Genomic DNA, 55351 nt, shown 5'->3' with positions numbered 1-55351 from the left:
GATGGCATGGTGGGCGGAGTGCAGAGATTTATCCACAGGTTAACGCGTCGTCTTTTCACCTGAAATGTGGATAACATCATGATCATTATAGCGGTTAGTGTAACAGTAACCCGAGTCATGATTAGTCGGATCATCATGACCGCACTAATAGTTAATATGCTAATGGTAACTTAGGGTATTATTATTTTCATCGAAGGCACACAGCCTTCTTAAACAACCCAAAGGAATATGACCATGAAAACCATTAAAACACTGACCATCGCCGCTGCTGCCGCTCTTTCACTGATGTCTGCAGCAAGCTTTGCACAGAGCATTTCTGTCGAGTCTTCAACTCTGGACGGTGCAGAAGCGAAAGTTGCCGCTGTTGCTCAGCAGCAGGGCGCACAGTACAAAATTACTGAAGCAAACACCAATAACCGTGTGCACATGACTGCAGAACTGTACAAATAAGTTCGAAATCAGCTTCAGCGTTAAGGCCGCCTCCGGGCGGCTTTGCTGTTTTTATTATTCGAGCAAAACGTTTTAGCTAATTGCGCTGACGAAACGCTGCGTTATTTGCTGAGGACGGGTAATCGCGCCACCGACGACTACCGCATGCGCGCCCAGTTTTAAACATTGTGCTGCCATCTCGGGTGTTTCCACATTGCCTTCTGCTATCACCGGCGCCTTCACTGAGGCTAAAACTGTACGCAGGAAGTGAAAATCATTTGCCGCCAGGTACGCTCCGCGCGTTTCCGATGTATAGCCATGCAGCGTAGTGCCCACGCAGTCGAAGCCCAGTTCATCAGCCTGCAACGCTTCATCGACAGTCGCGATATCTGCCATGAGTAATAATTGCGGATAGCGTTGACGTATTGCCTTCACAAGTTGAGGTAACTGCAGATCGCCAGGCCGTTGATGCTGAGTGGCATCCAGCGCGATCATTGCCGGATTCGCCTCCATCAATTCATCCACCTCTTTTAGCGTGGCGGTGATATATACATCACTGCCTGGATAATCGCGTTTGATGATAGCGATGATCGGTAAATCCACGGTTTGCATAATCTGCTGTACATCGACCAGACTGTTGGCGCGGATCGCCGCCGCGCCTCCTTGCATCGCGGCGAGTGCCATGCGCGACATAATGTAAGGGCTGTGCAGGGGTTCATCTTCCAGTGCCTGACAGGACACCACCAGTTTTCCCTGAATCTGATCCAGCATGTTTGCTTTCATAGCGCGAGTAACTCCTCAACTTCATTTTTGATAATGGTGACGTGCGGGCCGTAGATCACCTGCACGCCTTTACCGCGCTGGATCACCGCGCGGGCGCCCGTGGCCTTCAATGCAGCTTCATTAAGTTTAGAACTGTCGTTCAACGTGATACGTAAACGCGTGGCGCAGCAGTCGAGTTCGGCAATATTGTCTTTGCCACCCAGCGCTTCAATCACCTGCAAAGGGCGTTCGCCTGCGGCAATCGGCAGTGTATCGATGCTGATATCTTCACGGCCCGGCGTTTTAAAATTGAAACGAGTAATCAGCAAGCGGAAGGTGAAATAATAGAGCAGGAACCATGGCACACCGACCAACGGCACATACATCCAATGCGTTTTCGCTTCGCCCTGCAAAACACCAAACAGAATGAAATCGATCAAGCCGCCGGAGAAGGTTTGCCCAATAGTGATGTGTAAAATGTGGGCGATCATAAAGGCCAGGCCATCGAACAGCGCGTGGATCACATACAACACCGGTGCCACAAACAGGAACGAGAACTCAATCGGTTCGGTGATCCCGGTCAGGAATGAGGTAAGGGCGGCGGATAACAACAAACCCGCCACACGTTTGCGGTTCTCGGGTTTGGCGGTGTGATACATCGCGAGGCAGGCACCGATTAATCCAAACATCATGGTGATGAAACGGCCCGACATAAAACGCGCGGTACCGAGGTAAAACTGCTGGGTGTTGGGATCGGCCAACTGAGCAAAGAAGATGCGCTGAGTGCCTTCAACCAGATGCCCATTCACCATCTCACTGCCGCCTAATGCGGTGGTCCAGAACGGCAGGTAGAAGATGTGATGCAGACCGAAGGGGCCGAGCATGCGCAATACGAAGCCGTAAATGAAGGTGCCAAAGTAGCCTGTGGCGTCGACTAACCCGCCCATGCCAAAAATCAGTTTCTGGAAGTGCGGCCAGACGATGGTCATTGCCGCGCCAACGATAATCGCCACGAACGAGCTAATAATCGGGACGAAACGCGAGCCACCGAAGAAGCCGAGAAATTGTGGTAGGGCAATTTTGTTATAGCGATTGTGCAGCAACGCGGTGACCAGCCCAATCACCACACCACCGAACACGCCGGTTTCCAGCGTTTGAATGCCTAGCGCCATACCTTGACCCACGGCGCTCAGATTGCTGCTGGCCAGCACGCCGCTCAGCGTCAAGAGTGCATTGATGGTGGCATTCATCACCAGATAGGCGAGCAGAGATGCCAGGCCAGCCGTGCCCTTGTCGCTTTTAGCCAGTCCTACCGCCACGCCCACCGCAAACAGCACCGCAAGGTTGGCGAAGACTACCGAACCTGCGCTGGCCATGATGGTGAACACACCTTGTAGCCAGGCGATATCCAGAAACGGATAGGCCTTAACGGTGTTGGGATTGGACAACGCGCCGCCAATGCCCAACAGCAAGCCAGCGGCAGGCAATACCGCGATCGGCAACATAAAGGATTTTCCGAAACGCTGCGCTTTTTCAAACCAGCCTCCTGAAGAGGCCCCACTGAACATTGACATAAATTTTCATCCCCGAAGCGTTGTTGTGGTAAAAATTATTATCACAATTTACTGCATTGGATGAAAATTACTACCACTTGTGTGATAGCTTTCACTTATAATCAATTCTGCTGGCACAAACCCAGGCCTTTACGCACACTAAGCGCCATCAATTTTGGCTAATGGAGAGGTGTCATGACGGACAATGGAAATATTTTGCTGCATCTGAAGCAGGGCTTGCCGGGCTACAGTCCCGCGCTGCAAAAGCTGGGCGACTTCATCCTGACCGAACCGCAGCGAGTGCTGTATCTCACCATTACCGAGTTGGCGAAAGAAACGGACACCAGTGAAGCCAGTGTGACGCGCTTATGCCGTAACCTGAGCTGCAAAGGCTATACCGAATTTAAGATGGCGCTGGCGATGGATGTGCAGAAGAGTCAGCCAGCACAGGCGGCGAGTGGTGATCCGGTTGATGCGCTGGTGGAAGAGTCGGTGCAGGCGCTGCGTGACACCGGAAAATTTATTGATCGGGATGTTTTACAGCAGGCGGGCGCGGCACTGCATCAGGCTCGATCTATCCAAATCTATGGCGTGGCTGCCAGCGCGATAACCGGTGAATATTTGCATTATCGCCTGCTGCGGCTGGGTAAATCCGCGCAACTGTTTGGCGATATGCATCGCGCGGCCATGAATGCTTCGACCCTGGGTGAGGGTGATTTGGTGATCGCGATCTCCGCTTCCGGTTCCACCAAAGACCTGATGCATGTGGTAAACGTGGCAAAAAAACGGCAGGCACGCGTGTTGATGTTAAGCAACACGCTGCGCAGTCCGATGGGCAATCTGGCGGATATGCTGCTGGTGGCGGCGCGACCGGAAGGTCCGCTTAATGCCGGAACGCTCAGTGGTAAGGTTGGGGCGATGTTGCTGGTGGAGGCGTTAATGGGGGAGCTGATGACGCATGATGCGCATTACGCCACCGCCAGTCAGCAAACGGCCAGTGCGACCTTGCCGATGCTGATCTGACCTTTATAGTAATCGCTATAAACCCCAACATGACGTGAAAATCGGTGCGCAGCGATGCGCACCATTTGAAGACTAATTTACTCACTCGCCAGCGCGGCGACCGGATCCATACGTGCAGCTTTGCGCGCGGGCAGATAGCCAAAAATCATGCCGATGATGGTGGAGCAGGCAAAGGCCGCACCCGCCGACTCCCACGAGTAGATGGCGGTCAACACACCGCCCGCCATCAGGCTAATCAGCGGACCGATCACCAATGAAAGCGCCACGCCAAGCGAGCCGCCTACCAGACACACCAGCACGGCTTCGATCATAAACTGCTGCATGATATCGCCGCGTCGCGCCCCCACGGCCATGCGCACGCCAATCTCATGCGTTCGTTCAGTCACCGACACCAGCATGATATTCATCACGCCGATACTGCCAATCATCAAGGCAATCGACGCCACCATCAAAATCAACAGGGTCAAGGTGGCGGCAGCTCCCTCAATCGCCTTGCGGTATTTATCGCGGTTAAACATCAGGAAGTCTTTGGTGCCGTGACGCGCAGTCAGTAACTGCGTCAGCGATTCCACCGCCGGACCGCTAACCACATCATCTTTAAGCTTGACGCTGATACTGGTCAGGGCCGTTTGCCCACTGATGCGGTACATCATGGTGCTCCACGGCAGCCACACGCTCAGGCGATTGGGCGAAATGCCGTTATCTTCATGCGCTACACCAATCACACGCACCGGCACTGAACCTAAAACGATCATTTTGCCGATGGGATTTTCATGAGCGGCGAACAACTTATTACGCGTGTTGGTATCGATGATGATCTCTTGCCGGGCATGGCGTTCATCACTGAAGTTACTGCCTTCGGTGAGTTTGATACCCTGGATCTCGAAGTAATCTTTACCCACACCGGAAACCGACGCTTTCGAGGAGTTGGAGAGATAGCGGATCGGCTGGGTTGATAGCAATTCAGGGCTGACTTTGTCGACAAACTGCTGACGAGCAATCACATCAGCATCGGCCATCACCAGTGTCAGAATCGGGTGCGCGTCATCCTCGGCAAAATCACTGCCAGCGTAAATCGAGACGACATTGGTACCCAGCCCGGAGATGCTCTCCAGCGTTTTTTCTCGTGCGCCTTGCCCGAGCGCCACCACGGTCACTACGGCGGCGATACCAAAAATTATGCCGGTCATGGTCAGTGCGGTACGCAAGCGGTGGGTGTTCATGGCATTCAGCGCCATACGCATTGATTCGCGCAGGCGATCAACAAATCCACGTAGCTTGCTCTGGCTTTTGCGAGCCATTGGCTGATAGCGCGCTCGCGTTTCATCCGTTTTTGGCCCACTGTCGGCAAAAATTTCGCCGTCCTGGATTTCGATAATACGGTCAGCGTGCTGCGCCACTTTCATATCGTGCGTCACGATAATCACCGTGTGGCCTTCCCGATTTAAATCATGAAGGATGCGTAACACTTCTTCGCCCGAATGGGAATCCAGCGCGCCCGTGGGTTCATCGGCAAGAATAATTTCAGCGCCATTGATCAGTGCACGCGCAATACTCACACGCTGCTGCTGGCCGCCAGAGAGTTCGCCCGGTTTATGGTGTTCACGGCCTTTCAGTCCCAATCGCTCCAGCAATTGAGCGGCCCGTTCCCGGCGCGACTGTCCCTGGAAATTGGCATAAATTGCCGGAATCTCGACGTTGCTTAATGCGGTGAGGTCCGGCATCAAGTGGTAGCGCTGAAAAATAAAGCCAATATGTTCGCGACGGACTTTCGCCAGCGCATCCGGTGAAAGTGAAGCGGTATTCTGCCCGGCAATAAAATAGTGACCGCTGTCGGCGGCATCCAGGCAGCCGAGAATATTCAGCAGTGTGGATTTGCCCGATCCGGAAGGGCCAATGATCGCCACCATCTCGCCACTGGCAATCTGCAAATTAATGTCTTTCAGCACATGCAGAGATTCTGAACCGTTAACATAGCTGCGCTGAATGTTTTTCAGTTCGATCAGGCTCACATCACCACCTTGTCCGCGCCAACAGCCTGGGTCGCGAGAATCACTTTTTCACCGGCTTGTAAACCGCTGAGTACCTGAATATCGACGCTGTCTGAGATCCCAGTGGTGATAATGCGTTTCTCAGGCTGATTCTGCTTATCAGCCACTTCCACATAGGTTTTACCTTCGGGATCCTTTTTCGTTGCTTGTACCGGAATCAGCAGGGCATCTTTTGCCGTGTCGCGCAGTAAGTTCACCTGCGCGGTCATGGAGATGCGCAGGACATTATCCGGGTTGGGAACATCCAGCAGGGCATTATAATAAATCGCGGCGTTGGTGCTGCTGGAAGGGGTGCTCTCGCTGTTGCCCATTAGGGCATCATCTTTCATCACCGATTCCGGTGCCAGTTCAATGCTGCGCAACGTGGCGTTGTAGCGTTTATCGGGATTGGCAAAGGTGGTGAACCACGCCTGCTGACCGGGTTGAATATTGGTGATATCCGCTTCGGAAATCTGCACTTTAATGGTCATAGTGCCGAGCTGGGCTAACTTAGCTATGGTCGGCGCACTTTGCGCGGCGTTAACCGTCTGGCCCTGTTTGGTGACGATGGCGATCACCGTGCCATCCATCGGCGCCATGATGCGGGTATAGCTGAGATCGAGCTGTTTCTTGTCCACCTCAATCTGCGCCTGAATCACGCGCGCTTTTTGTGCCGTTAACTCTGCCCGCGCGGTGCTCCACGCCTCAGCCGCTTCATCAAAATCCTGACGCGAGACCAAATTGGCTTTAATCATTTGCTGCAGACGTTTGAACTGCGCATCCTGCCGGACCAACGTCGCTTCGCGTGTCTCCAGATCGGCTTGCGCAACGCTCAACGCGGCCTGCGCATTACGTAAATCACTGCGCTGTGGCTGATCGTCAATTTCAGCGATCAGTTCGCCCTTACTGACGTTATCACCGGCCTTGATATAGAGCTTTTTCACCTGACCCGACACCTGCGCACCGACGTTGACGCGCTCGATAGCGTCCATCTTGCCGGTTGCAGCGATGACGTTTTCAATGTTGCCTTGACGCACAACGGCAGTGACCAGTGGATTCGGTTTTGGTCGTGTGCTGCTGTAGGCCCAGACCAGAATAAAGATCGCCAAAATAACGATTGCGACGAAAAGCCGCTTTTTAGAGGTATTCAACATAAGCATCCCTTTAATGAAGCGAGAATAGTAATCACTAAATGCAACAAACAGGAGAAAATTCGTCAGGATTTTTGCATTAAATCGGGCGCGTTGAGAAAAAAATGAAAATTTTCCGAATAGAAATCGTCGTTGAGTTGTTTACCCCTAAACCACTCACGCTTTGGGAAATGCTATGTCCGCTCCGACCCGCCAAACTTCACGTCAACGCTATGACGCATTCAGCATGACGCTGCACTGGATCACCGCGTTTAGCGTCATTTTTTTGTTTGCCTCTGCGCATATTTGGGAACAACTCGAAAAGGGCACACCGCTGCGCAAGGGATTACAGGCGTGGCATATCTCTTTTGGCATTTTGCTGGCATTAGTCATGATTGTGCGACCGTTGTGGCGTGTTTATTGCCAACGTCAGTCACACCTGGCCGTGGCGCCCGCTGAGAGCAGTACGCCGATGCGAATCATCGCGCATGCCGTTCATGGCTTGTTGTATCTGCTGTTGTTGACTCAGGTTGCACTGGGTTTTCTGTTTCGCTGGTCGCAGCAGGAGCCGTTTAACTTTTTTGGCCTGTTCGATATTCCCACCTTTATTCATGTCGATACCGCACTGCGTCACACGCTGGCGGGATTACACAATAACGTTGCCTGGGCGCTGATTAGCCTGGCAGGCGCGCATGCGCTGGCGGCGTTACTCCATCACTACGTTCTGCGTGACAACGTGCTGCGCCGTATGCTGCCGTTGCGCGATTCGATGCCACTCCGCGAGGATAAATGAATGATGAAAATGATGAATCAGGTTCGCTGGTTTGCCGTGCCGGTATTGCTGATGGCGTTACATGCACCGGTAGCATTCGCCATGGGCGATGACGACAGCGACAAGAAAACCCCGGACTGTCCGAAAGGGCAGGTTTATGACAGCAAGACTAAATCCTGCATGTCGGAAAAAACCAGCATGCTGAGCGACGAGGACAAAACCAATTACGCCTACCACCTGGCGAAAAAGGGCGAGTACCAGGCTGCGCTGACGTTACTGGACACGCTGCACAATCAGAACACCAAAGAGGCATGGAACTATCGCGGTTACGCCACACGTAAACTGGGCCGCACCGATGAAGGGATGAGTTACTATCAGAAATCGATCGCGCTGGACCCCAAATATGCCAAAGTGCGTGAATATTTAGGTGAAGCCTGGATGATCAAAGGCCGTCCCGATCTGGCTAAAGAGCAGCTCACTATTATCAAATCGCTGTGCGGTGTGAATTGTGAAGAGTATCAGGATTTACACGCGGCCATTAATGGTCATCCGGAGTCCTGATGAGCCCGGTTGACGGAGGACGTAAATATCACCAGCACTGAAGTCCGTCAACATCTGGCGGCACATCTGACGCGTATGTGGCGTTATGCGATGGTGTTATCGCGCAACAAAGATGTGGCCGAAGAACTGGTGCAATCCACCTGTGTGCGGGCGCTGGAACGCAGCGCCCAATACACGCCAGGCACTCGCATCGATCGCTGGCTGTTTACCGTGCTGCACTCGGTGTGGATTAACGAACTGCGCGCGCAGCGAGTCCGCATGGGGCAGGGATTCGTGGAGAGTGATGAATTGCTCGCTCCCGATCATCAGCAACACAATGAACAGCGCATGCAGTACGCCAAAGTGATGCAGCGTGTCGGGCAGTTGCCAGAGGCGCAGCGCAACGCGGTATTTTTAGTATATGTCGAGGGCTTCACCTATCAGGAAGCCGCCGACACGCTGGCCGTACCGATTGGAACCATCATGAGCCGCCTCGCTGCGGCACGCACCACTTTAGCCAGCGCAGTGACAGCGCGGCCTGCGGTACAGGAGAAACGCTTGTGAATGCACCACGATTTACCTCGCCCTATGCCGATGAAGCTATCGTTGCCTGGCTGGATGGCGAAATGCGCGTGGAGGATGCGCAGGCGTTTGAAACCGAATTAAAGCGCAGTGAAACCCTGTCAGCACGGACAGCTGAGCTTATGAAAAGTAACCAACCCTTTGCAGATGCGTTCGCGCCAATGTTGGATGACGCACCGCTGGAACGTATGGAGTCACGGCTGTCGTATCTGCTCGAAAACACGCCGCCCGCGCCGATAAAAGCTGCTGCACAGGTTAGCCGTCGTGCATTGATCGCTGCCTCAGTGAGTTTTCTGCTGGTGGGCAGCGGGATAGGTTTTTGGGCCAGGCCCGTCGCAAAAGCCGAACAGGGCGAAAGTGAGCGTATTCGTGAGCTGGAAGCACAATACATGTCGCTCTACAGTCCTGAGACCCTGGCGGATGTCGACAGCTCCCCACAGGTGTTAGCGCGTTCATTACAACGCACGGCGCGCGACCTCGATCTGCGCCTGACGGCAGAGCAATTGACGCTACCTGAAGCGAGTTTGAAAAGCGTGCGTATGCTGCGCTATGACGATTCGCTAATCACACAAATCGCCTGGAATCACAGCAGTTATGGTCCGATGGCACTGTGTATTTCGCGGGAAGATCATGCTCAGCAGAGCGCATTGGCGCAGGAGAAGCGCCACGGTATGAACCTGGTGTGGTGGCATCGCAGTGGATACCAGTATGTATTGATTGGACGCAATCCGGCAGATCAGTTAAAGCGAGCGGCGCAGGTGTTGAACGCCGCTCTGGTATAGATTCGCAAAGCAACCTTTCAGTCGCCACCGATTATGCCCCTACGACACTGCATCAAAACATCGTAGGGGCTTTTTCATCGGCAGAACGCTTACGAGATCCCCAGCAGCTGTTTCAACTGCGCAATCTCATCGCGCCATTGTGTCTGCAGCGTCGGTTTTTGATGCTTAGGCTTTCGCATCATATCTTCATCCAGCTTGCTTTCTAAATCGCACAAGGCCAACAGTAGTGCCTCCTCGTCGTTATGCGATTCGGCCGCCACGGGCTTAACGCATGCGACAGGCTTTTCTAGCGGTTGTTCGGCCCCCATCAGTTCAATGACTTGTGCAAACTCATGCCATTCGCCCAGTTGCTGATCCTGTATCAGCCAAAAGCGATTGCAACTGCTGGCAATCAAATTGCGATCGTGCGACACCAGCAGCACCGCGCCCTCAAACTGATTGAGTGCTTCCGCCAACTCTTCTTTGCCGACCATATCGAGATGGTTAGTGGGCTCATCCAGTAGCAGGATCGAGTAGCGGGCCAATGTCAGCCCAACGAACAGCAGACGTGAGCGTTCACCGCCACTCAACGAGCCAACCAATTGCTGATGGCGCAGATAGGGGAATCCAGCGCCTATCAGAGCCATCTTTCGCTGGTCGTCACTCAGTGGTGCGAAATGCGCCAGTGCCTCATTGAGGCTCTCTTCATCCTGTAATTGCGAAAGGCTTTGATCGTAATAGCCGAGCCTTGCGCGCGGGTGAAACAGCTTGGTGGTTTCACGTTGGTATTCCAGCCAGAGTTGACGCAGCAGTGATGATTTCCCACTGCCGTTGCGACCAACGACCGCGATGCGGTCACCGCTTTTGACCTGAAGGTTGGGGAATGTAAATAACGCAGTGGCGTTGTCAGCAGGTCGGATGCTCATCTCAGGCAGGGCCAGAACGCGATCGGCATCCAACGCTTCCCCCTGCAGTTTGAGTCGCCACAGGCTACCGTCGGTCAACGTGGTTTGCGCCTCCTTCAACCAATTGGCGCGCTTTTCCATCTGTTGCGCTTTGCGTGACAACCCTTCGTTGTCGTAAGTGCGTCCCCAAATCGCCAGTCGTTTGGCGCTCTTTTCAATACGATCAATCTCATTCTCCTCTGCCTGGAAACGTTGTGCATCGGTTTCATCCTGCTGTGCCAGCGCTTGCCGTGCTCCAGAGCAGGGCAGACGGAAGAATTGCAGGGTTTGATCGCGCAGTATCCAGCTACAGTTGGTGACCTGGTCCAGCAAGGTACTGTCATGTGACACCAGCACAAAGCTGCTTTTCCAACTTATCAGGAACTGCTCGAGCCAGAGCAACGTTGGAAGATCCAGATGGTTACTGGGTTCATCCAGTAACAGCAGATCGGGCTGAAGGATGAGCGCACGCGCCAGCAATAACCGCATGTGTTGACCGCCACTCAACGTGGCTGCCGTTTGGGTCTGCTGTTCAGCATCGAACCCCAACGAAGAAAGCAATGCTTCTGCGCGCCAGGCATCACTGATCTGTTGCTGCTCTGGCAGACGTGCAATAACACCTGCAAGCAGCGTGGCTTGCTGGAGTTGAGAGGGAAGATGCTGCTCAATTCGCGCCAGAAGACAGTGATTGGCTAAGGTAATGCTGCCCTGGCTGCTTTCAAGTTCTCCGCTCAGGATTTTCAGCAGGGTGCTTTTACCCGTGCCGTTATCACCTAGCAGGCCAATGCGATCGCCTTTTTTCAGGCTGAAATGGATGTCGTGAAATAGGGTACCGAAGGCGTTATCAAAGCCGACAGCGTGTGCGGATAGTAATGTGCTCATGTGCTTACTCATAAGTTGCAGGCGTGCGAACGCCCGACGTCAAAAACTGCTGACGACAACCCGGTAAGCCGGAGGAAGGGATGAGATGTAGTTAACTTCGCTCAGGCGGATTATCGCAGCACGAATGCAGAGATAGCTGAGCGCGGCCAATTACTATAAAAGTGTGAGTAAATAAACAATTCACACGATGGCATAGTAATCCTCCTTATTTATCAGTAGTGAGTAGGGTGGGTTGATGATAGTCACCTGGACTGGCATTATCCACAGAATATTCGAGATGTTGTGAAGCCACAGCCTGTATACGGACCTGACGTCACGTAATCTCATTAATTACTCACAATTAAGGATTCACGGATGAACAATACAACTTTACCCCTCGTACTCATTCCAGGTTTCATGCTGGATGAAACACTTTGGGATGATTTTGTTCGCGCCTATCCGGATGACAGAACCTGTATCAGAGCCAGCTTAAGTCGCGGCGAGAGCATCACCGAATATGCCTGCAATATCGTGGCCACCTTGCCGCCGCGCTTTATTTTGGTCGGTTTCTCACTTGGAGGCTATGTGGCGCGAGCCATCGCCGAAGCCTTTCCCGAGCGAACTGCAGGTATGGTTTTGGTTGCCACTTCTCTCCGTGAAGATCCGCCAGAACAACGCGAATTACTGGATAAGGCGTCACAAACGGCATTGATGGGTGATTTTAATGGCTTTAGCCAGGCGGTGGTGAAGCCATCTCTGCATCCTTCTCGGCAGAATGATGCACAACTAATTGATAAAATTCGTGTTATGGGGAAACATCTCGGTGCAAATGTTTTTCGAACACAAGCCATGCTTGATCGCAAAGGTGTCACGCAGCAACCGGTAAGCTGCCCAATATTGGTCATTGCATCTGAAGGGGATGGCCTGCGCGGTCTTGAAGAATCCCGAGAGATTGTCACTTCATTGGGGGGCGATATGGAAATTATCGGTGACAGTGGCCATATGCTGCCCCTTGAGCAACCTCTTAGACTGACCTCTGTCATCGCTGAATGGCTTGAAAAGTCAGCACTTTAAATTAAAGAGCTCAGTGTTTATCTGAAGCTCCATTGAATGGTGATGACAAATACTGAGGGGATAATAATCCCCGATTCAATGCCGAAATAGGGTGTGAAATTATATTGAAAGCCATGATAAATATAGGGTGAGAATCCTATTCCGGTGGCTTTTTTGAAGTCATGGTAGGAACCGTGATCGCCACAATCCTTAAATGCATCGAAAAAAAACTCACCGGTGTAGCCGTAAATACCCTTAAAAGTCCAGCCATTATCCCAGGTTTTCCAGTCTTTTCTGACGCCTAAAGCAAGGCAGCGATCGTCAAAGCTATTTTTCATGGTGCCTATCAGCACGCTATAAGTAGAGTCTTCGGACAACTTTCTTTCAACAGAGAAGAAGTTATTTTCAAAGTTTTCAGTATATTGTCCATGATTATCCGTCAGGTGATAAACAAAGGATCCTGTATTAATTGAATAAAGGTTAACCTCGCTCGCGGAACAGCAGAGCGAAAGTAGCGCGGATAAAAGCAGAAAACCCCATAATAATTTTAAGCTTATTCCAGGGTATCCTCCTGTTATTTCATTCATTTTTCCCTCACCACTTGCAATGAGATAATGAAAAAAAGTTAACAGCGGCCTGATGCGTTGACTCAACGTATTGATAGATAAATAAGAATGGCTGGCGAATTTGCTATTTAATTAAATGGTGCTTGATGCGCATAAAAATTCAGACGATGAGGTATTTTAGCAGGTTTTTTGAGAGGGCAAGACTGCAGGGGTAAATGCAATTAATGCATAGAAGGTCATATGCTTAATATATAAGGACTTAATTCAATCATTCAGTTGCTGCAATTACGAGGTTTGTCTCGTTTGTCGAATAAGGACTAAGCAGTGAGGCTTTGTAAGACAGTAAGTGCTTAGGAGTGCGCTAATTCACTGTTGTAAACACCAACACTGCAGCATAACCAGTATCTAAGCCTGGTTATGCTGAACAAAGCAGTGATGGGAGATTAAATTTACGTTGTCCCTGAGTGCACTTTTAACCCTGATCCACCCAGATGAGCTTATCAACATTAAACCCAAGTCTTTGAGCGATTGCCAGATACTGCTTTTTCACCTGTTCCGGGATTTTAGGCTCTCGCGACAAAATCCATAAATAACCGCGATTTGGACCACTCACCAACGCATATTGATAATCATCATCCAATGCAATCACGTTATAGCCGCCATAGAACGGGCCAAAGAAGGAGACTTTGAGCGCTGCGGTATCTGATTTACCGGTAAAATAAGCTTTGCCCTCGCTCTCACTCCACTCCTTTTTAACCGGATCATATCCACGATTCAGCACGGTTATGCCGCCATCGTTGCGAGGAGTGTAAGTGGCGGTGACATGATCTTTGCCGCGCTCAAAGCGATGATCCAGACGGGCGATTTCGTACCATTTGCCCAAATAGCGGTTGGCATCAAAAGGGCTGATGGGCGTGACACCTTTCGGTGGCGTCGGGGATTTACAGGCAACGAGCGTTAACGATAACGCGGCGAGTGCGGCGATTGGCCATAATTTCATTACTGCTCCTTAATCGATCCTGATCCGTATCAAAGGATATGTCAGCATGATTATAGGCAATTAAAAACAAGGCGGCCCTCAGGCCACCTGATGCATGGCGTTATTTCTTCTCTTTCTCTTCATCAGCGGGGATCAGCGGCTCATCAATGGCGATAGATGTGCCTGATTTCAGCAACTGGATATCGAGAATCACGTAGGTCATGGTGGTGATGAACAAGGAAATTACGCTACCTATCACGCCACTGGTGGTGAAGGTAAAGTAGTTGTACATCACCACCCAGGTCACACAAATGAACAGGGCAAGCGCAACGTTAATGGACGACTGTGAATAGTTGGTGGTGCGAGACCCCATCTCATTGATTTGCTTGTAGAGATTGGTGCCAGCATATTTTTCCAGCACAAATATGCCCTGATCCCAACTGCGCAGGCGACGTGCGCTACTGCGGGTGAAGAACAGAAATAACAACGAAACAAACAGACCGGAAAACGCGATCAGCACGGGAACAGCTTCCAACGCATACACCAAACTTTTGTGGCTGGGTGCTTGTGCGGTGAGATCCAGCGTCAACGACGCGCCCAAAACGGCATAAAGGAAAATAAACAGCGCTAAAAATACCGCATTGCGTTTCCAGTCGAGTTCCGCTTCGTGATTTTTTTGTTGGCGAGCGATGTCGAGGGCTTGTTGCAAACGCATATCGCCGGATTGGGTATCCACTTGCTCTATCTCTTCACCGAGCAAACGGTGAATGAATGGCTGATCGGCCGATTCAATGGTAATGCGCATAACTATCCTGATGGCGTAACTATCGAGGTGCACAGTGTAACGCAATTTCAGCCTCAGGCAGGAATCTGCGAGACAACACGCAGTTTGAGCACTGCAGTTGCTCACAATTTACACATCATTTGTACACTTTACTCTGCGGTCAGTGTCGGCCGTGTACAGCACGACGGAGAAATAGCCTATGTCGTACGTAGATGGTTTTGTCGTTGCGGTTCCGGAAGTCAATAAAGAGGATTACCGTGCTATGGCGGCCAAAGCGGCGCCGCTGTTTAAAGAGTTTGGGGCGACACGCATTGTGGAGTGCTGGGCAGATGACGTGCCCGAGGGCAAGCTCACGGATTTTTATATGTCAGTAAAAGCGGAAGAGGGTGAAACGGTGGTATTCAGCTGGATTGAATATCCCTCACGCGAAGTGCGTGATGCTGCCAATCAGAAAATGATGTCCGATCCGCGAATGAAAGAGATGGGCGAAAACATGCCTTTTGATGGTAAAAGGATGATTTACGGCGGCTTCTCTGTATTACTGGAAGAGTAAAAGCCAAAGGGCGCTTAGGCGCCCTGATCACGCTTAAACCGTTAATTTAGGGCCATTGCTGACACTGAATCACGGTGCGATAGCCATCATGATCCTCGTAAGTATGTCCTTGTTGTTCCCAATAAGGATTGAAAGAAGTCACCTGTTTAAATCCGCTAGCGGCCATCTGTTGGCAAATCTGCAGCCATTTTTCCTGAACTGGTTGATACATAACTAATAAGTCTTCTGGCGTGGGCCGTGGGATGATCGGATGTTCTATGCATTCAGTAAATTCAAGATGCCAGGCCAGCCCCACACCGCCTAACATGACGCCATTGAATCCCTGGTGGCCTTCAAACGAACCAAGAATATTCAGACGCAAACCCTGACTATACATATCCCGGCTCAACGCCAAATTTGAAACCGGGCGCGCCACACGAAGTGTTATTGATGTCACCGTTTATCCTCGAAGTTAAATGTAATACCTGTGATAAACTGTAGCGGGTCAAAATTACGGTTGGCGCAATACGTGCTCAATATTAGAAATGGATATCTGACGTCATCACGATACAATCAAATCCCACATCGACAAGGAGTTAATATGCTGGATATCATCCATTTTCCCCTGTTCCTCATTTCGGTATTCCTGCTGTGTATCACGCCGGGTCCGGACCTCGCGTATGTTGTCGGGCAAAGCATGGCCAATGGACGCCGAAGCGGCGTGATATCGGCGAGTGGTGTGGCGCTAGGAAGCTGTACTCATGCGTTGGCCAGTGCAATAGGCTTAACGGCGTTAATCACCGCCTCGCCGATGTTATTTACAGTGATTAAATATATCGGGGCTGCTTATCTTATTTATTTAGGCAGCAAGATGGTGTGGGAAACTTTCATCACCAAATCGCAGGAAAGCAGCTCTCAGGTTCAGGCTCCGCGTACTAATACACGTAATCTATTAGTACGAGGTTTTATTACGTCCATCACTAATCCAAAGGTACTGTTATTTTTCATTTCTTTCTTCCCGCAATTCGTGGTGGTCGATGGTGATTATCATGCGAGTTCATTCCTGGTATTGGGACTGACCTATGCAGTGATTGGATTGATCACTGATGTGACGTTTGCCCTGCTGGCGGGCGGTGCTGCGACTGCGGTGTCACGCAACATTACGCTGCAAAAACTTTTGGATCGTATCGTCGGTGTGACCTTCATTGGCCTGGGGATTCGCCTCGCCATGACCCGACGTTAAAAATCAGAATGGGCAGCAAGTCTGATGATTGGCGATAGCGGCTTATTCGGGTAACGTGAGGTGTCTTACGTTACCTACAAAATAATGACCGCACGCTAAGTTGCAGGAGAGCCCGTTCATGGCAGTTAATCCCAATATCATCGGCATCATCAGCGATGAATTCACCAACCCTAATACCGTCACGCTGCTGAATGAAATGACGCGCCAGTTAAATGCGCGTGGTTTAGTGACGCTGTTATTGAATGTTGATTCACCAGAAAGCTATCAACGGACGTTGCAGAATGCCGCATCTTTCCCGCTGGCGGGGCTGGTGTTTCTGACTTCCCAGTTTGATGATGAATTGCATATCGCAGCTAACATTTTGCCTGGCGTGGCGACAGTGCACCTAAGCCAAAGTCGTGAGGCTAATGCTAAGGTCGTTATGGCTGATGGTTTCGATGCGGGTGCTGAGATGGGTTTATTGTTACTGTCGCAAGGACATCAGCGCTTTGGCTTTATGCACAGTGAGGAGCAGGCCGAACCCGCGCGTCAAATGGCAGGTCTGGTTTCCAGCCTTGAGGCGGAACACAAAACACTGAACATTCAGCTGGCGGCGGGGGCTAACGATCGCGAATTGGCCTATCAGGCAATGATGACTTATCTGAAGAAAACACGTGCTGCGGAACGGATTAACGCATTGTTCTGTGAGAGTGATGTGCTCGCGTTTGGCGCATTACAGGCCGTGCGCGATTTTGGGCAGGGCGCACACGTGGCAGTCGTCGGCTTTGACGATGTGGATGAAGCGCGTGCCTCAACCTGGCATCTGACCACTTGGGCACAGCGTCGTGATTTGCTGGTCAACGAAGCACTTAATCGCTTACTGGAAAGTCGTGCTGATACCGGCAACGATTGGCAGCAAGGTGAGTTGCAAGTTCGCCACTCCCATCACGGAAAATATGTGCCGGGAGAAATGTCGCAGTGTGGTTGTGCTATTCGTCACTGACTCAGCGGGGTCGCCAGGACGGCGACCCGCTTCAATCAATTGCTTAAGCGTCCAACCAAACTGGCTGAGCCCAGCGCGTGGCCTTTTAATTTTTCGACTAACTCAGTGTGGCTCAATCCCGCAGGTAAGCTGCCTTTTGCAAGATTGGTTGCCACCATCACAAAGTTATAGTGGTGATAGCCCGCGCCAGCGGGTGGGCAAGGGCCATAATAGCTTTGGGTGCCAGGTGTGTTGGTGCCATAGCTGAAATCTCCTCCCTTACTTAATTCACCCTGTTGGAATGCTTTGCGTGTAGCATCAATGTTGTATGCCAGCATATGTGTCACTCCCAAACCCTTAGCGCCAGCCGGATCGGTCAGCAGTAGGACATAACTTTGAGTGCCTGCGGGCGGATTGGACCAGTTGAGAGCGGGCGAGATGTTTTCGCCGCTACAAGACAGGTTGTGCTTATCGTTGCCACCCAATGCTTTCTTCATCACGCCGTTATCGGCAAAGTCTATCGATTTCAGCGAGAACTCCGCCGCATGGGCTAACAGCGGCAGACTGCTTAAGCAGAGTACGGTGATTAACTTCTTCATTAATGCTCCTCAACAAGGATGGGTGATGCGTGAGACAGTCGATCCCACGCGTAAAAAATTAGCGTTGGGATTGAGTCGCTTGCTGACGCGTATTAAGCGCCGAACAGAGCACGACGATGGCGGAAAACAGGGCAAATGCGGCGGCACACAGCAACATGCTGGCAAACCCATCGGCGTAGCTGTTTATGACGAGTTGCCCCAGCGAGACCTGATGAATGGCGTCATACATCGCCAGCGCATGGCTGAAGTCACCGGCGATAACCTGCGCGCTAAACCCGGGCTTCAGAGCCAGGTGCGCCTGTTGCATCGCGGATTGCAAATGCCACTGAGTGCTGGCCGCCAGAATCGCGCCGAGGGTGGCGAATCCTAACAAAATGCCGGAAAAACGGGCTGTGGTGCTGATGCCGGATGCCATTCCCGCTTGTTGCGGAGGCACTGTTGCCATGATTGCTTTTTGGGTTTCACCATTGAGCAGCCCGCCGCCGCTGCCGAGTATTGCCATACCCGCCAGGCTCAGTAGAAGGTGGTGATGAGACACAGCGGTAGCGATTACCAGGTTGCCAAAGGAGACGGTAACCAAACCGAGAGCCAGCAAGGTGGCGGCATGCAGGCGTTTGCCGAGCCAGCGCGCGACAACGGGAAACAGCAGCATCGCCAAAGCGAAAGGTAGCATGCCTGCTCCCGCCATTAACGGTGTCATTCCTTCTATGTTCTGTAATAACAGGGGCAACAAAGAGGTCATGACCTGCGCCGTGGCAGCGTAGGCAAACATCGCCAATACCGCGCCATTAAAGGGTAACGAACGAAAAAGTTGCAGGTTCAGCATCGGACTGCTTTTGCCACGTTCGACGCGAATAAACAGCGCAAACCACAGTGCGCCAAGACACAATCTGCCTACCACTTCGCGGCTCAACCAGCCGTGTTGCGGTGCCAGTATCAACGCCCAGGTTAGACAGAACATGCCAGCGATAAACAGCCCGATGCCAGGTAGATCGAGTGTTCCCGCGTTTTCATGCCTGGATTCATCAATGTGGCGCGTGACGGCTAGCATCAGCAGGGCACAAATGGGGATATTAACGAAAAATGTCCAGCGCCAGCCCAGCAAGGTGCTTATCACGCCCCCGGCCAACGGTGCCAGCACCATGGTTAATCCCATCACACCGCCCCAAATCGCCCAGGCACGGTTACGAGCATGGCTATCACGAAAGCTGTGCGCAATGAGTGCCAGCGCCGGCGCCAGCAGAAATGCAGAGCCAATCCCTTGAGCTGCTCGGGCTATATTGAGCGTCAAAACACTGGTTGCCATACCACAAGCGAGTGAGGCCAGCGCGAAAAGCAGAATGCCACCGAGAAATATACGGCGGCGGCCAAATTTATCTGCCAACGATCCTGCGGGCAAAAGGAGGGAAGAAAAGCTCAGCACGTAAGCACCGATGACCCATTCCATGTCGGCGAAAGAAGCGTGTAAACCTTTGGCGATGGTGGGCAACATCACACCGACGATATTGGTGTCGATCACCGTTAATGCGCACCCAATTGAAGCGACGAGTAAAACACGATTTAGATGGCGATGATCGAGTGCAAGTGTGGCAGTGGACATCTCTTCTCCGGCGAACAAGGTAGTTATTGCACATCAGCTTGAATCCATCACGGTGACCAATCAATAAATGGTATTAAAGTTATTGTTAGGTAAAAACTAACAACATTTTTATTGCTGAAGTTTCCGCTTCAGGTAATGATCGGTATGTTCATTTGGCAAAGTAAAAAGGAGATGAAGCGTGGAATTGCGGCACCTGCGTTATTTTCTGGAACTGGCAAAAACGTTGCATTATGGCGTAGCGGCAGAGAATCTGAATATTTCTACACCGACGCTATCAGTGCAGATTAATCAATTAGAGGAAGAATTAGGGGCGCCGTTATTTTACCGAACTCAACGCAAGGTAGAACTGACTCAGATTGGAGAAATTTTCCAGCAGGAAGCACGCGAAACTTTACAACATGCGGAACAGGCTAAAGCCCGCGTGCGTAGTGCCGCGCGCGGTGAACGCGGCTATATCCGCGTGGGCTATGTTGCATCAGCGCTGTTGTCGGGCATTTTAACGCGATTATTAACGCGCTTTAGCGCCAGCGCGCCGGATATTTCAATCAATGCACGTGAATCAGTGATGGATACCCTGGCCACTCAGGTCAGTGAACGCACCATCGATGTTGCCTTCGTGCGCGGTCCTGTGCCGTTGCCTGCCGATGTTGGATATATAGAAGTCGAACAGGATCATTTCGCGTTGGCGTTGCCAGATAATCACCCGCTGGTTGCGCAAGACCAACCCATCGAACCCGCGCAACTTAAAGGAGAGACTTTTATTTTGCCCGAACAGGCTTCTGGCACCGTGACCTTTGCCCAGCGCGGTGGTTTTATACTGAACCGCAGTTGGTCGGCGGGCAGTTTGAATGAAGTGCTGGCGAATGTTGCATTAGGTAATGGTGTTGCGGTTATACCGGCGATCCTGGTGACTCAACTAAAATTGCCGGGTATCACTTATCGCGAAATACCCGGTGCCGTTATTCCTTCATCAATCTGGTTCTTATATCGTAAACGTGAACGCACACCGGCAGTGAATAAGCTGGTGCGCATGATTGAACGACACGCCTGACTATTTTATTTGTAACGTCGCAACGCGATCTTTCAATGCACGCTCAATCGCCTTGCGGTGATAAGGTGACATTTTACGCCACTCCTGCGCCTCGTTACGTGTGCGTCCACAGGCACGACACCAGCCGTTTTTCCCTTCAAAAATACATACATCGATACAAGGCGATTTCACTGACATAGAAAATATTCCTTACTGGGAAAGGCCGCTATAGCCGTGGAACATCATATAGACACCCACGATGGCAATGAGAGCACTGGAAAAGTAAGGAGCACGGCGCGCGATATCGGCGAAACCTTTCCAGCGTCGGGTGACATGGCGAACGCTTAGTGCAGCGCCAACGCCGACGGTAACCAGCGTAAGCGCCAGGCCGATGCTGAAACACACCACCAGTACCGCACCCAGGCTGAACTGTTTCACCTGCAGGCAAAGAAGGAGAACCGTGATCGCTGCGGGGCAGGGTATCAGCCCTCCTGTCAGGCCGAAGAGAAGAATCTGCAGGTTGCTGACTTCACGGCCGTCAAAGCGTCGGCGGATATCCTCTGCGTGCGCGCGCTCGTGTGCATCCTGGTATTCTTGAGAACCTTCAGCAAACCCGGCTAATTCGGGATGATGCTCATGCTCATGATGATGGCTGTGTACATGGTGATGTTCATGCTCATGACGCCCGTGCTCATGATAATGGTTTTGTTCATGGTGATGTTCTTGCTCATAGTGATGTTCATGCTCATGATGCCCTTGCTCATGGTGATGGCTGTGTTCATGGTGATGTTCATGATGCCCGTGCTCATGATGATGCTGAGATCCGTGCTGGTGATCGTGGTGCTGGTGCCACGCTTGCGCCTCAGACCAGGTACGCCAGAACATCCAGGCGGCTGTTGCAATGATAATGAAGCCAGAAACCAGCTGCAGCCAGGGCTCGGCAGCTTCAGCTGTAAACTGCCGACTGATGTACATCCCACCCATCGCAATCAGCCATACGACGGCTGTGTGGGATAAGGTCGCCGCCAGACCCAGCATCACCGCCTGGCGAACACTGCCTCGAATGGCGACGATAAATGCCGCCATCATGGTCTTAGAGTGACCCGGCTCCAGGCCATGCAAAGCGCCAAGCAGGATGGCGCTGGGGATAAACAGCAACGCGTTAGACGTGCCCTGGCTCAGCAGGGCAGCGAAATCATTCATGGAAGGCATCCCGTGTCGTGATAAGTTGAAAGCGGCATTGCAGTGCCGTAAAATCTAAAAATTCAAAGAAAATATACTATACCCCAGTATACATTAAGATCAACAGGAGCCGAGAATGGGCCATACACTCAAGCATCAGAAGAGTCTGCTTACGCGCGTCAGGCGCATAAAAGGACAGGCCGCTTCATTAGAGAAAGCCCTGGAATCAGGCGAAGAGTGCTTCAAGGTGCTACAGCAAGTGGCGGCGGTACGCGGCGCAGTGAACGGCCTGATGGCTGAATTGCTGGAAGGACATATCAAAGAGCACCTGATGAATGACGCTGCTACCGAAGCAGAACGTAGCCAGGATTTGGAAGAGATCGTTAGCGTCATCCGTTCGTATTTGAAGTAGGAGCGCACCATGCTGTGGTTAATCGTGAAATATGCCATCACGGCGGGCATGGTGGTGATGATCTCAGAAATGGCGAAACGCAGCGATTGCATGGGAGGATTGATAGCGGCGCTGCCTCTTGTCACCGTGTTGGTACTGATCTGGATGAAACTGGAAGGCCAAAGTCAGGCAAAGATCGCCAGCCACGCCTGGTATACTTTTTGGTACGTGGTGCCAACCTTGCCGATGTTTGTCGCTTTCCCATTTCTGTATCAGCGCTGGGGATTTTGGCCCACGTTGGTGGCGAGTTGTGTATTAACCATATTGCTGTTTTTTCTTTGGGCAACGCTGCTGAAGCGATTTGGCATCGAACTGATGTAGCTTCAAACTTCATCCCGCAGGCGAAAATGCGCTTTGATGCTTTCACTGAGCCAGCGATGCTCAGGGTCGCGATCATGACGAGGATGGCATGCTTGCACAATTTCAAGGCGTTAGTAGGGCGGTTCTCCTCATACTGCGCCCGCTTTTTCTCTGCGGACGCACGTTATTGCGTATAGGGCGCGTTACTCACCGCGCCCGGTATTCAAAACTCAGCGTCAGCCGTCGTCGCCAGTTGAACAAACGGGCCTGATAACGTTTGGTTGTGATGCGCAATGATCTGGGAAGCGCTAATCAGCCCATTATCTGTCGTGCTGTGTGCATCGCTTATTAACGTGACCTGAAAGCCTAAATCCGCTGCCGCGCGACAGGTGGTATCCACGCAATATTCTGTTTTCATGCCACAAATCACCAGTTCTTCAATACCGGCCTGTTGTAGCGATGCCAGCAGCGTAGTGTCTCGAAGGCAGTTAGGGTAGCGCTTCACAAACACATCATCCGACTCGGCATCTATCGCCAGCTGTGGAATAAGCTGTGTGAGTGGACTGCTCTCAGCAAGTGGTGAACCCTCTGGCCCGGTATGACGTGCGGCGAAAATGGGGGCATTCTTGTCGCGCGCTCGGCTAATCAAGATATTGATATTGGCGAGCAGTTTCTCAGCGCCAAACGGTTGTTGGGGCGCATAAAACAGACCGTGCTGCATATCGACAATCAATAATGCTTTTTTACCTGGGGTTGGCATGCTGTGTCTCCTTTCACTGAGTGATGAACGGAGACTATCCCCGTCCATTGGTTGACGGGGCGAGGATTCTGTACGCTTACGTTTTCGCTACAGATGTACCCAAGCCGCCGCCGGATGCGGTGATGGTTGTGCCTGTAGTCAACGTAATAATCCGGGGCATAATAGGTTCGCGACAGAATAAGTAAGAAGACTGACGTTATCACAACATCACACAGAATCCTTGCTTATTTATCTTTCGGATGTAAAACGGCTACAGCATCGCGTTTTACAATCTCAAGAGTACATTTTGCAGCAAAAAAATGGCTGCGATTCATTATCATCGCAGCCATCAATGAAGTACGTTTAACAAGTGAAATGCGGCAGATGTAGCCGGTTTTAATGCTGTGTGTCTTTGCCCGTATTGTCACGATGACGAAAAATGTGCGTGACGTTATTGGTGTCTTTGAGCGCTACGCTTTCCTGACGGGAAGATTGCATGTTGTTCATTACTTCTGCCATGGCGCGTCTTAATGCTTTTTGGCGGCTAGCATCAGGTTCTATCGATGCCATAAGTCGTAACTTATCGAGCAAGGAGCTATTGGAAACAGGCCCCTTATTTTGCAAAAGTTGTAACACGGCATCGCCCATGACAATGTCCGCCAATCTTTCTTCTTCACTTCTGTTCATACACGTTCTCTGGTTACCGCAACAAACCTGCGACAGGTAACAAAGTGGATTCAGTCTAACGTGGAACAACTATGAGGCGGAAGCCACTTTGTCCGATGCCAGGTCAGTGCGCAAGTTCTCAGGATTACCGTTCGGTGGTAAACATCAGGCCAATTAATTGCTGGTAGTGCAGTTCTTCTTCTGAACTATTGGCCTGTTCTAATCGGCAGATTAGTTTAGTACAGATCGTTTTACGACTCAGCGAACGCCCGGAACGCAGTATTTCGCCGACGATTAGCCCTAAGGTTTCCTGCTGAGAAGGCAGGGAGGCTTCATTGAAATATCGAGTAATTGCAGACGACGCTGATGAAGGGTTTCTGTCCTGACGCATGGTTCCATCCTCCAGGTTAACTAATGAGCACAAAGCCCAGTAAAGTTATACAAAGTTGAGCAGGTTGTACAGGAATATGGCGAAACACCAGGATGGGTTTTGTGCAAAAAGTGCTAGTTCATTTATTACATATGCTTATGTAAAGCTTTTTTCTCAGAGCACTCAAAGTTGATGTCTGGGCCAATAAGATAGAGATTGAGTTAACCTATGATACTTAGTATCATAGAGATTGCATGTGTGGACAAGGATCGTCCTATTCGAATCACAGTCAGGAGACGCCATGGCAATTTATGTTTTAAAACCATTCGACAGAAATACCAAAGCTGATGGGATTGACGATGCAAAGCTATGCATTGCAGCGCTAGAAGTTATCGCGGGCCGATATGAAGCAAATTTAGGCGGTGGGGTATATAAGAAACGCATCCCCTTAGCCAAAGGTAAAAGTAGTGGTGCCAGAGCTGTCATTGCTTTCAAAATTGATAAGCACCTCTTCTTTGTAAATGGGTATGCTAAGTCAGCAGTCAAAAGTACAATACGAGAAATGACAGAAACCGAACTGCTACTTTATAAGCAAGTTGCCAAAGAGTTATTCAACCTCACCACTGAACAAGCAAGACGAGCTATAAGGGCGGGGAAAATGCGAGAGGTGCAGTGTGATGGTTAATCACCTTAAAGATCTTCAGGAAATCGCGCGTGATTTCAATGAAATTGGCGTTATCTCTGATGATCTTAAAGAAAAAATCGACTCAAGGGTAAGATTGCGCGAGTTGCGAGCGGCACTTCCTGTTCTGCCTATGATGTCGGGCCAAGCTATTAAAGAATTGCGTGAGCGCTTGGGCTTGAGTCAAGCAATGCTGGCGGCTTGCGTTGGAATGTCAGTCGCCACGATTATCAAATGGGAACGAGAAGAAAAAAAACCGAACGGCGCGGCGCTGCGTTTGCTCAATATTATTGATCGTAAAGGTTTAAGTGTTCTTCAGTGATACCAAAGCCCCTAAATTGGGGCTTTAAATTCATTATTTATTGTTAGAACCCGCCAATGTTCTATTTATTATTACATTCCTGCAAAGGTCACTAATCACCATCTGTTGAACGAGTCAGCGCTTCCCACGTCTCAATCTCTGCACTCATCGCAGCAAGTTTATCCTGCACCAACTTCAATGCATCGCTACCCAGCAGCAAATGCGCAGGCGGGTTATCACTTTCAATGACTGTCAGCATCGCGCGTGCCGCTTTCTGTGGATCGCCTAACTGCTTGCCACTTTTTTCTTCACGCGCCTGACGAATGGGATCGAAGAGTGCATCATAATCATTGATGCTGCGTGAGCTGCGCACCATGGAACGGCCTGCCCAGTCAGTACGGAATGAACCTGGGGCAACAGCCGTCACATGAATATTAAATCCCGCGAGCTCTTTGCTAAGAGTTTCAGAAATCCCTTCCAGTGCAAACTTACTGCCGCAGTAGTAGCTTATACCTGGCATGGTGATATACCCGCCCATCGAGGTGATATTGATAATATGCCCACGACGGCGTTGGCGCATGAAGGGCACTACGGCTTTGGTCATCGCCACAGCGCCAAATACGTTGACGTCAAACTGTCGGCGCATCTCCTCCAGCGAGGACTCCTCCATAATCCCTTCGTGTCCGTAACCCGCGTTATTGACCAAAACATCGATCGGGCCCTGCTTAGCTTCAATGTCGACAATAAGATCATCAATAGCAGCGAAATGAGTGACATCGAGTTCAAACGCCAGCGCATTTTGCGGATGGAGTTGTTCAAATGCCAATTTGGCTTCAATATTTCGCACCGTCCCGATAACGCGATAGCCTTTTTCCAGGGCTTCCAGCGCCAGCGCGCGACCGAAACCACTGCTAACACCGGTAATCAAAAGCGTTTTAGAGGTGAGCATCGTTTTTCTCCCTACGTGAATGATGCATGCATAATATTCTCTGGAGGTTCGCGCTATAAGGCCGTATCTTCTGCATTTATTGCCTAATCTTATGAGTGAGAGGAAGTAGTGGTTGATTCAGAGGTGCAACGACGCACGGTAGAATTGCTCAAAAAGCTCGCGCCACATGAGGGTTACAATCTGACCGAACTCTCAGATGTGCGCATTTTGCGTTCTGATCGACCATTAGCGCGCACGCCGGTGCTTTACGATCCCGGCATTGTGATTGTCTGTCAGGGCACTAAGCGCGGTTTCTTCGGCGATCAAGTCTACTTGTACGATGAGCAGCATTATCTGGCGGTTTCTGTGCCGGTCCCTTTCACCATGGAAACCGCGGCCAGCGCAGGACACCCGTTGCTGGCAATCTACATGCACCTTGATTTCAGTGTGGCGACAGCATTGTTATTGGAATTAGAGCAGCAACAGATTCCTTTCTCGGGCAAAGCGGCGCAGAGCATGATGTCGAGTCCTATGGATCAGCCGCTGCGTGATTCAGTCTTACGCTTCCTGACCGCTCTCAGCCATCCACTCGATGCACAGATCCTTGGTCCAGCACTGGTACGTGAACTCTATTACCGTGTGTTGACGGGCGCACAAGGCCAGGCATTGCGTGCGGCCCTGACATTGCAGGGGCAATTCGGCAAGGTGGGAAAAGCGTTGCGCCATATTCATGCCAGCTATTCCCAGACATTGAATCTTACGCAGTTGGCGGCTGAAGCAGGCATGAGCGTGCCGACCTTCAGTGCGCATTTCAAAACCATCACGCAGCAGTCACCGATGCAATACGTGAAATCGGTACGTCTGCATCAGGCGCGAATGCTAATGGTGCGTCAGGAGATGACTGCGGCATCGGCAAGCCATGCGGTGGGTTATGAAAGCGCATCGCAGTTTAACCGGGAATTTAAACGTCTTTTCGGGCTGCCGCCTGCGGAGGAGATCAAACGCATGCAGCGCAATTTCGCGGTGCCACCTGCACAACAGGCTTCTGCGTTCGTCTCTTCGCATTAGGGCACCCACTGAAAGTGTGGCCGCTGGTTCGACCTGACCTTCTGCAGCTCAAGCTGAGTGAGCGGCTGCAGGCTTAACATCAAGCTTCTGAAAAGCATCTTTCGACCTGCGCGGCGTCCCTGAGAGGAATGTACAGGTAAATTCTGCGGCATTTATTCCCACTCAGGCTTCAATACGATGCTATATAAATGATAACTATTATCATTGATTGTTTTGTACTGAGGTCAGGATGCAACCAACAGAACTCACCGCGGACTGCTGTATCGTTGGCGGCGGACCCGCAGGATTAATGCTGGGGTACTTACTGGCGCGGGCAGGGTTACGCGTCGTTGTGATTGAAAAACACCCCGACTTCCTGCGTGATTTTCGTGGCGATACCATTCATCCCTCTACGTTGGAGATCATGCGTCAGCTCGGCTTGCTGGATGAGTTGCTGACCTTGCCACATCAACGCGCCGAAAAATTACAGGCAGAAGTCGCCGGGCAGGAAATCACTATGGCGGACTTCTCTCGCTTGCCGGTACAGTGCCGCTTTATCGCCTTTATGCCGCAATGGGATTTTCTTAATTTCCTCGCCAGAAAAGCCGCCGCCTTCCCTGGATTTACGCTGCTGCAATCCACAGCCTTTGACGATTTGATCTATAAAGGCGATGCCATCGTGGGGGTTAAAACGTTACAGGGTAACGAATCTTTAACCATTAACACTTCACTGCTGATTGGCGCGGATGGCCGAAACTCACAAGTGCGTACCAAAGCCGGACTGAAAAGCAAAAGCTTTGGTTCCTCCCGTGATGTGCTGTGGTTCCGTCTCGACAAACAGCCAATCGATCCCGAATGGGGCATGGGTCATAAAGGGCCAAAGCAGAATTTTATTGTGATTGATCGCGGAGATTATTGGCAGTGCGGTTACACCATCCAAAAAGGGCAATTCGATGCCATGAAGCTGGCGGGTCTGGATACGCTAAAGCGTGCAATGGCAGAAGTCGCACCATTTAGCGCTGAGCGTATGGATGAACTCGACAGTTGGGACAAACTCAAGCTGCTATCAATCCGCATTGACCGTTTGGATCAGTGGATGAAACCCGGCGTATTGTGCATCGGTGATGCTGCCCATGCCATGTCACCGATTGGCGGCGTGGGTGTCAACCTGGCGATTCAGGACGCGGTGGCCACAGCGAATTTCCTCACGCAGCCGTTGAAAAAGGGGCAAGTCACGTTACGCGATCTGCAGAAAGTTCAACAGCGCAGACAATTCCCCACCGTCGCCACGCAATTCCTGCAAATCAAAATGAGCAGTAATAAGCGCAAGCGCACCACGCCGAGTAAGGTGCCGCAGATGATCAGTCGTTTTCCTTTTCTGCGGCACCTGTTTGGTCGCTTGATTGGATTGGGTTTTCGAACTGAACGCCCAAAATTTCTCAATTAGAAAATGTGGCTTTCTAATTGAGAAAGCCTGCTTCCATTTATCCCAGCGTATCCAACGCCAACAATAGATTCACAGCCGCAGACAGCAGTGGGTTGTCTGCTAACCCTTTTAATAGGATGTGAATATGCCAGTTGCTCTCTTTGCACTGACGGTTGGCGCTTTTGCCATATGCACTTCAGAATTTGTTATTGTTGGCATGCTGCTCAACATCAGCCATGACTTGTCTATCAGTGTCGCTTCTGCAGGGATGTTGGTCACAGCTTACGCCTTGGGCGTAGTGATTGGCGCGCCGTTGCTGACACCCTTGATGGTCCGATTTAAACGTAAAAATGCGTTGGTCATATTGATGTTGCTATATGTGGCGGGGAATTTTGCCTGCGCCATCGCAACCAGTTATCAATATTTGCTGTTCGCTCGCGTGATTGCTGCGTTAGCACATGCGTCATTTTTTGGTTTGGGTGCGGTCGTTGCCACGCAACTGGTACCCAAAGAGAAGCAGGCCAGCGCTATCGCTGCAATGTTTCTTGGGGCAACGTTAGCCAACGTTTTCGGCACGCCTCTCGGCACTCTAATTGGTGATCACTTTGGTTGGCGCATTACTTTTGTCGCCTGTTCTGCCCTGGGTTTATTCGGTGCCCTGGCTATCGCTCTTCTGGTGCCCGATATCAAAAGTGAGCAGCCTAAACATCTGGCTAATGAATTCCGCGTGCTGCTCCAACCCCAGGCGTTGAAAGCCATGCTGATCACGGTTATTGGGTTTGGTGGTATTTTCACGGCGTTAACCTATATCGGACCGCTGCTGACTCAGGTGACGGGATTCCCTGAAAGTGCAGTTTCATGGCTTCTACTGCTCTTTGGTGTGGGAATGGTGCTGGGAAATCCATTAGGAGGGCGTCTGACAGATTTTAGTTTGCGCCTGGGTATTCTGGTGACATTACTCATTCTTCTGGCGGTATTGATTGCGCTGGGCATGTTAGCCGATTTCAAAGCAGTGACTGCGCTATTGGTTTTTCTGTTTGGTGCGGCAATGTTTTCTGCGATCACTCCCTTACAAGTCCAGGCGATGCATGCCACACAGGATGCGTCGGTTCTAGGTTCTTCTTTTAATATCGCGGCATTTAATCTTGGCAATGCAGGTGGCGCATGGCTTGGCAGTTTTGCGTTGGATCAGGGTGCCAGGGTGGCACAACTTCCATTAATTGCAGCCGCTGTAACGACAGTGGGACTCCTTATTGCCTTGTTCACTCGTGCTGGTGTGGTAGCAAAAAACTCGAGTGAAGCACATTGACTTAACCAATCAATGATCGAAGGATCATTGACTGGAATTAAGGGAGAGGACGTAGCAGATGGATCTACTTAAGAGCATGGCGGTTTTCATTGAAGTGGTGGATCAGGGCAGTATGACTGCCGCGGCAGTCAGGTTTGAACTGACACCACAAATGGTGGGGATGCATATCAAAGGCCTTGAACAACAATTCGGCACCAAATTTCTTCACCGAACCACGCGCCAACTGGTGCTGACCGAGGCGGGTAAATTGTTTTATCAACACTGCCAGCAAGTGTTGGGCTTAATCGGTGAAACACGACAGGTGATTAATCAGTTGCACGTTGAGGTCAAAGGGTTGTTGCGCCTTTCTGCACCTGCCACTTTCGGTTCGCGGATCATTGCGCCATCGCTGGGTGTTTTTCGTCAGCTGCATCCTGGTGTTGAGGTCGACCTATTTCTCACCGATTCGGTGATGGATTTGCAGGCTGATGAAGTGGAAGTGGCGATTCGGATCGGTCGTCTGCAGGATTTGTCGCTGGTGGCTCGTCCACTAGGACGTTATCGCATGTTGATTGCTGCTTCACCGGATTATTTGAATGCGCAGGGTATACCGCTGCATCCGGAAGAGTTGGTTAACCATCAATGTCTGGGCTTCAGGCTAAAACAGTCGCAACGGCATTGGCACTTCCAGCGTGGTGAGGAAAAGGTAAGCGTACGCGTTGATGACTGCATTAGTATCAACAACGGCGAAGCATTAAGGCAGGCGGCATTGGCGGGAGCGGGCGTCATAATGCAGCCAGAAGTGTTATTGCAGCAGGAGTTTGCTCAAGGAACTCTAATACCACTGCTGACAGATTTCACCATCCCAAATCGGCCAATTAATATGGTCTATCGTCAGGATCGATTTGCCAGCGCGAAATTAAAGGCCATTATCGATTTTGGCCTCAAGCACTGGCGGACGTAATTAAAGTTAATCTCCGCAAGAAGCCTCTTCACTCTTACTGAGTGGATGTACAAAGCAAGGCTTAATGTCTTAAGCGATAAATATCCGCAAAATACAAATATCCTTTCTTGGCTCGCATATCGACCAGTCGAGTTTTCTCACTTTCCGTCAGCACCGTGCCTGACAGCAACTCATCGACAAACGCATCGCGTACATGTACTTCCATATACCAGTCGCCGGTATAGCAATTCTTCCATGCACCTTTATCGATATCCTTCGCTTTGTACGAAGGATTGACGTGGAAGAAGAAAAAGAAATTACACACAGCAAAAATCAGGATACAGACCACATACTCGATGGTGCCGAATGAGTCGGAGTACATCAGCAGCGCCATGGTAAGAGCAAAAAGGATCCACATCAGGCCAAACAAACCAGGGTAATTTTTGATAAACGAGACATCAAAGTAGGGACGGTCGTTGCGCTTTTCCTCTACATTGATTCTGTCCAGTTCAGTTTGCAGTCGATCATCCAGTTGATTACTCATGCTCTCACCTTAGGGTTCCTTGTCCGTATTGTCCGCGCGAGTCTATCAGATAACTCTCACGATTTTAGCCTAACCTTGATAGTTATCAGGGGATTTATTACGGAGAAAAAGATGGAGTACGAGAATGTATTGAGTTTCTGGTTCGACGTTCAGCATGAAGACTCCTGGTTCAAAAAGAATCGGGGGTTTGATGATGAAATACATCGTCGCTTTTATACCTGCTGGGAGGCTGCAACGCGTGGTGAATTATCGATGTGGCGTGAAGGTATTCGGGGGAGATTGGCAGAAATCATCGTACTTGATCAGTTTTCCCGCAATTTGCATCGGGAAAGTGATCTTGCCTGGCGGCAGGATGGCATGGCGCTACTGTTAGCGCAGGAAGCGGTGAAAACACCGGAATACACGACGCTCAGTCTGGATGAAAAAGGCTTTATGCTGATGCCGTGGATGCATGCCGAATCACGAGTTGTCCATCAGCAGGCCACAGAACTATTCGCTGAATTGAAGGGAACGTCTTACTACCAGAGTGAACAGGAACATCGCCAAATCATTGAACTATTCGGTCGCTATCCTCATCGTAACCAAAGACTTGTTCGTCCTTCAAGCCCGGAAGAACAGGCGTTCCTGAATAAGCAGCAACATGCTTTTTATTGACTGAGGAGAGGCTCTGCCTTCTGGATGCGTTAACGTGGACAAAAAAATGCCCGCTAAGCGGGCCGGTTCATTCAACCAAGGAAAAAATTCTCGTAGGCAACGCATTGCGGTGTTGCGTCACTATATTAGCAACGATGCGCATTCAGTACAGAAAATGTTCGATGATTTAATTTTGCTGATTTGATAAAGGTTATATTTGTGACGGGAGTGTTATTTTGATGTTTACAACTGCACGCCAAAGCAGCGTTGAAGAGCCAGTTTCCCGGCTGGCGTGATATTTATCTCCCGATAGCCCTCTACGCGTTTCAGCCATTGCTTATCAATTAGCAGGCTAAGCAAAGCGGCCCCCACTGCGCCGCCAAGATGCATGCGACGTTCACTCCAATCGAGGCACGCACAGCAAGGTTTACGTTTGCTGCTTAGTTTTAGTTGCATACCCATTTTCTCTAATTCCAGCTGACCGTTGTGAGTCAGGGCACTTCCATCAGTCTCAATCCACTTTTCCGTCATCATAAACTGGTAAATCTGCACAGCGAGATCACCTGCCAGGTGATCGTAACAGGTTCGGGCATATCGCAAATGGCTTGGCGTGGTAGAAACGGGAGTAAACAGGGGGCGCATCGACACCCCCATTAAGGTTTCCAGCAGATGTGCGATTTCGCTGTTGGCCAGGCGAAAATAACGATGACGTCCTTGTGACAAGCAGGTCACAAGGCGCGCATCCAACAGTTTGCTTAAATGCCCACTGGTTGTCGAAGCGGCGATATCCGCGACGCCACTCAATTCTGTGGCTGTCCACGCGCGACCATCCATCAGCGCACACAAAATGCTGACCCGAGAAGGGTCAGCGAGTGCGCTGGCGACGGCAGACATTGCCTTTTGTAATTCATGTTCTGACGCTTCATCAGCAATTAACGGGCTGTTCCGGGCTGCCATGCGATGGTTACCTCTGCCGCCCGATCATTGTTATCGGTGATCAGGATGAGCTGGTTGTTGTGGTCACTGTACTGCAGCAGAATGTTAACGCCATTGCGCGCAAGAGTGTCAGCAATTTCGCCAAGTTGACCAGGACGGTCCTGTTTTAATTTACGGATTAATGTCGGTTCAACGGCAACCACATGGAATCCTGCAGCCTGTAGAACCTGTCTGGCTTGTTCACCTTGCTCGACCAAAAAATGGGCATGACTCTGCTCACCCATACTAAATACTCCGCCTCCTTCAAGGCCCACGCCATTATTGCCCAACGTTGAGCCTAAAGCTGCCAGAGCACCGGGAACATTATCGAGTATCACATGAACATCAAACATGCTGACTTGCCTCATGTGCGTATTCGCGTGTCACAGTGGCGATACGGATTTGATAATAAGAGAACAACCCAGCGCGGCCCTCATTCTGGGCTTGCTGGTGCTGCAAATTTTTTTTCCATGCCAGCACCGCCTCCTCGTGTTCCCAGTAGGAGAGTGAAAGGATTTTCCCCGCCTCACTCAAGCTGGAAAAACGCTCAACCGAAATGAAACCAGGCAGCTCAGAAAGCTGAGATTTCAGTTGTAGAGCGAGTTCGTGGTAGCGAGCTTGATGCTCGGGTTGGGTACGCGCTTCAAATAAGACGGCAATCATAGTACTGCTCCATCAGTGAAAGATGGCAGCAGTGTATCGGGCCTGAAAAATGATACTTCGGCACCCAACGAAATATGGCGCATCCTGACCGCAATGCGCCATTTACATTACCCAATCCAACGTGATTGACGGATCACGCTGCAAAAATTGAGCGGCGTGAAGTCCGCTTGTTTATCCGCAATGACATCAGCTTTCACATTGCCGAAGGTGGTATCCGGTTTGTGCTTTATACCGTCATAGAAGGCCTGAATAATCTCTTCTTTGAACTGGGCCGGACGGGGATGCTGTTGCACCACCGCCTCACGCTCGGCATCAGGGAACTGATCGTAATTGATGCCCAATACGTCCATTTCTACGCCAGCCGTGACTAACGCGATTTCGGGTGCCATAAACTGTGGGATACCCGGCGTGGTGTGCAGGGCAATCGCCGTCCAGACTTTATCGATATCAGCCTGTTCCACTCCATAATGTTGTAAGAAATCGCGTGCGGCATTCGCGCCATCGACCTCAAAACGCTTGTCACAACTGCAGTGTTCATGTGTCAGGCCGACATCATGAAACATGCAGCCTACATAAAGCAGTTCCGTATCTACTTTGAGATTGAGTCGTTGGCCCGCCAGCGCGCCCCAGTAAAAGACACGACTGGAATGATGAAACAGCAGGTCGGATTCGGTATCACGTACAAATTGAGTCGCGTCGCGCGCCATTTGGCTGTCAGGAATTTTGATGCCATTAATTTCAAATTTCATGGGTGTTCTCCGGGTACAGTTAAGTTGAAATCAGCTTAACGCGAGCGCACAATGTCTTGAATTGATGTTTTGCGATGAAAGAAGACATTGCGATTAATGCAGACGGTCAAATCAACATGAATCACCTCATCACTATTCTGGCTGTACCGGGCACCCAACTGTTAGATGTCTCAGGGCCTTTAGACGTGTTCGCCGAAGCGAATCGGATACTGGATCGCGCGGTGTATCAATTGCGCGTCATGTCGCTGGATTCCGCGACCGTTCAGTGCTCTTCGGGTGTGCGATTAATGGCGGATGTCATGCTCTCAGATCCCCATCAGCCCAACACTTTCCTGATAGCCGGGGCGCCAGATGCGATGGCGTTGCAATTGTCGACGAGTCAAATCGATCACATCAGGCAACGCTGTCTGGGCAGCCACCGTTACGGTTCGGTGTGCACGGGTTCGCTGCTTCTGGCACAAACCGGATTATTGCAGGGGAAGAAGGTCACCACGCACTGGGCGAGTGCGGCGGCCCTAGCCGCCCTGATTCCAGATGCACAAGTCGAAGCCGATGCACTTTACGTCGCCGATGGAAAATTGCGCACTGCAGCAGGCGTCACTGCCGGGCTGGATATGGCGCTGCGTCTGGTCGAGGAGGATCTGGGACGTGAACTGGCTCAGGATATTGCCGCTAATCTGGTGATGTTCTTCCAGCGGCCAGTCACACAGGGGCATTTTGCGCGCAAACGACAGGTGGCGCTGGCCGGACGCAGTGCGTTTCAGGAGATGCAGCGCTGGGCACTGGCGAATCTGGAGCAGGTTAATTCGCTGGACGATCTCGCCGCGCATATGCAAATCAGCACACGTCATCTGGCACGCTTGTTTCGTCAGGAAATGGATATCCAGGCTGGCAGTTGGCTGGAGAATGCCCGTATCGAACAGGCACGCAGTTTGCTGGAGGCGGGTGTCATGCCTTTGAAGGCGATACCTGCAGCCTGTGGTTATCACAGTGCCGATGTGCTGCGACGTGCTTTTGCAAAAATCACCGGGATGACGCCTTCAACCTATCGCAAAATGTTCACGCATTAGCGGCGCGATGTGCGCGCCGCAGATGGGTTCGCTTATTCTGGCCAGTTATCCAGAATGCGTTGACGCACTTCTTCCGGGTAGCCTTGCGCGAATGACGCATGCAGATGGCGTTTGGTCTGTAAGGTATCAAACACCACTTTCGCCCCTTTACCGGCAACGTACTCGGCCTCGTCATAGCACTGCGGCAAGCGGATAACTCGCTGGTCATCAAACACGGCGCGACGTCCAACCGGATGCACGCGCGTAGACAGTGCCCAAACGACTTCCCGCAGGTTGGTCGGATCGAAATCGTCATCTACGACGTAGACTTTAGGGATAAACACCATCGCATCAGTTTTAAACAGCACTTCACCAATACGTTGAGTTAACTCCTCACTGCTAACACCCGGCAGCAGCTCGCGCCAGTTTTCTGGCATCACCACCAGCAACCAATGCACGGTGGAGTCTTCCGGAATCCAGGTTGTTTTGATCGGCAGCTCCGCTTCTCGCAGATAAGTCAGGGCATCCGCCGCTAAGCCCATCGCCCATAGCGTGTGCGATTCATCGGTGGGGCGACCGGTGATCGACATCGGCCAGATCGGGTCGTCGCGGTGAGTAATAGTTTCAACGTGGAACGTGGGCTGAGCCGATGAACCTTCGCCGAGATAGCCGCCGTACTCGCCGTATGGGCCTTCCTGACAATCGCGTTCAATCGAGACATGCCCCTCAATCACGATTTCAGCCGTAGCTGGCACATCAAGATCAAGACTGATGGCTTTCACTACCGGCACCGGTTCACCCGCCAGTGTGCCAATGTAATCCGCTTCATCCGCATTGGCTGGGATGGGAATACCTGAGACACAGGAGATAGCCGGAGCCGGCCCTTGCACCAGCGCATAGGGCATCGGTTCACCGCGAGCTACCCACCGCGTCCAGATCTGACCAATGTGCTGGCTTGGCACAATCAGGCCAACCATGCGCTTGCCATCCACCTTCATCACGCGGGCAATCGACCAGTTGACCCATTTTCCATCCGGGGTTTTCACAATCAGCGTGCCCCAGGTGTTGGCGTACCGACCGCCGTCCTTGTCGTGAGCGAAGGGGATAGGGAAATGGTCAAGATTTGCCGCATCGCCACGTAAAATATTCTGCTGGCACTCTGCCTGAGCCGACTCAACGCGGACGGGTGGAATGCCAGGCTTAAAGCGTGCTGCGGATAAGGCTTCGATAATCTCCGGACCGCTGGATTCCGGCACCAGTCCCAGAGACATGGCTACACGTGCGTAGGGCATGTCACTGCGTGAGGACAAGGCTGCTGGCGCACCAAACAGACGAAAGCCCGGTGCAACACCCGCGACATTATGAAACAGCGGTGCAGGAGACTGGATTTCATAGCTGCGGCGCGTGATAGCGCTCGGCTCGAAATCACCATCCACTTCGCGGTGTACGTGCATGATGTCGCCCATTTCATCGAGGGCAGTGATAAAGCTGCGTAAATCGCCGTAATATTTCATCAGGCTCTCCTTAAGCCAGGGTAGAACGTGGACCGGTCCAGCGATGGGTAATGTCGTTATCCAGGCCGAACTGATCAAGAATGCGAGAAACGGTGTGGTTAATGATGTCGTCAACGGATTGCGGGTTGTTGTAGAAGGCAGGCATTGGCGGCAGCATCAATGCGCCAGCGCGCGTCAGCGCCAGCATGTTTTCCAGATGAATGGCGTTGAGCGGCGATTCACGAGGCACCAGCACCAGCTTGCGTTGCTCCTTGAGCGTCACGTCCGCAGCGCGTGTGATGAGGCCATCGCCGTAGCCACTGCGAATCCCGGCCAGGGTTTTCATGCTGCAGGGCACCACGATCATGCCATCCACGCGAAATGATCCGCTGGAGATGGCCGCAGCCTGGTCGTGTTCGCTGTAAGTCCTGGTCGCGAGGGCAGCGACCTCCTGTACACTGTAAGGTGTTTCCATTTGGATGGTGGCGCGCGCCCATTTGGAGATGACTAAATGGGTTTCGACTTCAAGTTCACGCAACGCAGACAGCACGCGCACGCCAATTGCCGCGCCCGTTGCGCCAGTCATCCCGATAACAAGCTTCATATGTATCCCGATTTATCGTATAGTTTAAGTTCAAACTGTTTGTGTTCGAACTATATGTTTGACGATTTGAGGAGTCAAGTGCACCGATGTCACAAAATCCTGACTTAATTCTTGCCGCCCCCTTGTGGCCGCACGGCGATTGTTCGTTAATGCACCTTGTACGTCGTGCTGGACAGCACTCGACTTTTTGCTGGTCGCAGTGTGTGGAGACTGGCCTTTCAGCCGTGCAATACGCGATTCTGGTGGTACTGGCCGAGGAGTCAGCCTGTGATCAGCAAACGCTGGGTCAGCGTGCCGGATTTGATAAAGCCACCGGAACCTATGTGATTGACCGCATGAGTAAAAGTGGTTTACTGAATGTGGTGACAGACGTGAATAATCGCCGTCGAAAATTGGTATCAATGACCGCAGAAGGGGAAGTGATGCTGAATCGTATGATTGAGCAGGCAAAAAGCGCAGAGAAGATGATCACCGCAGGCCTCGACAGCCAGGATATCGCCGATCTAAAGCGCTTGTTAAGTAAACTGGGCGGATTGCAGGAACCTGAATAACATGCCGCAAACAGCTTTCGCCGAGCAACCTGGCGAACCGAAACCGGATCTCACCATCGGCTTTTTGCTGATGAAAAGTTTTACCCTGGCCTCCGTTGCGGGGCTAGTGGAGTCACTGCGTTTTGCGGCAGACGAATCGTTTACCAGTCGCCAGATTTTTTGCCGCTGGGAGTGGATGACCTGTGATAATCAGCCAGTTACGGCCAGTTGCGGATTGCCGGTTTCGCCGACAGCCGAGCTCGATTTTACTAAACGCTGGGATTATTTTGTCGTGGCGGGAGGATTGCTGGAAGAAACCCGCCAGTCGCCGACGTGGCTGTTGCAGGCGCTACGCGACTTGCATGCACGTAACATTCCGATCATTACGCTGTGCAGCGGTGCCTTTGTTGCTGGCAACGCGGGCCTGCTGGATGGACGCCATTGCGCGATCCACTTCACCACGCGTGATGAATTCCGTCTGCGATTCCCGAAAGCGATTCCGGTCATCGATAAAACCTATATCAAAGATGGCGGCATCATTTCCTGCCCCGGCGGCACGGCGATCGATCTCGCTGCCGATCTGATCCGCCAGCATTGTGGGCTGGTGCGCTCACAGAAAGTATTGAAATATCTGCTGGTGGAGGAGCCTGCTGCGCCAGTTAAAAAGACACTGCAAAAGAACACGCTCAACGAGCCGGATGTCTACGAAAATGAACTGGTGAATAAGGTGATTGAGTTTATGAAACATCACCTCGATTCGCCGGTTCCGCTGGCCGATGTGGCTGATTTTGCCGGGGTGACTTTCCGTCAGCTCAATTTGATTTTCACCAAATGCACCGGTTACTCGGCGGCGGTTTACTGGCGGCGTATGCGGCTGGAGCAGGCGCGCAAGCTGATGGCGGATTCCAGCAACAGCATTAATGCCATCGCTACCGCAACGGGGTTTGCCGATGCTTCACATTTGATTGCCTGGTTCCGCAAGCAGTACGGCGAAACGCCCAGCTCGTTTCGTAAACGGCGGCGCGTGGTGGAGAGATTGGTTAAAGAGTAGGGGCCGAAATGGCCCCTTTTTCGTTAGTGTGAATGCTTAGAAAGCTTGCCAGAAACGGATGGCGCTGGGCTTTCTTCATCCAGCGATGCCGCATCATCCAGATTGCGCGAAGCGGTTTCCGGTGCCAGGAACCACGACACGGTCAGGCCGATAAACGTAATGCCCGCAGCAATATACATGGTGGAGCCAATGCCGATAGTTTGCAGTGAAATTGGCACCAGATAAGTCCCGACCGCCGCGCCGATACGTGACATCGATGTGCCGATACCGACGGCTCCGGCGCGAATTTCAGTTGGGAATATTTCATTAGGATAGACCAGTTGCAGCACCTGAGCGCCGCCGATAAACAGGGCGTAAGCACCAAACATCAGCAGGATGATCATCGAAGGGCCATCACGCAAGGCACCCAGCAACAACAGTGCCAGACCAGACCACAAGAAACTGTGCAGCAGCAGTTTGCGGCGTCCCAGTGAGTTCACCAAACGCGTGCCGATAATGCATCCCACCACGAACAACAGGGTAATGGCGATAGAACCATAGGATGCCCAGTCACCACTCAGATGCAGCGCCTGCAAAACTTTAGGTGCAAAGGCGTAGACGGCGAACACAGGGATGACCGAGCAGGTCCAGAAAATGGTCACGAACGCCATGCGTTTGCCATAGCCAGAATGCAGCAGGCTACCAAATGACAGGTGATTGTTTTCAGGTTGTGCTGGCAGGTTCTTTAAACTGAAGCTGGCACCATACACGCGGCGAATAATTGCTTCTGCTTCCTGATGCCGCCCTTTGCTGATCAGCCATCGCGGTGATTCAGGCGTGCCCATGCGCACCAGCATCAGCAGGGCACCGATGACAGCCGTACTCGCCAGCGTGTAGCGCCAGGCCTCCGCACCACCGAAATTCAACAGGGCTTCACCCACCAGATACGCCGTGGCTGCTCCAGCAAACCACAGAATAGTTAACGTGGCGAGGCAAGGGCCGCGCGACTTCTTCGGCATAAACTCGACTAAAAAGGCCGTGGCAACAGGATATTCAATACCTACAGCGATGCCCGTGAGAAAGCGCAGGGCAAATAGCGTTTCTCCGCTTTGTACCCAAAACTGCGCCAGTGAACAGAGAATAAAGAGGGTGGGACCAACGAAGTAGATTATGCGGCGGCCGAGGCGATCGGTCAAAACGCCGCCCATAAAGCCACCAAAGAAAATCCCGATGAGGGCAGAAGCCGCAATGAGACCTTCCCATAATGGGCTGAGACCCAAGGCCGGCGACACTTTCGTCATGGCTATACCAATAATACTCAGCACATAGCCATCGACGAAAGAGCCGCCGCCTGAGCGCACCGTTAATAAGCGGTGGAAGCGGCTGATAGGGACATCTTCAACAGACATGTTATTTGACATGTTTTACTCCTGTTTCTTTTCGGCGTGATTGAGCTTAACTACGCCAATGCGACTGAATTAAGCACAATCTGCGATGGGTGCTTAACATCATCAGGACGCCAGATAAATATAAACCTGTAGCGGTGATAAAAGTGTTATTCAGAACAGAAATTAACAACGAGGTGATTGGATGGCGCTAATGGAATTGTTTCATATATCATTTCCTCCGGTGCAGGATAGTCGGATAAATACAATTGATGGCTTTATAATTTTAATGTGACTTTTTTGCGGGAGGCGATAACGCCTCCCGAAGCATTATTCAGAAATCTTACTGCTAACACTTTTGGCGACGACGGTGCGTGTTGACCACCAGCAGACTAATGACCCCAGGCTCACCATCGCCGTGCCTTGCCAAAACGCGAGGGTAAGGTGCGAGTTGAGAATAAAGGCCGCTAAAATTGACGAAATGATCGGGATAAAGTAAGAAGCGGCGGCTAACACCGTCACATTACCATGCAGAATGCCGACGTTCCACGCCGCGTAACCGAATCCCATCGCCATCGCCGCCAGCGCCAGTGAGATCCACGTATTGAAAGAGGGGGCAAATTCGGGTTGGGGCGAAATAAGGTATTTAACCCATAACGTTAATGCAGTTAAAATAAAGAACAGCGTAATACCGTTATTACCATTGGCAATTCTTTTTGTGACCACACAATAAATGGCCCAAATGATGGCGCCGGTGAAAGCCAGACCATAGCTTAACGGGTTTTCCATTATATTGTTCGTCATCTCACTGACCGAAAACCCTTGATCGCCACCCAACACGCGACAAATTCCTGCCACGGCTAAAATCACGCCCGGAATAATCAGTGGGCTAACTTTCTGTCTGTTAACAATCACCGCCAGTACAATAGTCATACTTGGCCACAGATAATTCACCATCCCCACTTCAATCGCCTGCCGTCCGCTATGGGTAAACCCGAGCGAAAGCGACAGGCAGAGTTCATAGCAGACAAACAGTACACTGCCGATAATCACGTAGCGGCGGGGAAATTTCTTCAGGTTGGGAAATCCCACGCTGAACAGCAGCAGTATCGCACTGCAGCTGTAGATCAACGCCGCTCCAGCGATCGGGCCAAAGCCTTCGCTGACACTTTTGATTAATCCAACAATCGCGCTCCATAACAGGATGGCAATTAAACCTATGAGCGTCGCTTTCTTCTGGGGCATCACCCGCTACCTCTTCTGCACAATGTTCACCTGAAATGCCGGTGCAAGCTTACCTGTTAAATTCAGGTTAAAACCAGCATAAAACTATGCCGCTTGACGCGCAGTGTAAATACATCAGGGGAGACGATAGTCATGGAATGTGATCGTTATCTGAATTCATTTAGAAAATTATTACGTCACTAAAAATAATTTAAGTAATTGATTAATAATGAACATAAGTTAACTGTTGGTAGGAATGTTCCATCTGATAGTATTTCCTTTGTATTTTTCACGTATACAAAAAACTTATCCCGATTGACCTCTCTCCATGCGATATGCAAATTGTTAACAAACGCAACCACACGGCGTTGCATTTGGTCCTGAATTCACCTGGAGATTTCGTGATGACATTTGAAGGTATCTACACCCCGGCAATTACCCCTTACGCAGCAGACGGCAGCATCGATTTCGCAGCGTTCGCTAACGTCCTCGAATCGCTGATTGAAGCGCGCGTGCACGGCATCATTATCGGTGGTTCAACCGGTGAGTATTATGCACAAAGCGCAGAAGAGCGTCTGTCTCTGGTTGAACATGCACGTAAAGTGATTGGCAATCGTCTGCCACTGATTGTTGGGACTGGCGCTATCCGCACAGAAGACGCGGTGGCTTTCGCTACCCATGCTCGTGACCATAAAGCCGATGCCATTCTGGTAACCTCACCGCCGTATGCGCTGCCGACCGAGCTGGAAAACGCCCACCATGCGCTGACCGTCGACAAAGCCGCTCAGTTGCCGATCATGCTGTACAACTATCCGGGACGAATGGGCATTTCTATGGGCGAGACTTACTTCCGCGAAGTGAGCCGTTCGAATAACGTCGTGGCGATCAAAGAGAGTTCAGGTGATTTCAACAATCTGCACCTGCTGGCGTGTCAATTCCCGAATATTGCACTGTCTTGTGGTTGGGACGATCAGGCGTTGGAGTTCTTCGCCTGGGGCGCGCGTAGCTGGGTGTGTGCCGGTTCTAACTTCATTCCACGCGAGCACGTCGCGCTATACAACGCGTGCGTCGTGGAAAAAGATTTCGATAAAGGACGTAAGATCATGGCCGCGATGATGCCACTGATGAACTTCCTGGATGGCGGAAAATTTGTCCAGTCCATTAAGTACGGTTCAGAACTGGCAGGACTGAAAGCAGGCCCGGTGCGTGCACCACTGCAGGGACTGGAAGAAGATGAGAAAGCGCAGTTGCAGGCCGTGATCGACGGTGTAAAACGCAATGTGGCTGCCGTTGCAGTGCTTTAAGGAGTGCGCATGAAACAGGTACAAACGCTGAGTGATGTGGTGAACGTGGCGCGGGAACTGCGGTTCCCGGATCAGGCGTTCATTAGCGGACGTTTTACTGCGGCGGTTTCCGGCAAAACACTGGAAACCACCAATCCTGCGACGGGCGAGATTCTGACGCATATCGCAGCATGCGATAGCGCTGATGTGAACCTGGCAGTGCAGGGCGCACGTAGCGCCTTTGAAGCCGGCAGCTGGAGCCAGCTTCATCCCGGCGAGCGCAAAGCCGTACTACTCAAGCTGGCTGATTTGCTGGAAAACGAAGTCACGCAACTGGCGGTGATGGAAAGCCTCGACAGCGGCAAACCGGTGAGTGAGTGTCTGGCAGTCGACGTGCCGGAGACGATTCACGTGATTCGCTGGCATGCGGAAGCCATCGATAAGCTCTACGACCAGACCGCGCCAACCGGCAACGGTGCGATGGCGATGATCGTTCGCGAGCCGATTGGTGTGGTGGGCTGTGTGCTGCCATGGAATTTCCCGCTGCTTATGCTGGCGTGGAAAATCGGTCCTGCACTGGCTGCGGGTTGCTCGGTGATTGTAAAACCCGCTGAGCAAACTTCTCTGACGGCATTACGCGTGGCGGAACTCGCGCATGAAGCGGGTATTCCGGCTGGCGTGCTCAACATTGTCACCGGAACTGGCAAAGAAGTGGGCGAGCCTATTGGCCTGCACCCAGACATCGATATGGTGAGCTTCACCGGTTCAACCGCAACGGGACGTCGCTTCCTGCACTATTCAGCCGAATCGAATCTGAAGAAGATCGTGCTGGAATGCGGCGGGAAAAACCCGGCGCTGGTGTTCGATGATGCCGAGGATCTGGCCAGCGTTGCCGCCAATGTGTTGAATGGCGCATTCTGGAATATGGGCGAAAACTGCTCGGCAACTTCCCGACTGCTGGTGCAGGAAGGGGTGAAGGATAAATTGCTGGCGCAGATCGCTGAGCAGCTCGGTGAATGGCGCATGGGCAACCCGCTGGATCCGGAGAATCGCCTTGGCACCATGATCACCACTGAGCATTTCTGCAAGGTCAGTGATTATTTGAAGACCGCGCGCAAAGAAGGATTACGCATCATTCAGGGCGGATTCACCGATCGTGGTATCTACGTGCAGCCGACCATTGTGGATGGCGTGACGCCGAAAAGCGCGCTGTTCCGCGAGGAGATCTTCGGGCCGGTGCTGTGTGTCACCACCTTCAAAACCGAAGCTGAAGCCATCGCGCTGGCGAACGACACCGATTACGGCCTGGCAGCCTCGGTTTACACCGGTAAGCTGAGCCGTGCAATTCGTGTTTCACGTGCAGTACGCGCGGGAACCGTGACGGTGAACTGCTTTGGTGAAGGTGATGCGACCACGCCATTTGGTGGCTATAAACAGTCTGGTTTTGGTGGCCGCGATAAATCGGTGTACGCGCTCGATCAGTACACCGAACTGAAAACCATCTGGATTGATGTACCTGCTGAGTAAGCTTAATACCCGCCATGGATGGCGGGTATATCCTGAAAATAGGATAATTTCCTGCAATTGATGTCTCGGTTTTTTCTTCTGTAACTCCTTGTAATCCAATCATTCCCTATTCTGTGATCCACCGCAGAATGCACGAAATATCCCATAATTATTTTTGCTGTATACACACTTTTTCTGTAGGTTAAGCAGGAATCACGTGCGGAATGTCATCACAGGAGGTCACATTGAGATCGGGAAAAGCAGCGTTATACGAAGATTTAAAGCGCCTAATTTTGACCATGGAACTGGACCCAGACGAACTGCTGGATGAAGCCAGCCTGACGGGACAATACGGTTTATCCCGCACCCCTGTGCGTGAAGTGTTCCAGCGTCTGGCTGGAGAAGGCTACCTGGAAATCGTCGAAAAACGCGGCGTACGCGTCATCCCGATGAGCCATTCCACACTGCGCAATTTCTTCCTTGTTGCGCCGATGATCTACGCCGCTACCGGTCGACTGGCGGTACAAAATTTTAAACCTTCTCAACTGAAATCGCTGAAAGAGACGCAAAAGCGCTTCCGTAAAGCGGTGCAAACGCGAGATGCCGAAGCGCTGGCACTGGAGAACAATCGTTTCCACGAAATCATGGGCGAGATGGCGGGTAATCCTTATCTGCAACCTAGCCTGGGGCGCTTGCTGATCGATCACTGTCGCATTGGCCACACCTTCTTCCGGCCACAAAATGAAGATATGGAACGTCGCCTGCAGTTAGCCGCCGAACACCACGATGCCTTTATCAGCGCGATTGAAGCGCGAGATGAGCAGAAGGTAGTGGATTTGGTGTTCGAGCACTGGGAGTTGTCGCGCGAAAATATGGAGATCTTTATCGCGCCGCAGGGGTTAAAAGCGGACGATTTAGTGCAGTCACCTGAAGGGGATAAGCTGTAATTCCAGGGTTGTGGATTTTGACACGATAAGGCGGCCTTATGGCCGCCTTGAAATGCGTAGAGTATCAATAAACAATAGGGCTTACTCGTTGCCCCACTCATTCAAAAAGTTAGCAATCTCATCGATACGCAGCGCTTGAATACCCGCTTCACGGGCCATCTCTTGCTGCGACTCTTCGCTGATCTCTTCATTATTAGTCAGACGAGTCAACAACAACTGGAAGTAGTGCGCCAGCGCATCGAGTTCTGCTTCGTTGACATCATGTTCCGATTCAGACGCATACTCTTCGGCGATGTCATAATATTTCAGTGGAATTTCGTTATTCATTATTGGCTCCCAATTTAAACTTTGAGCATTTTCACTGCGGCATCAATGTCGATTTCATCTTCGGTAAAGATCAGCGTCGTACCCTGGAAGGTGGTCACCGCCAGCTTTTTCACGGAACGCATTTCATCAGGCTTCACGTCAGTCTTGGGTTTGATGTTGTTCATCAGAATGCCCACCGACAGCACGGTGTTTTCTTTATCAATGCGGGTATCAACCGGCTCTTCTTCACTGTAAACCACGAAGGATTTAATCGACGTGAGCTTCAGACGCTCACCGGCGATAAAGATGTATTTGCTGTCCGGTATCACTTTCACCGAAAAGGCCGATAAACCTTTGTTATTGGTGGTAGGTTCGAACGTCACTGCCGCATCTTTTTTAATCAGATCAGGGTTGGCGACCTTAATCACATGGAAATAACGGTTATCTCCGTTTTCATCTTTAATAAATCCAAAACCTTTGTCTTCAAACCAGGTTGTGATCGTTCCGTTCATCGCCATTACCGCCTACTTAATCGTTAATCTAATCAGTTTTTTGCAGCGCGCAGTGTAAAGCACATTGCCTGCGCAGACTACGCCTTTGCTGTAAGTCTGGACGATAAATTTCTGCTGTGCGAGCGAGAGGCCGGGAGAAGAGGGCAAAATTCGTCAGTCTGATAAAAATTGGGTATCATCCGCATCCACTTTCCAGCCCGGCAGTCTGATGACCACGATTATCGATAACTTTGTTGCTCCACCTTGTTCCGAAGAGATCTCAATCCTCTATCAGGATGAGCATCTGGTGTTAATCGATAAACCCAGCGGTCTGCTCAGCCTCTCAGGAAAGAACCCACAAAATCTTGATTCCGTGCATCACCGGTTGGTGAAGTTGTTCCCCGGCTGCACGCTGGTGCATCGCCTTGATTTCGGTACGTCTGGATTGATGGTGGTGGCGCGCAATAAAGCAATCAACGCCATGCTGTGCCAGCAATTCAGCCAACGCACCGTGACTAAAATTTACACTGCATTGCTGTGCGGACATCTGCACGACGACGAAGGGATGATCGATGCGGCGATAGCAAAAGACCCGGCACTGTTTCCGTTGATGTCGATTTGTGCCGAGACGGGGAAGCCTGCGCGTTCGCGCTATCAGGTATTAGAGCGCTTAGCTCGTGAAGGGGATGATGGTGCGCTGTTGCCGGTCACACGTGTGCAGCTCACGCCAGAAACGGGTCGCACGCATCAATTGCGTATTCACTGCCAGCAATTGGGCCACCCGATTCTCGGATGTGATCTCTATGGCGGGTTATTGCAGCCGGGCACGGAAAAGACTCCCCGGCTGATGCTGCACGCCAGTGAATTGCATTTTGTTCATCCCATCAGCGGGGAGAGCATCACTGCGCGACATACCAGCCCGTTTTGACACGGGCGGTATTGATTACCACATTAAGTCATCAGGTACTTTGAAGTCCGCGTACGGATCGTCTTCATCCTGCTCTTCCTGACTTAATGCACTGTTCAATACAATGCTATCTGCATCACGCTGGGCGATTTTATCAGCTACGCTGGCGGGGATAATCGCGTATTTGCTTTCGCCATTGCTATCTACAGCCAGACGTGCAATCGCCAGACGGCCATTGATCAACTGTGTTTGTGTGGCTTTATCCACGGCAATTTTTTTAATTAAATTGTGATCGGTGAAGTTGAAATCAATCGTCCCTTTAGCATCGGTGATAGCATTCATTTCGATCAGTTGCTTAACCTGTGCTTTGTACTCTTTGGACAAAGTGGCTTGCTTCTGCTGCTCGCTTAATTGTTTATCACGCTCAATTTGCGCTTTTTTATTCTCTTCAACGGCTTCGCGGGCCTCACGTGCCTGTACGCGAGACTTCTTGGCAGTGCGCTGCACTTTGGCCATTTTCTTGGTGGAAACTAATCCAGCTTTGAGCATCTGCTCTTGTAAGGTGAGTTTTGTCATCTTCGTCTCTAAAATCCGTTAAAACCTGGCCGGATTATACCTGTAATGCGTAGGCTGATCACGGCGAGGTTTGAGATTCGGATGAATTGGGGTATCACCGCAGGAGTAATGCCAGCAACGCAATCAGTGCCGGAAGGGCTTGCACGTAGAGAATTTTCCGGCTGGCGGTCATCGCTCCGAAGATTCCGGCAATCAACACGCAGGTGAGGAAGAACAGAGTGACAGGTACGCCGTTTTCGCCCAGCCATAACCCCCAGAGTAAACCCGCAGCCAGAAAACCGTTATAAAGGCCTTGATTGGCGGCGAGTACACGTGTTTCGCGCGCAAAGTTTTCACTGAGCTTAAAGGCTTTACGACCTGTATTCGTCTCCCACAGAAACATCTCCAGCACCAGAATGTAGATATGAATCACGGCGACGAGAGCAACAAGGATATTGGCTAACACGGGATTCCTTAGTTAAGCGTTTTCTAAAGGTTTGGAGAGTTAAGCCTGATTAACGCTGGTTATTTTTTCCGGAAAAAAAGACTAGCGATAGCGGTTAAAATCCCAATGAGCGGCATCGTTATAGCCCCTGCCCGAAAGTTGTGCTGGTCTATGCGTTTTTCTTTTCGGATGTCATCAAAGCGTGAAAGTGCTGACTTTTCATCAGCCGCGTTGACTTCTTCAAACTGCTTTTCGAATCCCTGACGGGTTAACAGAGTCGCTGCCTTAATATCTGATTTTTGCAGCGCCATGGTCTGGTTTCTTTTTTTATAAAAACAGTATTCAGGCATTCGATATTCCTTATCAAAAGAGGTGACAGCAATTTATCAGCAGTCGCGGATGTGTACCAAGGTGCTGTAGCGCTTTTGTCATGAATATGCGACTTGCATTGTAAAGCAAGTAATACCAAGTGATGAGGAGGTACAGTTGCTGCGTAATCCGTGAAGCTGAGCGCAGATGATTTGACTCATTTCCAGACGCGTTTGAGTGGTCGCTGATCATCTGATTGCTCTGTTCGAGGTTCAACAGGACTCACTGCTGCACCCCTGAAACAGTCCGGCGAAATCAGCACGCGCGGGCTAAGGTTTTGCGTTATATTGGCCGCACTAACACCCGAAAAATCTCTGCGAAACAGGTAACATTAGCAATGGCACTAATCCCGAAAAACTATGCACGGCTGGAAAGCGGCTACCGTGAGAAAGCATTAAAAATTTATCCATGGGTTTGTGGACGCTGCTCACGTGAATTTGTTTACTCCAACCTGCGCGAACTCACTGTGCATCATATCGATCATGACCATACCAATAACCCGGAAGATGGCAGTAACTGGGAGTTGTTATGTCTTTTTTGTCACGACCATGAGCACTCTAAGTATACCGAAGCTGACATGTACGGCACCCGAGTGGTGGCCGGGGAGGATGCGCAGAACGATGTAGAAGCAGCAACCTATAATCCCTTTGCGGATTTAAAATCGATGTTAAATAAGAAGAAATAATCTGCACTGAGTTCTGATGCTGCCAGCTTGCCGAATAGGAGCTGGCAGCCTTTACCACTGCTGAATTACTGGCGTAATTTCTCTAACAGTTGCTCAGCCCCTTTATCAATTCCCGTTTCTGCCGCACTTAGCGAACCAAATGTTGCACCTACGTTCATGGCGTTGGGATATTGTTCTGCGACGTAAGCCAACAATAGTTCATTTGAACTCACATCCTTCACCTCTACGGCGAAATTAACGTATCCACTCATCAAGCCACGTCCTCCACGTACCGACTGTACGATATTGTAAGGTCCGCCGGCTAAATCAAACTTTGTGAAGGTGCCAATCACTTGCGGCGTGGTATCAGCGCCGGTCAGCGTCAGTTTCAATTTTAGCGCTGGGGCCGTACCGGCAGGGGCATTAGTGATGAATTTCTCCGCAAGCACTTCCTCAAATTTTTTACGCATATAATCAGCCAGTTGACGACGATCATCTACAGACAAGTCATTGAATTGCGCATCACTTCCGCTATAGATATCCACCGGTTCAATGCTGATGCTGCGATATTTACTCCAGTCCACTGGAGCCGCATAACGGTAAGGAATTCGGTCATTGTCGTCCGAAGCATTAGGTGACATGCGTGATGCCGATGGGATACCAGAATATTTCACCGGGCCAGTTGAGGAACAACCGACAGCGGTAAAAGCGGCCGCGAATACAAGGCTACGACACAACGGGCTAAACAAACGACTCATCTTAAGACTCTCCGATAGACTTGATAAATGAACTGTACGGTTTAGTTAATATCAGTTAGCATAAATCTGTCAAGAAAAGGTTTCAGGGTGTTACATCGTGATGCGGGGGCAGAGAAGTGAAAGCAAGACGTTCGTTAGTGTCGAATAGAATGGTTATCGGAAAGCTGGTGGGATGATGGCCGGATTTGCAGCAATTGTATTTTTGCTCATCCGCGCCATCCGCAATCTCGTGGAGTTAATTTATCTCTGGCAATTAGGCATAAAACGAGGCGGTTTTTATGCGGTCAGGGTTTGGGGGGCGCGCCTCAAACCCTTGTTAATGCTGCTGGTTATCGACACCATCGTGGTGGTGGCGCTTATTTCCATTTTGTCAGCCAAATTTCAGATGCTCTTACCAGCACCTTTAAGGAACAACGTAACGGCATTTTGCACCATGGTCGTCACCTCACTTTTCGTATAATTCGGCAACGTTCGCTGAAGGAATAATTCATCGACTTCGGCTTTTACCAATGCTGAAAATTGTTTAGCGCGTAAGGATGGGCTGCCGCCGATCAATTCCCCGCTGGCGATGTGATGCTCCATTACCGTCGTCAGGGCGTTCATACTCTCACGCACACCGGATTCATGAAAAAGCGCGCCGATATCGGAATGGCCCGCTTCACCAACCACCATTCGGTACAACTGCAGAGCCTTCCAATCTGAGGTAAGCGCTCCCAGCATGCCTTCACCAAAACGCTGTAGCTTCTCAGTTAACAGCAAGTATTGAGTTTCCTGACTGTGAAGTTCATCAGCCGCACGCATCAGAAAATTAGTACTAAAACATCTGACAACCGCTTCGAACAGGCTCTCTTTAGACGTGAAGTAATTATAAAGTGTCGCTTTCGAGCAACCGGCCTGCTTTGCAACGCTATCCATTGAAGCTCGCTCATATCCTTGTTCCAGGAACACGGCTGAAGCGGCGTTAATAATGTCAGTTCTTTTTTGTTCGGTTAGCGTGCGCATCACTCTCTCCTCAGTTGGCAATGAATATTAACAAAACTGGGTGGTTCATTAAAGGAGCAGTCATGGGCTTATCTGTAGGTCAGTGGCTTTACTTTCGACATTATGACCCTTCTGGAACTGGGCCCTAAAGGCTGTTTGCCAATTATTCGACAGTGACTTTTGGTAGCCAGCGTTAGGTTATCTGTACCTCTTCATACCACTTCCATTCTGAAAATTCGCAGTCGATAAAATCTGCGATTTTCTGCACCAGATTTCCTCCCATTTTTGCGATCCATAACACAATCGTATCGTGATCATATTGACAACATTTCATGAGATTCAGTAAAACTTTATACATCAGGTATACATGATAAATACTTGTGAAATGCACTAAATACTTACGCTTTACACCGCTAAAAAACCCTACGTTGTACGGGCAATCCGCCAGTACAAAAAATGAAAAACGTGTATTGGAGTAACGGAATTGCAAAAGATCACCTCACTGCCTGCTGATGATTCGATGCCGGGTTGGTTTCATACCAGTGCAGCACGTACCCCGCGTCCGGCGCATATTGGCCAGAAAAAAGTACGCTTCGCGATTGTGGGTGCTGGCTTAACAGGCCTGGCAGCAGCACGACAACTGGCGCTGAATTTTCCCAACGATGAAGTGGTGCTGATTGAGGCGCAGGAGGTGGGATATGGTTCGGCAGGGCGTAACGCTGGTTTTGCCATCGATGTACCCCATGATATCGGCGCGAAGGATTACATTGGTGACGTCACCATTGCGAATAAAGTCCTGAAGCTGAATACATTAGGGCAAAACTATCTGCGTCAGATTGTGCAGGAACACGGCATCGAATGTCAGATGACCGAATCCGGTAAATATCAGGCATCAGTAGGTGAGCAGGGTACGGCGATTCTTGAAGCCTATCGCAGCGGACTGGCAAAGATTGGGCGTGAATCCGAAATGATCTCGGGTAAAGATCTGCCGGATCACATTGGCACTTCTTATTACAAGCAGGCGCTGTTTATTCCCGGCACCATCTTGTTGCAACCTTCTGCATTGGTTAAAGGTCTGGCGGATAATCTGCCCGCGAATGTCACGCTTTACGAATACACGCCGATTACGTCGATTGATTATGGTGACAAAGTGACGTTGGTGCATGACAAAGGCAGCATCACCGCTGATACGTTGATCCTGGTTAATAACGGATTTGCATCGCACTTTGGTTTCCTGCAGCGCCGTTTGTTGCCGACTTTCCTTTACGGCAGCCTGTCACGTCCGTTGACTGAAGATGAACAAGCGCGTTTAGGTGGCAAAGCGGTGTGGGGGGTGATTCCGGCGCATCCGTTTGGCAGCACTATTCGTCGTACGGTGGATAATCGTATTCTGGTGCGCAACAGTTTCAGTTTCCATCCGGATGGACGACCACGCGAGAAATACCTTAAGCAGTATCTGGAAAACCATCGCAAATCGTTTGAACGTCGTTTCCCGATGCTGCCGCAGGTGGATTTTGAATACACCTGGAGCGGGGCGATTTGCCTGTCGGAAAACCACGAAGGCTTCTTTGGCAAGCTGGCACCGAATGTTTATGGTGCGCTGTGCTGCAACGGGTTGGGCATTACGCGCGGGACAGCCACCGGCAAATTGATTGCGGATATGATCGCAGGTGAGAAAAACGAACTGATCGATTTCCTCACCCAATCACCTGGCCCGAATCTCACGCCATCGGAACCTTTCCTGTCGATTGGTGTTAACTCGGTGCTGAAGTGGGGCCAATATCGAGCAGGGATGGAGGTATAAGTTTTTCCTTTATCCAGATTAAGTCGATCACCCTGTCGCCGTCAGCAATGGCGGTGCAGTGGCAGGACGCACCGACGCCAGCAACTGCTGCGTATAAGCATGCACCGGTCGCTGCCAGATCTGCTGATGGTCGCCTTGCTCCACAATCTCGCCTTGATACATCACCATCACTCGATCCGCGATGTAACGAACCACCGCCAGATCGTGGGAGATAAACAGCAGCGACAGGTTGCGCTGCTGTTTAAGACTCACCAGCAGATTCAAAATTTGCGCCTGAACCGACACATCCAACGCTGACACTGGTTCATCGCAAATCAGCAAATCCGGGTTGAGAATCAGTGCGCGGGCAATGCCAATACGCTGACGCTGCCCACCAGAAAACTCATGTGGATGGCGTTTTAGCACGTTTAATGGTAAGCCAACCTGCTCAAGCATCTCGTGCACCGCACGCAGTTGCTCAGTGTGCGAGCCTCTGGCATGAACGCGTAAAGGTGTTCGCAGAATCTCTTCCACCGTATGACGCGGATTGAGTGAGGAGAACGGATCCTGAAAGATCATCTGGATGCGCGGCCGCCATGCCGCACGCTGTCGGTTGTTAAGATGATCTAACCGCTCACCGGCGAAATGAATCTGTCCGCTATCCGGTTTTAACAATCCTAACAGCAGTCGGGACAGCGTTGATTTACCACAGCCAGATTCGCCGACAAGCCCAAGTGTCTCTCCGGGTTGGATATGCAATGACACATCCCGCACTGAAGCGCTACCCGCTGGCATGGAAGGATAACGGAACTGCAGCTGACTGATTGCCAACAGCGGAGATGCCTGAGCATCAATCGCCCTTAACGTGGGGGCTTCCGGCGTCACAAGCCGCGGCGGGCCGTCTGGTTGATGCACGATCTCTGTCAGGCGGCGCTGACGATAATGGGGTGTTTCCCCTGCATGTAACGAAGCCCCCAGCAGTCCACGGCTGTACGGATGTTGCGGTTGATGGAATAGCGCGGCCTTACTGCTCTCTTCGACTTTTACGCCGCGATACAATACCGCCACGCGATCGGCATATTGCTCGACCAATCCAAGATCGTGGGTGATAAACAGCACGCTCATGCCCAGTTCATGGCGCAGCCGATCGAGCAGCTTCAGAATCTGGCGCTGCACGGTGGCATCCAGCGCCGTAGTGGGCTCATCAGCAATCAACAGAGTGGGTTCACAGGCAATCGCCATGGCAATCATAATGCGCTGGCGCTGGCCGCCAGAGAAATGGTGTGGATAATCATCAACGCGTTGCTGTGGGTGAGCAATATTCACCTGCTCCAATAGGGTAATGGCACGCTGACGCGCCTCATGCCGGTTCAAGCCAAGATGTAACTGCACGCTTTCTGCCAACTGTTGTCCGACTGTTAGCACGGGGTTCAGCGAGGTCATCGGATCCTGAAAAATCATGGCGATGGACTTGCCACGTAGCCGGCGTAATGTGGCCTCTGGCTGTGCCAGTAGGTTTAAACCCCGGTAGTGAATCTCACCTTCCAGCGTGGCGGCTGGTGGCGTTAAACGCAAAGCCGCCAGAGCACTGATCGATTTGCCACTGCCCGATTCGCCAACCAGCGCCAACATCTCGCCAGGCTGCACGCTGAGATTGAGATCCTGTACCGCATAACGCCCATCAAAGTGGACAGAGAAGTGACGAAATTCCAGTATTGCGCTCATTGATATGCTCCTTTACGACGCGGGTTGAGCCAATCATTGAGCGCATCGCCCAGTAAATTCAGCGCAAGTATGGTCGCGGCCAGTGCACTGCCAGGCAGTACCGCCAGATACCAGGCGTTTTGCAATGATTGGCGACCATCGCCAATCATGCCGCCCCAACTGATGCGATTGGGATCGCTGAAGCCGAGAAAACCTAATGAGGACTCTGTCAAAATGGCACTGGCCATCATCACGGACAGCGTAACGATCAAGGTGGGCAGCAGATTGGGCAGCACTTCACGCAACAGAATCCGCAGCGGGCTGTAACCCAGCGTTTGTGCCGCAAGCACAAATTCCTGATGGCGCAGCAGACGGCACTCCGCCCGCACCAGCCGCGCAATCATCGGCCAGCTCGCTACGCCAATCGCGCCAGCAATGTAATTCACCGTGGGATGTCCAATCGCGACCAGTACCACCACCAGTAAAAAAGCCGGGAAGGTCTGGAACAGCTCGCTGATACGCGTGACGACACGGTCAGTTTTACCACCGAAATACCCAGCGCTGGACCCTGCAATCAGGCCAATCACCACGCTCACCACCACCGCGATAGTGCCGATTTGCAGAGAAACCCGCGCGCCATGAAAAATTCCGGCTGCCACATCGCGCCCGAGAGAATCAGTGCCAAGGGGAAAGTGCGCATCATCACCCGGCCAGAG

At 51.2% G+C, this 55351-nt stretch carries 64 protein-coding genes (1 of these 64 only partly in view); 29 read left to right on the top strand and 35 right to left on the bottom strand.

The window, feature by feature from the left end; translation table 11 throughout:
* Positions 1-234: 234 nt before the first annotated feature.
* A complete protein-coding gene (locus LBW88_RS16340; RefSeq protein ID WP_034829885.1) occupies positions 235-450 on the top strand; it encodes a YdgH/BhsA/McbA-like domain containing protein in 216 nt (71 codons plus the stop codon).
* Between the two features lie 72 nt (positions 451-522).
* Here LBW88_RS16340 and LBW88_RS16335 read toward each other — a convergent pair whose 3' ends face one another.
* Together LBW88_RS16335 and LBW88_RS16330 are read right to left on the bottom strand one after the other, a co-directional pair.
* The gene (locus LBW88_RS16335) at positions 523-1212 is read right to left on the bottom strand and encodes an N-acetylmannosamine-6-phosphate 2-epimerase (protein ID WP_224933048.1); all 690 of its coding nucleotides are present in this window, start codon (positions 1210-1212) and stop codon (positions 523-525) included.
* Positions 1209-2765: a maltose/glucose-specific PTS transporter subunit IIC gene (locus LBW88_RS16330; RefSeq protein WP_224933049.1), complete on the bottom strand. Its 1557-nt coding sequence runs from the start codon at positions 2763-2765 to the stop codon at positions 1209-1211. The genes LBW88_RS16335 and LBW88_RS16330 overlap by 4 nt, the downstream gene beginning before the upstream one ends.
* Positions 2766-2939: 174 nt before the next feature.
* Here LBW88_RS16330 and LBW88_RS16325 point away from each other — a divergent pair, with 174 nt between their 5' ends.
* The gene (locus tag LBW88_RS16325; protein WP_224933050.1) at positions 2940-3767 is read left to right on the top strand and encodes a MurR/RpiR family transcriptional regulator; all 828 of its coding nucleotides are present in this window, start codon (positions 2940-2942) and stop codon (positions 3765-3767) included.
* Positions 3768-3844: 77 nt separating this feature from the next.
* Here the strand turns inward: LBW88_RS16325 and LBW88_RS16320 are convergent, their stop codons facing one another.
* On the bottom strand, positions 3845-5779 hold the full coding sequence (locus tag LBW88_RS16320) for a MacB family efflux pump subunit (RefSeq protein WP_224933051.1): 1935 nt from the start codon (positions 5777-5779) through the stop codon (positions 3845-3847).
* A complete protein-coding gene (locus tag LBW88_RS16315) occupies positions 5776-6951 on the bottom strand; it encodes an efflux RND transporter periplasmic adaptor subunit (protein WP_224933052.1) in 1176 nt (391 codons plus the stop codon). The genes LBW88_RS16320 and LBW88_RS16315 overlap by 4 nt, the downstream gene beginning before the upstream one ends.
* 172 nt (positions 6952-7123) lie before the next feature.
* Between LBW88_RS16315 and LBW88_RS16310 the strand changes: the two genes are divergently transcribed.
* The 4 genes from LBW88_RS16310 to LBW88_RS16295 all read left to right on the top strand — a co-directional run bounded on the left by LBW88_RS16310 (position 7124) and on the right by LBW88_RS16295 (position 9603).
* Positions 7124-7720, top strand: coding sequence for a cytochrome b (locus tag LBW88_RS16310; protein ID WP_224933053.1), 597 nt, complete (start codon positions 7124-7126; stop codon positions 7718-7720).
* Positions 7721-7723: 3 nt separating this feature from the next.
* Positions 7724-8260 carry a tetratricopeptide repeat protein gene (locus LBW88_RS16305; RefSeq protein ID WP_224933351.1) on the top strand — a complete coding sequence of 179 codons (537 nt, stop codon included), beginning with the start codon at positions 7724-7726 and terminating at the stop codon, positions 8258-8260.
* A gap of 75 nt (positions 8261-8335) precedes the next feature.
* Positions 8336-8803 (top strand): sigma-70 family RNA polymerase sigma factor, encoded by a 468-nt coding sequence (locus LBW88_RS16300; RefSeq protein WP_230599210.1) that lies wholly within the window; start codon positions 8336-8338, stop codon positions 8801-8803.
* Positions 8800-9603 carry a hypothetical protein gene (locus tag LBW88_RS16295; protein WP_224933055.1) on the top strand — a complete coding sequence of 268 codons (804 nt, stop codon included), beginning with the start codon at positions 8800-8802 and terminating at the stop codon, positions 9601-9603. The genes LBW88_RS16300 and LBW88_RS16295 overlap by 4 nt, the downstream gene beginning before the upstream one ends.
* 89 nt (positions 9604-9692) lie before the next feature.
* Here LBW88_RS16295 and LBW88_RS16290 read toward each other — a convergent pair whose 3' ends face one another.
* Positions 9693-11408, bottom strand: coding sequence for an ABC-F family ATP-binding cassette domain-containing protein (locus tag LBW88_RS16290; protein WP_224933056.1), 1716 nt, complete (start codon positions 11406-11408; stop codon positions 9693-9695).
* A gap of 354 nt (positions 11409-11762) precedes the next feature.
* Here LBW88_RS16290 and LBW88_RS16285 point away from each other — a divergent pair, with 354 nt between their 5' ends.
* Positions 11763-12461, top strand: a complete 699-nt coding sequence (locus LBW88_RS16285) for an alpha/beta fold hydrolase (RefSeq protein ID WP_224933057.1) — start codon at positions 11763-11765, stop codon at positions 12459-12461.
* 17 nt (positions 12462-12478) lie between these two features.
* On the opposite strand, the gene LBW88_RS16280 is transcribed toward LBW88_RS16285, so the two are convergent.
* The 3 genes from LBW88_RS16280 to LBW88_RS16270 all read right to left on the bottom strand — a co-directional run bounded on the left by LBW88_RS16280 (position 12479) and on the right by LBW88_RS16270 (position 14790).
* A complete protein-coding gene (locus LBW88_RS16280) occupies positions 12479-13027 on the bottom strand; it encodes a hypothetical protein (RefSeq protein WP_224933058.1) in 549 nt (182 codons plus the stop codon).
* Positions 13028-13478: 451 nt separating this feature from the next.
* Entirely contained in the window at positions 13479-14006 is a 528-nt protein-coding gene (gene blc, locus LBW88_RS16275) for an outer membrane lipoprotein Blc (protein WP_224933059.1), read from the bottom strand.
* Between the two features lie 100 nt (positions 14007-14106).
* Entirely contained in the window at positions 14107-14790 is a 684-nt protein-coding gene (locus LBW88_RS16270; protein WP_224933060.1) for a hypothetical protein, read from the bottom strand.
* A 178-nt stretch (positions 14791-14968) separates the two neighbouring features.
* On the opposite strand from LBW88_RS16270, the gene LBW88_RS16265 reads away from it, so the two are divergent.
* Entirely contained in the window at positions 14969-15322 is a 354-nt protein-coding gene (locus LBW88_RS16265; protein ID WP_224933061.1) for a DUF1428 domain-containing protein, read from the top strand.
* A 46-nt stretch (positions 15323-15368) separates the two neighbouring features.
* On the opposite strand, the gene LBW88_RS16260 is transcribed toward LBW88_RS16265, so the two are convergent.
* Positions 15369-15758 (bottom strand): VOC family protein, encoded by a 390-nt coding sequence (locus LBW88_RS16260; protein ID WP_224933062.1) that lies wholly within the window; start codon positions 15756-15758, stop codon positions 15369-15371.
* 144 nt (positions 15759-15902) lie between these two features.
* Between LBW88_RS16260 and LBW88_RS16255 the strand changes: the two genes are divergently transcribed.
* Both LBW88_RS16255 and LBW88_RS16250 read left to right on the top strand, forming a co-directional pair.
* Positions 15903-16544 (top strand): LysE family translocator, encoded by a 642-nt coding sequence (locus LBW88_RS16255; RefSeq protein ID WP_224933063.1) that lies wholly within the window; start codon positions 15903-15905, stop codon positions 16542-16544.
* Positions 16545-16662: 118 nt separating this feature from the next.
* Positions 16663-17526: a substrate-binding domain-containing protein gene (locus tag LBW88_RS16250; RefSeq protein WP_224933064.1), complete on the top strand. Its 864-nt coding sequence runs from the start codon at positions 16663-16665 to the stop codon at positions 17524-17526.
* Positions 17527-17561: 35 nt separating this feature from the next.
* Here LBW88_RS16250 and LBW88_RS16245 read toward each other — a convergent pair whose 3' ends face one another.
* A complete protein-coding gene (locus LBW88_RS16245; RefSeq protein ID WP_224933065.1) occupies positions 17562-18104 on the bottom strand; it encodes a YbhB/YbcL family Raf kinase inhibitor-like protein in 543 nt (180 codons plus the stop codon).
* A gap of 58 nt (positions 18105-18162) precedes the next feature.
* Entirely contained in the window at positions 18163-19704 is a 1542-nt protein-coding gene (locus tag LBW88_RS16240; RefSeq protein WP_224933066.1) for an MFS transporter, read from the bottom strand.
* 178 nt (positions 19705-19882) lie between these two features.
* On the opposite strand from LBW88_RS16240, the gene LBW88_RS16235 reads away from it, so the two are divergent.
* Positions 19883-20755 carry a LysR substrate-binding domain-containing protein gene (locus LBW88_RS16235; protein ID WP_224933067.1) on the top strand — a complete coding sequence of 291 codons (873 nt, stop codon included), beginning with the start codon at positions 19883-19885 and terminating at the stop codon, positions 20753-20755.
* On the opposite strand, the gene LBW88_RS16230 is transcribed toward LBW88_RS16235, so the two are convergent.
* The gene (locus LBW88_RS16230; RefSeq protein WP_224933068.1) at positions 20756-20932 is read right to left on the bottom strand and encodes a DUF1289 domain-containing protein; all 177 of its coding nucleotides are present in this window, start codon (positions 20930-20932) and stop codon (positions 20756-20758) included.
* Positions 20933-20944: 12 nt separating this feature from the next.
* Positions 20945-21937 (bottom strand): nickel/cobalt efflux protein RcnA, encoded by a 993-nt coding sequence (locus LBW88_RS16225; protein WP_224933069.1) that lies wholly within the window; start codon positions 21935-21937, stop codon positions 20945-20947.
* 115 nt (positions 21938-22052) lie between these two features.
* Here LBW88_RS16225 and LBW88_RS16220 point away from each other — a divergent pair, with 115 nt between their 5' ends.
* Positions 22053-22328, top strand: a complete 276-nt coding sequence (locus LBW88_RS16220) for a metal/formaldehyde-sensitive transcriptional repressor (protein ID WP_224933070.1) — start codon at positions 22053-22055, stop codon at positions 22326-22328.
* A gap of 9 nt (positions 22329-22337) precedes the next feature.
* Positions 22338-22688 carry a DUF3147 family protein gene (locus LBW88_RS16215; protein ID WP_224933071.1) on the top strand — a complete coding sequence of 117 codons (351 nt, stop codon included), beginning with the start codon at positions 22338-22340 and terminating at the stop codon, positions 22686-22688.
* Between the two features lie 202 nt (positions 22689-22890).
* On the opposite strand, the gene LBW88_RS16210 is transcribed toward LBW88_RS16215, so the two are convergent.
* The 3 genes from LBW88_RS16210 to ycgZ form a co-directional block, all read right to left on the bottom strand.
* Entirely contained in the window at positions 22891-23427 is a 537-nt protein-coding gene (locus LBW88_RS16210; RefSeq protein WP_224933072.1) for a cysteine hydrolase family protein, read from the bottom strand.
* A gap of 375 nt (positions 23428-23802) precedes the next feature.
* Complete coding sequence (locus tag LBW88_RS16205; protein WP_224933073.1) at positions 23803-24093, bottom strand: hypothetical protein; 291 nt, start codon at positions 24091-24093, stop codon at positions 23803-23805.
* Between the two features lie 124 nt (positions 24094-24217).
* On the bottom strand, positions 24218-24463 hold the full coding sequence (ycgZ, locus tag LBW88_RS16200; RefSeq protein ID WP_224933074.1) for a regulatory protein YcgZ: 246 nt from the start codon (positions 24461-24463) through the stop codon (positions 24218-24220).
* 280 nt (positions 24464-24743) lie between these two features.
* Between ycgZ and LBW88_RS16195 the strand changes: the two genes are divergently transcribed.
* Positions 24744-25127 (top strand): type II toxin-antitoxin system RelE/ParE family toxin, encoded by a 384-nt coding sequence (locus LBW88_RS16195; RefSeq protein WP_224933075.1) that lies wholly within the window; start codon positions 24744-24746, stop codon positions 25125-25127.
* The gene (locus LBW88_RS16190; RefSeq protein ID WP_224933076.1) at positions 25120-25446 is read left to right on the top strand and encodes a helix-turn-helix domain-containing protein; all 327 of its coding nucleotides are present in this window, start codon (positions 25120-25122) and stop codon (positions 25444-25446) included. Before LBW88_RS16195 ends, LBW88_RS16190 begins: the two co-directional genes overlap by 8 nt.
* Before the next feature lie 91 nt (positions 25447-25537).
* Here LBW88_RS16190 and LBW88_RS16185 read toward each other — a convergent pair whose 3' ends face one another.
* Positions 25538-26374 carry an oxidoreductase gene (locus tag LBW88_RS16185; protein ID WP_224933077.1) on the bottom strand — a complete coding sequence of 279 codons (837 nt, stop codon included), beginning with the start codon at positions 26372-26374 and terminating at the stop codon, positions 25538-25540.
* A gap of 108 nt (positions 26375-26482) precedes the next feature.
* Here LBW88_RS16185 and LBW88_RS16180 point away from each other — a divergent pair, with 108 nt between their 5' ends.
* The 4 genes from LBW88_RS16180 to LBW88_RS16165 all read left to right on the top strand — a co-directional run bounded on the left by LBW88_RS16180 (position 26483) and on the right by LBW88_RS16165 (position 31078).
* Positions 26483-27421 (top strand): AraC family transcriptional regulator, encoded by a 939-nt coding sequence (locus tag LBW88_RS16180; RefSeq protein ID WP_224933078.1) that lies wholly within the window; start codon positions 26483-26485, stop codon positions 27419-27421.
* Positions 27422-27650: 229 nt separating this feature from the next.
* Positions 27651-28847, top strand: coding sequence for an FAD-dependent oxidoreductase (locus LBW88_RS16175; RefSeq protein WP_224933079.1), 1197 nt, complete (start codon positions 27651-27653; stop codon positions 28845-28847).
* 124 nt (positions 28848-28971) lie between these two features.
* On the top strand, positions 28972-30135 hold the full coding sequence (locus LBW88_RS16170) for an MFS transporter (protein WP_224933080.1): 1164 nt from the start codon (positions 28972-28974) through the stop codon (positions 30133-30135).
* Between the two features lie 58 nt (positions 30136-30193).
* Positions 30194-31078, top strand: coding sequence for a LysR substrate-binding domain-containing protein (locus LBW88_RS16165; RefSeq protein WP_224933081.1), 885 nt, complete (start codon positions 30194-30196; stop codon positions 31076-31078).
* A gap of 61 nt (positions 31079-31139) precedes the next feature.
* Here the strand turns inward: LBW88_RS16165 and LBW88_RS16160 are convergent, their stop codons facing one another.
* Entirely contained in the window at positions 31140-31601 is a 462-nt protein-coding gene (locus tag LBW88_RS16160; RefSeq protein WP_224933082.1) for a YlaC family protein, read from the bottom strand.
* A gap of 111 nt (positions 31602-31712) precedes the next feature.
* On the opposite strand from LBW88_RS16160, the gene LBW88_RS16155 reads away from it, so the two are divergent.
* Positions 31713-32255 (top strand): DUF924 family protein, encoded by a 543-nt coding sequence (locus LBW88_RS16155; RefSeq protein WP_224933083.1) that lies wholly within the window; start codon positions 31713-31715, stop codon positions 32253-32255.
* Between the two features lie 222 nt (positions 32256-32477).
* On the opposite strand, the gene LBW88_RS16150 is transcribed toward LBW88_RS16155, so the two are convergent.
* From LBW88_RS16150 to LBW88_RS16135, 4 genes are all read right to left on the bottom strand, one after another.
* Positions 32478-33191 (bottom strand): ArsR/SmtB family transcription factor, encoded by a 714-nt coding sequence (locus tag LBW88_RS16150; RefSeq protein ID WP_224933084.1) that lies wholly within the window; start codon positions 33189-33191, stop codon positions 32478-32480.
* Entirely contained in the window at positions 33167-33562 is a 396-nt protein-coding gene (locus LBW88_RS16145; RefSeq protein WP_224933085.1) for an amino acid-binding protein, read from the bottom strand. Before LBW88_RS16145 ends, LBW88_RS16150 begins: the two co-directional genes overlap by 25 nt.
* Positions 33555-33872 carry an antibiotic biosynthesis monooxygenase family protein gene (locus LBW88_RS16140; RefSeq protein WP_224933086.1) on the bottom strand — a complete coding sequence of 106 codons (318 nt, stop codon included), beginning with the start codon at positions 33870-33872 and terminating at the stop codon, positions 33555-33557. Before LBW88_RS16140 ends, LBW88_RS16145 begins: the two co-directional genes overlap by 8 nt.
* A 107-nt stretch (positions 33873-33979) precedes the next feature.
* Positions 33980-34621 carry an HD domain-containing protein gene (locus tag LBW88_RS16135; RefSeq protein ID WP_224933087.1) on the bottom strand — a complete coding sequence of 214 codons (642 nt, stop codon included), beginning with the start codon at positions 34619-34621 and terminating at the stop codon, positions 33980-33982.
* Between the two features lie 74 nt (positions 34622-34695).
* On the opposite strand from LBW88_RS16135, the gene LBW88_RS16130 reads away from it, so the two are divergent.
* Positions 34696-35691, top strand: a complete 996-nt coding sequence (locus tag LBW88_RS16130) for a GlxA family transcriptional regulator (RefSeq protein WP_320442537.1) — start codon at positions 34696-34698, stop codon at positions 35689-35691.
* 32 nt (positions 35692-35723) lie between these two features.
* Here the strand turns inward: LBW88_RS16130 and LBW88_RS16125 are convergent, their stop codons facing one another.
* Both LBW88_RS16125 and LBW88_RS16120 read right to left on the bottom strand, forming a co-directional pair.
* Complete coding sequence (locus tag LBW88_RS16125; RefSeq protein WP_224933088.1) at positions 35724-37184, bottom strand: UbiD family decarboxylase; 1461 nt, start codon at positions 37182-37184, stop codon at positions 35724-35726.
* A gap of 10 nt (positions 37185-37194) precedes the next feature.
* Positions 37195-37767 carry a non-oxidative hydroxyarylic acid decarboxylases subunit B gene (locus LBW88_RS16120; protein WP_224933089.1) on the bottom strand — a complete coding sequence of 191 codons (573 nt, stop codon included), beginning with the start codon at positions 37765-37767 and terminating at the stop codon, positions 37195-37197.
* A gap of 86 nt (positions 37768-37853) precedes the next feature.
* On the opposite strand from LBW88_RS16120, the gene LBW88_RS16115 reads away from it, so the two are divergent.
* Both LBW88_RS16115 and LBW88_RS16110 read left to right on the top strand, forming a co-directional pair.
* Positions 37854-38318, top strand: a complete 465-nt coding sequence (locus LBW88_RS16115; protein ID WP_224933090.1) for a MarR family winged helix-turn-helix transcriptional regulator — start codon at positions 37854-37856, stop codon at positions 38316-38318.
* A 1-nt stretch (position 38319) separates the two neighbouring features.
* Complete coding sequence (locus LBW88_RS16110; RefSeq protein ID WP_224933091.1) at positions 38320-39348, top strand: GlxA family transcriptional regulator; 1029 nt, start codon at positions 38320-38322, stop codon at positions 39346-39348.
* A gap of 23 nt (positions 39349-39371) precedes the next feature.
* On the opposite strand, the gene LBW88_RS16105 is transcribed toward LBW88_RS16110, so the two are convergent.
* On the bottom strand, positions 39372-40748 hold the full coding sequence (locus LBW88_RS16105; protein ID WP_224933092.1) for an MFS transporter: 1377 nt from the start codon (positions 40746-40748) through the stop codon (positions 39372-39374).
* Between the two features lie 294 nt (positions 40749-41042).
* The gene (gene yddG / locus LBW88_RS16100; RefSeq protein WP_224933093.1) at positions 41043-41957 is read right to left on the bottom strand and encodes an aromatic amino acid DMT transporter YddG; all 915 of its coding nucleotides are present in this window, start codon (positions 41955-41957) and stop codon (positions 41043-41045) included.
* A 383-nt stretch (positions 41958-42340) separates the two neighbouring features.
* Between yddG and LBW88_RS16095 the strand changes: the two genes are divergently transcribed.
* The 3 genes from LBW88_RS16095 to LBW88_RS16085 all read left to right on the top strand — a co-directional run bounded on the left by LBW88_RS16095 (position 42341) and on the right by LBW88_RS16085 (position 45672).
* Complete coding sequence (locus LBW88_RS16095) at positions 42341-43240, top strand: dihydrodipicolinate synthase family protein (protein WP_224933353.1); 900 nt, start codon at positions 42341-42343, stop codon at positions 43238-43240.
* Positions 43241-43249: 9 nt separating this feature from the next.
* Entirely contained in the window at positions 43250-44746 is a 1497-nt protein-coding gene (locus tag LBW88_RS16090; RefSeq protein WP_224933094.1) for an aldehyde dehydrogenase, read from the top strand.
* Positions 44747-44949: 203 nt separating this feature from the next.
* Positions 44950-45672: a GntR family transcriptional regulator gene (locus LBW88_RS16085; protein WP_224933095.1), complete on the top strand. Its 723-nt coding sequence runs from the start codon at positions 44950-44952 to the stop codon at positions 45670-45672.
* 81 nt (positions 45673-45753) lie between these two features.
* Here LBW88_RS16085 and LBW88_RS16080 read toward each other — a convergent pair whose 3' ends face one another.
* Positions 45754-45999: a DUF2543 family protein gene (locus LBW88_RS16080; protein ID WP_224933096.1), complete on the bottom strand. Its 246-nt coding sequence runs from the start codon at positions 45997-45999 to the stop codon at positions 45754-45756.
* 14 nt (positions 46000-46013) lie between these two features.
* A complete protein-coding gene (locus tag LBW88_RS16075) occupies positions 46014-46496 on the bottom strand; it encodes a cold-shock protein (RefSeq protein WP_224933097.1) in 483 nt (160 codons plus the stop codon).
* 202 nt (positions 46497-46698) lie between these two features.
* Between LBW88_RS16075 and LBW88_RS16070 the strand changes: the two genes are divergently transcribed.
* Positions 46699-47397, top strand: a complete 699-nt coding sequence (locus tag LBW88_RS16070; RefSeq protein ID WP_224933098.1) for an RluA family pseudouridine synthase — start codon at positions 46699-46701, stop codon at positions 47395-47397.
* Positions 47398-47412: 15 nt separating this feature from the next.
* Here the strand turns inward: LBW88_RS16070 and LBW88_RS16065 are convergent, their stop codons facing one another.
* From LBW88_RS16065 to LBW88_RS16055, 3 genes are all read right to left on the bottom strand, one after another.
* Positions 47413-47952: a DUF2058 domain-containing protein gene (locus LBW88_RS16065; RefSeq protein ID WP_224933099.1), complete on the bottom strand. Its 540-nt coding sequence runs from the start codon at positions 47950-47952 to the stop codon at positions 47413-47415.
* 94 nt (positions 47953-48046) lie between these two features.
* Positions 48047-48397, bottom strand: a complete 351-nt coding sequence (locus LBW88_RS16060; protein WP_224933100.1) for a DUF1304 domain-containing protein — start codon at positions 48395-48397, stop codon at positions 48047-48049.
* Between the two features lie 59 nt (positions 48398-48456).
* Complete coding sequence (locus tag LBW88_RS16055) at positions 48457-48726, bottom strand: hypothetical protein (protein WP_224933101.1); 270 nt, start codon at positions 48724-48726, stop codon at positions 48457-48459.
* 356 nt (positions 48727-49082) lie between these two features.
* On the opposite strand from LBW88_RS16055, the gene yajD reads away from it, so the two are divergent.
* Positions 49083-49430, top strand: a complete 348-nt coding sequence (yajD, locus tag LBW88_RS16050; RefSeq protein WP_034824111.1) for an HNH nuclease YajD — start codon at positions 49083-49085, stop codon at positions 49428-49430.
* Between the two features lie 65 nt (positions 49431-49495).
* Here the strand turns inward: yajD and LBW88_RS16045 are convergent, their stop codons facing one another.
* Together LBW88_RS16045 and LBW88_RS16040 are read right to left on the bottom strand one after the other, a co-directional pair.
* A complete protein-coding gene (locus LBW88_RS16045) occupies positions 49496-50167 on the bottom strand; it encodes a DUF3313 domain-containing protein (RefSeq protein WP_224933102.1) in 672 nt (223 codons plus the stop codon).
* Between the two features lie 381 nt (positions 50168-50548).
* Complete coding sequence (locus tag LBW88_RS16040; RefSeq protein ID WP_224933103.1) at positions 50549-51169, bottom strand: TetR/AcrR family transcriptional regulator; 621 nt, start codon at positions 51167-51169, stop codon at positions 50549-50551.
* A 463-nt stretch (positions 51170-51632) separates the two neighbouring features.
* Between LBW88_RS16040 and LBW88_RS16035 the strand changes: the two genes are divergently transcribed.
* Positions 51633-52952 carry an NAD(P)/FAD-dependent oxidoreductase gene (locus LBW88_RS16035; protein ID WP_224933104.1) on the top strand — a complete coding sequence of 440 codons (1320 nt, stop codon included), beginning with the start codon at positions 51633-51635 and terminating at the stop codon, positions 52950-52952.
* A gap of 27 nt (positions 52953-52979) precedes the next feature.
* Here the strand turns inward: LBW88_RS16035 and LBW88_RS16030 are convergent, their stop codons facing one another.
* Together LBW88_RS16030 and LBW88_RS16025 are read right to left on the bottom strand one after the other, a co-directional pair.
* On the bottom strand, positions 52980-54656 hold the full coding sequence (locus LBW88_RS16030; protein ID WP_224933105.1) for an ABC transporter ATP-binding protein: 1677 nt from the start codon (positions 54654-54656) through the stop codon (positions 52980-52982).
* A protein-coding gene (locus LBW88_RS16025) for an ABC transporter permease (RefSeq protein WP_224933106.1) crosses the window boundary here: on the bottom strand, positions 54653-55351 show its 3' portion. Its footprint extends 168 nt past the window's final position; 699 of the gene's 867 nt are visible here — the last part of the coding sequence; its start codon lies beyond the right edge, outside the window — the gene reads right to left on this strand; the stop codon is at positions 54653-54655. Before LBW88_RS16025 ends, LBW88_RS16030 begins: the two co-directional genes overlap by 4 nt.

This window comes from Pantoea sp. alder81 (assembly GCF_020179835.1).
In the GTDB taxonomy this organism is placed as follows: Bacteria; Pseudomonadota; Gammaproteobacteria; order Enterobacterales; family Enterobacteriaceae; genus Pantoea.
This window is presented reverse-complemented; position numbering and strand designations above follow the sequence as displayed.

Bases quoted from the DNA above. Each gene is read 5' to 3' on its own strand.
- LBW88_RS16340 (WP_034829885.1), top strand. From the start codon at position 235: ATGAAAACCATTAAAACACTGACCATCGCCGCTGCTGCCGCTCTTTCA.
- LBW88_RS16335 (WP_224933048.1), bottom strand. From the start codon at position 1,212: ATGAAAGCAAACATGCTGGATCAGATTCAGGGAAAACTGGTGGTGTCC.
- LBW88_RS16330 (WP_224933049.1), bottom strand. From the start codon at position 2,765: ATGTCAATGTTCAGTGGGGCCTCTTCAGGAGGCTGGTTTGAAAAAGCG.
- LBW88_RS16325 (WP_224933050.1), top strand. From the start codon at position 2,940: ATGACGGACAATGGAAATATTTTGCTGCATCTGAAGCAGGGCTTGCCG.
- LBW88_RS16315 (WP_224933052.1), bottom strand. From the start codon at position 6,951: ATGTTGAATACCTCTAAAAAGCGGCTTTTCGTCGCAATCGTTATTTTG.
- LBW88_RS16310 (WP_224933053.1), top strand. From the start codon at position 7,124: ATGTCCGCTCCGACCCGCCAAACTTCACGTCAACGCTATGACGCATTC.
- LBW88_RS16305 (WP_224933351.1), top strand. From the start codon at position 7,724: ATGAAAATGATGAATCAGGTTCGCTGGTTTGCCGTGCCGGTATTGCTG.
- LBW88_RS16300 (WP_230599210.1), top strand. From the start codon at position 8,336: ATGTGGCGTTATGCGATGGTGTTATCGCGCAACAAAGATGTGGCCGAA.
- LBW88_RS16290 (WP_224933056.1), bottom strand. From the start codon at position 11,408: ATGAGCACATTACTATCCGCACACGCTGTCGGCTTTGATAACGCCTTC.
- LBW88_RS16285 (WP_224933057.1), top strand. From the start codon at position 11,763: ATGAACAATACAACTTTACCCCTCGTACTCATTCCAGGTTTCATGCTG.
- LBW88_RS16280 (WP_224933058.1), bottom strand. From the start codon at position 13,027: ATGAATGAAATAACAGGAGGATACCCTGGAATAAGCTTAAAATTATTA.
- blc (WP_224933059.1), bottom strand. From the start codon at position 14,006: ATGAAATTATGGCCAATCGCCGCACTCGCCGCGTTATCGTTAACGCTC.
- LBW88_RS16270 (WP_224933060.1), bottom strand. From the start codon at position 14,790: ATGCGCATTACCATTGAATCGGCCGATCAGCCATTCATTCACCGTTTG.
- LBW88_RS16265 (WP_224933061.1), top strand. From the start codon at position 14,969: ATGTCGTACGTAGATGGTTTTGTCGTTGCGGTTCCGGAAGTCAATAAA.
- LBW88_RS16255 (WP_224933063.1), top strand. From the start codon at position 15,903: ATGCTGGATATCATCCATTTTCCCCTGTTCCTCATTTCGGTATTCCTG.
- LBW88_RS16250 (WP_224933064.1), top strand. From the start codon at position 16,663: ATGGCAGTTAATCCCAATATCATCGGCATCATCAGCGATGAATTCACC.
- LBW88_RS16245 (WP_224933065.1), bottom strand. From the start codon at position 18,104: ATGAAGAAGTTAATCACCGTACTCTGCTTAAGCAGTCTGCCGCTGTTA.
- LBW88_RS16240 (WP_224933066.1), bottom strand. From the start codon at position 19,704: ATGTCCACTGCCACACTTGCACTCGATCATCGCCATCTAAATCGTGTT.
- LBW88_RS16230 (WP_224933068.1), bottom strand. From the start codon at position 20,932: ATGTCAGTGAAATCGCCTTGTATCGATGTATGTATTTTTGAAGGGAAA.
- LBW88_RS16225 (WP_224933069.1), bottom strand. From the start codon at position 21,937: ATGAATGATTTCGCTGCCCTGCTGAGCCAGGGCACGTCTAACGCGTTG.
- LBW88_RS16220 (WP_224933070.1), top strand. From the start codon at position 22,053: ATGGGCCATACACTCAAGCATCAGAAGAGTCTGCTTACGCGCGTCAGG.
- LBW88_RS16215 (WP_224933071.1), top strand. From the start codon at position 22,338: ATGCTGTGGTTAATCGTGAAATATGCCATCACGGCGGGCATGGTGGTG.
- LBW88_RS16210 (WP_224933072.1), bottom strand. From the start codon at position 23,427: ATGCCAACCCCAGGTAAAAAAGCATTATTGATTGTCGATATGCAGCAC.
- LBW88_RS16205 (WP_224933073.1), bottom strand. From the start codon at position 24,093: ATGAACAGAAGTGAAGAAGAAAGATTGGCGGACATTGTCATGGGCGAT.
- ycgZ (WP_224933074.1), bottom strand. From the start codon at position 24,463: ATGCGTCAGGACAGAAACCCTTCATCAGCGTCGTCTGCAATTACTCGA.
- LBW88_RS16195 (WP_224933075.1), top strand. From the start codon at position 24,744: ATGGCAATTTATGTTTTAAAACCATTCGACAGAAATACCAAAGCTGAT.
- LBW88_RS16190 (WP_224933076.1), top strand. From the start codon at position 25,120: ATGGTTAATCACCTTAAAGATCTTCAGGAAATCGCGCGTGATTTCAAT.
- LBW88_RS16185 (WP_224933077.1), bottom strand. From the start codon at position 26,374: ATGCTCACCTCTAAAACGCTTTTGATTACCGGTGTTAGCAGTGGTTTC.
- LBW88_RS16175 (WP_224933079.1), top strand. From the start codon at position 27,651: ATGCAACCAACAGAACTCACCGCGGACTGCTGTATCGTTGGCGGCGGA.
- LBW88_RS16170 (WP_224933080.1), top strand. From the start codon at position 28,972: ATGCCAGTTGCTCTCTTTGCACTGACGGTTGGCGCTTTTGCCATATGC.
- LBW88_RS16165 (WP_224933081.1), top strand. From the start codon at position 30,194: ATGGATCTACTTAAGAGCATGGCGGTTTTCATTGAAGTGGTGGATCAG.
- LBW88_RS16160 (WP_224933082.1), bottom strand. From the start codon at position 31,601: ATGAGTAATCAACTGGATGATCGACTGCAAACTGAACTGGACAGAATC.
- LBW88_RS16155 (WP_224933083.1), top strand. From the start codon at position 31,713: ATGGAGTACGAGAATGTATTGAGTTTCTGGTTCGACGTTCAGCATGAA.
- LBW88_RS16150 (WP_224933084.1), bottom strand. From the start codon at position 33,191: ATGGCAGCCCGGAACAGCCCGTTAATTGCTGATGAAGCGTCAGAACAT.
- LBW88_RS16145 (WP_224933085.1), bottom strand. From the start codon at position 33,562: ATGTTTGATGTTCATGTGATACTCGATAATGTTCCCGGTGCTCTGGCA.
- LBW88_RS16140 (WP_224933086.1), bottom strand. From the start codon at position 33,872: ATGATTGCCGTCTTATTTGAAGCGCGTACCCAACCCGAGCATCAAGCT.
- LBW88_RS16135 (WP_224933087.1), bottom strand. From the start codon at position 34,621: ATGAAATTTGAAATTAATGGCATCAAAATTCCTGACAGCCAAATGGCG.
- LBW88_RS16130 (WP_320442537.1), top strand. From the start codon at position 34,696: ATGAAAGAAGACATTGCGATTAATGCAGACGGTCAAATCAACATGAAT.
- LBW88_RS16125 (WP_224933088.1), bottom strand. From the start codon at position 37,184: ATGAAATATTACGGCGATTTACGCAGCTTTATCACTGCCCTCGATGAA.
- LBW88_RS16120 (WP_224933089.1), bottom strand. From the start codon at position 37,767: ATGAAGCTTGTTATCGGGATGACTGGCGCAACGGGCGCGGCAATTGGC.
- LBW88_RS16115 (WP_224933090.1), top strand. From the start codon at position 37,854: ATGTCACAAAATCCTGACTTAATTCTTGCCGCCCCCTTGTGGCCGCAC.
- LBW88_RS16110 (WP_224933091.1), top strand. From the start codon at position 38,320: ATGCCGCAAACAGCTTTCGCCGAGCAACCTGGCGAACCGAAACCGGAT.
- LBW88_RS16105 (WP_224933092.1), bottom strand. From the start codon at position 40,748: ATGTCAAATAACATGTCTGTTGAAGATGTCCCTATCAGCCGCTTCCAC.
- yddG (WP_224933093.1), bottom strand. From the start codon at position 41,957: ATGCCCCAGAAGAAAGCGACGCTCATAGGTTTAATTGCCATCCTGTTA.
- LBW88_RS16095 (WP_224933353.1), top strand. From the start codon at position 42,341: ATGACATTTGAAGGTATCTACACCCCGGCAATTACCCCTTACGCAGCA.
- LBW88_RS16090 (WP_224933094.1), top strand. From the start codon at position 43,250: ATGAAACAGGTACAAACGCTGAGTGATGTGGTGAACGTGGCGCGGGAA.
- LBW88_RS16085 (WP_224933095.1), top strand. From the start codon at position 44,950: ATGTCATCACAGGAGGTCACATTGAGATCGGGAAAAGCAGCGTTATAC.
- LBW88_RS16080 (WP_224933096.1), bottom strand. From the start codon at position 45,999: ATGAATAACGAAATTCCACTGAAATATTATGACATCGCCGAAGAGTAT.
- LBW88_RS16075 (WP_224933097.1), bottom strand. From the start codon at position 46,496: ATGGCGATGAACGGAACGATCACAACCTGGTTTGAAGACAAAGGTTTT.
- LBW88_RS16070 (WP_224933098.1), top strand. From the start codon at position 46,699: ATGACCACGATTATCGATAACTTTGTTGCTCCACCTTGTTCCGAAGAG.
- LBW88_RS16065 (WP_224933099.1), bottom strand. From the start codon at position 47,952: ATGACAAAACTCACCTTACAAGAGCAGATGCTCAAAGCTGGATTAGTT.
- LBW88_RS16055 (WP_224933101.1), bottom strand. From the start codon at position 48,726: ATGCCTGAATACTGTTTTTATAAAAAAAGAAACCAGACCATGGCGCTG.
- yajD (WP_034824111.1), top strand. From the start codon at position 49,083: ATGGCACTAATCCCGAAAAACTATGCACGGCTGGAAAGCGGCTACCGT.
- LBW88_RS16045 (WP_224933102.1), bottom strand. From the start codon at position 50,167: ATGAGTCGTTTGTTTAGCCCGTTGTGTCGTAGCCTTGTATTCGCGGCC.
- LBW88_RS16040 (WP_224933103.1), bottom strand. From the start codon at position 51,169: ATGCGCACGCTAACCGAACAAAAAAGAACTGACATTATTAACGCCGCT.
- LBW88_RS16030 (WP_224933105.1), bottom strand. From the start codon at position 54,656: ATGAGCGCAATACTGGAATTTCGTCACTTCTCTGTCCACTTTGATGGG.